This is a genomic window from Burkholderia cepacia complex sp. TUM26381 (assembly GCF_057439935.1).
In genome coordinates, this window is the sequence record NZ_CM172006.1 from 2,093,974 (window position 1) to 2,150,850 (window position 56,877).

At 67.2% G+C, this 56,877-nt stretch carries 49 protein-coding genes and 2 tRNA genes (2 of these 51 cut by a window edge); 19 read left to right on the forward strand and 32 right to left on the reverse strand.

Annotation, left to right across the window (positions count from 1 at the left end; all coding sequences use genetic code 11):
• Window positions 1-559, reverse strand: the 5' portion of a protein-coding gene (locus ACWMMN_RS09785) for an asparaginase (RefSeq protein WP_256084989.1). 464 nt of this gene lie to the left of the window's left edge; the window shows 559 of its 1,023 coding nt (coding positions 1-559); the start codon lies at window positions 557-559; its stop codon lies beyond the left edge, outside the window.
• Window positions 560-830: 271 nt separating this feature from the next.
• Here ACWMMN_RS09785 and ACWMMN_RS09790 point away from each other — a divergent pair, with 271 nt between their 5' ends.
• The 3 genes from ACWMMN_RS09790 (at window position 831) to ACWMMN_RS09800 (ending at window position 2,664) form a co-directional block, all read left to right on the forward strand.
• Window positions 831-1,121 (forward strand): PsiF family protein, encoded by a 291-nt coding sequence (locus tag ACWMMN_RS09790; RefSeq protein ID WP_059233960.1) that lies wholly within the window; start codon window positions 831-833, stop codon window positions 1,119-1,121.
• A 258-nt stretch (window positions 1,122-1,379) separates the two neighbouring features.
• Entirely contained in the window at window positions 1,380-1,829 is a 450-nt protein-coding gene (locus tag ACWMMN_RS09795) for a hypothetical protein (protein WP_050013249.1), read from the forward strand.
• Between the two features lie 247 nt (window positions 1,830-2,076).
• Window positions 2,077-2,664: a BPSL1445 family SYLF domain-containing lipoprotein gene (locus ACWMMN_RS09800; RefSeq protein WP_059233959.1), complete on the forward strand. Its 588-nt coding sequence runs from the start codon at window positions 2,077-2,079 to the stop codon at window positions 2,662-2,664.
• 105 nt (window positions 2,665-2,769) lie between these two features.
• Here the strand turns inward: ACWMMN_RS09800 and ACWMMN_RS09805 are convergent, their stop codons facing one another.
• The 9 genes from ACWMMN_RS09805 to mltG form a co-directional block, all read right to left on the reverse strand.
• Window positions 2,770-3,834: a glycosyltransferase family 4 protein gene (locus tag ACWMMN_RS09805; RefSeq protein WP_059233958.1), complete on the reverse strand. Its 1,065-nt coding sequence runs from the start codon at window positions 3,832-3,834 to the stop codon at window positions 2,770-2,772.
• A gap of 302 nt (window positions 3,835-4,136) precedes the next feature.
• On the reverse strand, window positions 4,137-5,312 hold the full coding sequence (locus tag ACWMMN_RS09810) for an AAA family ATPase (RefSeq protein ID WP_342702306.1): 1,176 nt from the start codon (window positions 5,310-5,312) through the stop codon (window positions 4,137-4,139).
• 37 nt (window positions 5,313-5,349) lie between these two features.
• A complete protein-coding gene (locus ACWMMN_RS09815; RefSeq protein WP_256084992.1) occupies window positions 5,350-6,522 on the reverse strand; it encodes a mechanosensitive ion channel family protein in 1,173 nt (390 codons plus the stop codon).
• A gap of 89 nt (window positions 6,523-6,611) precedes the next feature.
• Window positions 6,612-6,968, reverse strand: coding sequence for a Rap1a/Tai family immunity protein (locus tag ACWMMN_RS09820; protein ID WP_006485939.1), 357 nt, complete (start codon window positions 6,966-6,968; stop codon window positions 6,612-6,614).
• A 120-nt stretch (window positions 6,969-7,088) separates the two neighbouring features.
• Window positions 7,089-7,799 carry an ankyrin repeat domain-containing protein gene (locus ACWMMN_RS09825; protein WP_059233955.1) on the reverse strand — a complete coding sequence of 237 codons (711 nt, stop codon included), beginning with the start codon at window positions 7,797-7,799 and terminating at the stop codon, window positions 7,089-7,091.
• A 45-nt stretch (window positions 7,800-7,844) separates the two neighbouring features.
• Window positions 7,845-8,624, reverse strand: coding sequence for a TatD family hydrolase (locus ACWMMN_RS09830; RefSeq protein ID WP_059233954.1), 780 nt, complete (start codon window positions 8,622-8,624; stop codon window positions 7,845-7,847).
• 141 nt (window positions 8,625-8,765) lie between these two features.
• Window positions 8,766-9,794 carry a DNA polymerase III subunit delta' gene (locus ACWMMN_RS09835; RefSeq protein ID WP_059233953.1) on the reverse strand — a complete coding sequence of 343 codons (1,029 nt, stop codon included), beginning with the start codon at window positions 9,792-9,794 and terminating at the stop codon, window positions 8,766-8,768.
• A 19-nt stretch (window positions 9,795-9,813) separates the two neighbouring features.
• Window positions 9,814-10,434 (reverse strand): dTMP kinase, encoded by a 621-nt coding sequence (tmk, locus tag ACWMMN_RS09840; protein WP_059233952.1) that lies wholly within the window; start codon window positions 10,432-10,434, stop codon window positions 9,814-9,816.
• A complete protein-coding gene (gene mltG / locus ACWMMN_RS09845) occupies window positions 10,434-11,453 on the reverse strand; it encodes an endolytic transglycosylase MltG (protein ID WP_059233951.1) in 1,020 nt (339 codons plus the stop codon). Before mltG ends, tmk begins: the two co-directional genes overlap by 1 nt.
• A 77-nt stretch (window positions 11,454-11,530) precedes the next feature.
• Here mltG and ygfZ point away from each other — a divergent pair, with 77 nt between their 5' ends.
• Together ygfZ and ACWMMN_RS09855 are read left to right on the forward strand one after the other, a co-directional pair.
• The gene (ygfZ, locus tag ACWMMN_RS09850; protein WP_059233950.1) at window positions 11,531-12,565 is read left to right on the forward strand and encodes a CAF17-like 4Fe-4S cluster assembly/insertion protein YgfZ; all 1,035 of its coding nucleotides are present in this window, start codon (window positions 11,531-11,533) and stop codon (window positions 12,563-12,565) included.
• 76 nt (window positions 12,566-12,641) lie between these two features.
• Window positions 12,642-13,487, forward strand: coding sequence for an NRDE family protein (locus tag ACWMMN_RS09855; protein WP_174992989.1), 846 nt, complete (start codon window positions 12,642-12,644; stop codon window positions 13,485-13,487).
• 16 nt (window positions 13,488-13,503) lie between these two features.
• Here ACWMMN_RS09855 and ACWMMN_RS09860 read toward each other — a convergent pair whose 3' ends face one another.
• From ACWMMN_RS09860 to ACWMMN_RS09880, 5 genes are all read right to left on the reverse strand, one after another.
• Window positions 13,504-13,944, reverse strand: coding sequence for a GNAT family N-acetyltransferase (locus tag ACWMMN_RS09860; protein WP_059233948.1), 441 nt, complete (start codon window positions 13,942-13,944; stop codon window positions 13,504-13,506).
• Window positions 13,945-13,988: 44 nt separating this feature from the next.
• Window positions 13,989-14,948 (reverse strand): alpha/beta hydrolase, encoded by a 960-nt coding sequence (locus ACWMMN_RS09865; RefSeq protein ID WP_174993050.1) that lies wholly within the window; start codon window positions 14,946-14,948, stop codon window positions 13,989-13,991.
• A 156-nt stretch (window positions 14,949-15,104) separates the two neighbouring features.
• Window positions 15,105-15,584: a PaaI family thioesterase gene (locus tag ACWMMN_RS09870; RefSeq protein WP_006483907.1), complete on the reverse strand. Its 480-nt coding sequence runs from the start codon at window positions 15,582-15,584 to the stop codon at window positions 15,105-15,107.
• Window positions 15,581-15,895, reverse strand: a complete 315-nt coding sequence (locus ACWMMN_RS09875) for a Dabb family protein (RefSeq protein WP_027787175.1) — start codon at window positions 15,893-15,895, stop codon at window positions 15,581-15,583. Before ACWMMN_RS09875 ends, ACWMMN_RS09870 begins: the two co-directional genes overlap by 4 nt.
• Window positions 15,896-16,127: 232 nt before the next feature.
• Window positions 16,128-16,523 (reverse strand): RidA family protein, encoded by a 396-nt coding sequence (locus ACWMMN_RS09880; protein ID WP_340624194.1) that lies wholly within the window; start codon window positions 16,521-16,523, stop codon window positions 16,128-16,130.
• Between the two features lie 460 nt (window positions 16,524-16,983).
• Between ACWMMN_RS09880 and ACWMMN_RS09885 the strand changes: the two genes are divergently transcribed.
• Window positions 16,984-17,229: a hypothetical protein gene (locus tag ACWMMN_RS09885; protein ID WP_486422621.1), complete on the forward strand. Its 246-nt coding sequence runs from the start codon at window positions 16,984-16,986 to the stop codon at window positions 17,227-17,229.
• 128 nt (window positions 17,230-17,357) lie between these two features.
• The gene (locus ACWMMN_RS09890; protein WP_174992996.1) at window positions 17,358-19,499 is read left to right on the forward strand and encodes a hypothetical protein; all 2,142 of its coding nucleotides are present in this window, start codon (window positions 17,358-17,360) and stop codon (window positions 19,497-19,499) included.
• A gap of 73 nt (window positions 19,500-19,572) precedes the next feature.
• On the opposite strand, the gene ACWMMN_RS09895 is transcribed toward ACWMMN_RS09890, so the two are convergent.
• The 5 genes from ACWMMN_RS09895 to ACWMMN_RS09915 all read right to left on the reverse strand — a co-directional run bounded on the left by ACWMMN_RS09895 (window position 19,573) and on the right by ACWMMN_RS09915 (window position 27,070).
• Window positions 19,573-20,973, reverse strand: a complete 1,401-nt coding sequence (locus tag ACWMMN_RS09895) for a GGDEF domain-containing protein (RefSeq protein WP_059233944.1) — start codon at window positions 20,971-20,973, stop codon at window positions 19,573-19,575.
• 261 nt (window positions 20,974-21,234) lie between these two features.
• Window positions 21,235-22,413: an acetyl-CoA C-acyltransferase gene (locus ACWMMN_RS09900; RefSeq protein WP_486422622.1), complete on the reverse strand. Its 1,179-nt coding sequence runs from the start codon at window positions 22,411-22,413 to the stop codon at window positions 21,235-21,237.
• Window positions 22,414-22,475: 62 nt separating this feature from the next.
• Window positions 22,476-23,108, reverse strand: a complete 633-nt coding sequence (pncA, locus tag ACWMMN_RS09905; protein WP_486422623.1) for a bifunctional nicotinamidase/pyrazinamidase — start codon at window positions 23,106-23,108, stop codon at window positions 22,476-22,478.
• Between the two features lie 44 nt (window positions 23,109-23,152).
• Window positions 23,153-25,237, reverse strand: a complete 2,085-nt coding sequence (locus ACWMMN_RS09910) for a 3-hydroxyacyl-CoA dehydrogenase NAD-binding domain-containing protein (protein ID WP_059233941.1) — start codon at window positions 25,235-25,237, stop codon at window positions 23,153-23,155.
• Between the two features lie 189 nt (window positions 25,238-25,426).
• Window positions 25,427-27,070, reverse strand: a complete 1,644-nt coding sequence (locus ACWMMN_RS09915; RefSeq protein WP_059233940.1) for a 3-(methylthio)propionyl-CoA ligase — start codon at window positions 27,068-27,070, stop codon at window positions 25,427-25,429.
• A 151-nt stretch (window positions 27,071-27,221) separates the two neighbouring features.
• On the opposite strand from ACWMMN_RS09915, the gene ACWMMN_RS09920 reads away from it, so the two are divergent.
• From ACWMMN_RS09920 to ACWMMN_RS09940, 5 genes are all read left to right on the forward strand, one after another.
• Window positions 27,222-28,790 carry a protein adenylyltransferase SelO gene (locus ACWMMN_RS09920; protein WP_486422624.1) on the forward strand — a complete coding sequence of 523 codons (1,569 nt, stop codon included), beginning with the start codon at window positions 27,222-27,224 and terminating at the stop codon, window positions 28,788-28,790.
• Window positions 28,791-28,835: 45 nt separating this feature from the next.
• The gene (msrB, locus tag ACWMMN_RS09925) at window positions 28,836-29,267 is read left to right on the forward strand and encodes a peptide-methionine (R)-S-oxide reductase MsrB (RefSeq protein ID WP_059233938.1); all 432 of its coding nucleotides are present in this window, start codon (window positions 28,836-28,838) and stop codon (window positions 29,265-29,267) included.
• 133 nt (window positions 29,268-29,400) lie between these two features.
• Entirely contained in the window at window positions 29,401-29,931 is a 531-nt protein-coding gene (locus ACWMMN_RS09930) for a septation protein A (protein WP_059233937.1), read from the forward strand.
• Between the two features lies 1 nt (window position 29,932).
• The gene (locus tag ACWMMN_RS09935; RefSeq protein ID WP_059233936.1) at window positions 29,933-30,241 is read left to right on the forward strand and encodes a BolA family protein; all 309 of its coding nucleotides are present in this window, start codon (window positions 29,933-29,935) and stop codon (window positions 30,239-30,241) included.
• An 18-nt stretch (window positions 30,242-30,259) separates the two neighbouring features.
• Window positions 30,260-31,042 (forward strand): peptidylprolyl isomerase, encoded by a 783-nt coding sequence (locus ACWMMN_RS09940; protein ID WP_059233935.1) that lies wholly within the window; start codon window positions 30,260-30,262, stop codon window positions 31,040-31,042.
• Between the two features lie 128 nt (window positions 31,043-31,170).
• Here the strand turns inward: ACWMMN_RS09940 and ACWMMN_RS09945 are convergent, their stop codons facing one another.
• Both ACWMMN_RS09945 and purL read right to left on the reverse strand, forming a co-directional pair.
• Window positions 31,171-31,716, reverse strand: coding sequence for a GNAT family N-acetyltransferase (locus ACWMMN_RS09945; protein ID WP_486423223.1), 546 nt, complete (start codon window positions 31,714-31,716; stop codon window positions 31,171-31,173).
• 5 nt (window positions 31,717-31,721) lie between these two features.
• Complete coding sequence (gene purL, locus ACWMMN_RS09950) at window positions 31,722-35,786, reverse strand: phosphoribosylformylglycinamidine synthase (protein ID WP_486422625.1); 4,065 nt, start codon at window positions 35,784-35,786, stop codon at window positions 31,722-31,724.
• A gap of 327 nt (window positions 35,787-36,113) precedes the next feature.
• On the opposite strand from purL, the gene ACWMMN_RS09955 reads away from it, so the two are divergent.
• The 3 genes from ACWMMN_RS09955 (at window position 36,114) to pgi (ending at window position 40,747) form a co-directional block, all read left to right on the forward strand.
• The gene (locus ACWMMN_RS09955) at window positions 36,114-37,415 is read left to right on the forward strand and encodes an FAD-dependent oxidoreductase (protein ID WP_059233933.1); all 1,302 of its coding nucleotides are present in this window, start codon (window positions 36,114-36,116) and stop codon (window positions 37,413-37,415) included.
• A gap of 53 nt (window positions 37,416-37,468) precedes the next feature.
• Window positions 37,469-39,013 carry an NAD(P)H-hydrate dehydratase gene (locus ACWMMN_RS09960; protein WP_174993002.1) on the forward strand — a complete coding sequence of 515 codons (1,545 nt, stop codon included), beginning with the start codon at window positions 37,469-37,471 and terminating at the stop codon, window positions 39,011-39,013.
• Between the two features lie 111 nt (window positions 39,014-39,124).
• Window positions 39,125-40,747 (forward strand): glucose-6-phosphate isomerase, encoded by a 1,623-nt coding sequence (pgi, locus tag ACWMMN_RS09965; protein ID WP_059233931.1) that lies wholly within the window; start codon window positions 39,125-39,127, stop codon window positions 40,745-40,747.
• 73 nt (window positions 40,748-40,820) lie between these two features.
• Here the strand turns inward: pgi and ACWMMN_RS09970 are convergent, their stop codons facing one another.
• Window positions 40,821-41,522 (reverse strand): ABC transporter ATP-binding protein, encoded by a 702-nt coding sequence (locus ACWMMN_RS09970; protein ID WP_342702323.1) that lies wholly within the window; start codon window positions 41,520-41,522, stop codon window positions 40,821-40,823.
• Here ACWMMN_RS09970 and ACWMMN_RS09975 point away from each other — a divergent pair.
• Complete coding sequence (locus ACWMMN_RS09975; protein WP_174993003.1) at window positions 41,521-42,189, forward strand: arylesterase; 669 nt, start codon at window positions 41,521-41,523, stop codon at window positions 42,187-42,189. The two genes, ACWMMN_RS09970 and ACWMMN_RS09975, sit on opposite strands and share 2 nt — an antisense overlap.
• Before the next feature lie 68 nt (window positions 42,190-42,257).
• Here ACWMMN_RS09975 and ACWMMN_RS09980 read toward each other — a convergent pair whose 3' ends face one another.
• From ACWMMN_RS09980 to tig, 7 genes are all read right to left on the reverse strand, one after another.
• Window positions 42,258-44,192 carry a SurA N-terminal domain-containing protein gene (locus ACWMMN_RS09980; protein WP_174993004.1) on the reverse strand — a complete coding sequence of 645 codons (1,935 nt, stop codon included), beginning with the start codon at window positions 44,190-44,192 and terminating at the stop codon, window positions 42,258-42,260.
• A gap of 276 nt (window positions 44,193-44,468) precedes the next feature.
• Window positions 44,469-44,545 (reverse strand) — tRNA-Asp (locus ACWMMN_RS09985).
• Window positions 44,546-44,568: 23 nt separating this feature from the next.
• Window positions 44,569-44,644, reverse strand: a tRNA-Val gene (locus tag ACWMMN_RS09990).
• Window positions 44,645-44,848: 204 nt separating this feature from the next.
• Complete coding sequence (gene lon, locus ACWMMN_RS09995) at window positions 44,849-47,272, reverse strand: endopeptidase La (RefSeq protein ID WP_059233927.1); 2,424 nt, start codon at window positions 47,270-47,272, stop codon at window positions 44,849-44,851.
• A 197-nt stretch (window positions 47,273-47,469) separates the two neighbouring features.
• Entirely contained in the window at window positions 47,470-48,741 is a 1,272-nt protein-coding gene (clpX, locus tag ACWMMN_RS10000) for an ATP-dependent Clp protease ATP-binding subunit ClpX (protein WP_006489345.1), read from the reverse strand.
• Between the two features lie 163 nt (window positions 48,742-48,904).
• Complete coding sequence (gene clpP / locus ACWMMN_RS10005) at window positions 48,905-49,558, reverse strand: ATP-dependent Clp endopeptidase proteolytic subunit ClpP (RefSeq protein WP_010092137.1); 654 nt, start codon at window positions 49,556-49,558, stop codon at window positions 48,905-48,907.
• A gap of 140 nt (window positions 49,559-49,698) precedes the next feature.
• A complete protein-coding gene (gene tig, locus ACWMMN_RS10010) occupies window positions 49,699-51,045 on the reverse strand; it encodes a trigger factor (RefSeq protein WP_059233926.1) in 1,347 nt (448 codons plus the stop codon).
• 400 nt (window positions 51,046-51,445) lie between these two features.
• On the opposite strand from tig, the gene ACWMMN_RS10015 reads away from it, so the two are divergent.
• Entirely contained in the window at window positions 51,446-52,591 is a 1,146-nt protein-coding gene (locus ACWMMN_RS10015; protein WP_486422626.1) for a glycerate kinase, read from the forward strand.
• Between the two features lie 62 nt (window positions 52,592-52,653).
• Entirely contained in the window at window positions 52,654-53,103 is a 450-nt protein-coding gene (locus tag ACWMMN_RS10020; RefSeq protein WP_039367176.1) for a MarR family winged helix-turn-helix transcriptional regulator, read from the forward strand.
• A gap of 180 nt (window positions 53,104-53,283) precedes the next feature.
• Here the strand turns inward: ACWMMN_RS10020 and ACWMMN_RS10025 are convergent, their stop codons facing one another.
• Together ACWMMN_RS10025 and ACWMMN_RS10030 are read right to left on the reverse strand one after the other, a co-directional pair.
• Entirely contained in the window at window positions 53,284-54,282 is a 999-nt protein-coding gene (locus ACWMMN_RS10025; protein ID WP_174993006.1) for a 2-dehydropantoate 2-reductase, read from the reverse strand.
• A gap of 100 nt (window positions 54,283-54,382) precedes the next feature.
• Window positions 54,383-55,531 (reverse strand): helix-turn-helix transcriptional regulator, encoded by a 1,149-nt coding sequence (locus ACWMMN_RS10030; RefSeq protein WP_059233923.1) that lies wholly within the window; start codon window positions 55,529-55,531, stop codon window positions 54,383-54,385.
• 302 nt (window positions 55,532-55,833) lie between these two features.
• On the opposite strand from ACWMMN_RS10030, the gene ACWMMN_RS10035 reads away from it, so the two are divergent.
• A protein-coding gene (locus ACWMMN_RS10035; protein WP_342702337.1) for a porin crosses the window boundary here: on the forward strand, window positions 55,834-56,877 show its 5' portion. The gene runs 3 nt beyond the window's last position; the window shows 1,044 of its 1,047 coding nt (coding positions 1-1,044); it begins with the start codon at window positions 55,834-55,836; its stop codon lies off the right edge, out of view.

Below are 56,877 nucleotides of genomic sequence, written 5' to 3' on the forward strand. Positions count from 1 at the left end.
CGTCGACGGCATAGGTGCTCGTCTTCACGACATCGCGCGCGCCATGGATCCGGTTGTTGAACGCGATCAGCACGCCCTGCCCGCGCGCGGCCGGATGCGCGGCCACCGTCACGGCGTTCAGCAGGTTCAGCGGGCCGTCGGACGACAGCGCGGTCGCCGGCCGCATCGCAGCCGTCAGCACGACCGGCTTGTCGCCTTTCACGACCAGATGCAGCGCGTACGCGGTTTCCTCGAGCGTATCGGTGCCGTGCGTGATCACGATCCCGTCCACCGACGGATCGGCCATCAGCGCGTCGATCCGCGCGGCCAGCGTGTTCCACAGCGGCAGCGCGAGATCCTTGCTGTCGATGCTGGCGACCTGCTCGGCGTCGATGCGCGCGACCGATGTGAGCGCCGGCACCGCGTCGACCAGGAAATTGACGCCGAGCGCGCCGGCCTGGTAGCCGGCCGTGCTGGCCGCGTCGGGTGCGGCGCCGGCGATCGTGCCGCCGGTGGCGAGCACGGCGATGCGCGGCAGCCCCGCCGCGGACGAAGGAGATGCGGAATTCGGAGTATTCATGGCCGCGATTGTAATGGCTCGTGGCCGGGATCCGGCAGGTTCCGGCCCGGCAGCCGGTGCCGGCGGCCGCACGTCATGGTTTGTCCCGATCGCCCGGCCGCGCGCGCCGTCAACGGCCGTGGCGTCCGCAACGTTATAGGAAGTGCCGTTTTGGTGTTTTCACATTGATTTGCCATAATCGGAGCGCACGGTGCGATGCGGCCCTATCCGCAACGCCGCGTGCTTCGTGACGGCGTCGATAACACGCAATTCACCCCATGGGAGTGTCGAAATGAAAATCCAATCGCTCGTAGCCGCAGTGCTTCTCGGCGGCATGCTGGCTTCCCCCGCATTCGCGGCGAACAGCCAGCAGGACAAGATGAAGGCCTGTAACACCCAGGCAACCGGCAAGACGGGCGACGAACGCAAGGCGTTCATGAAGGACTGCCTGTCGGCGAAGCCCGCGAAGGCGATGACGCAGCAGGAAAAGATGAAGGCGTGCAACACGCAGGCCACCGGCAAGAAGGGCGACGACCGCAAGGCGTTCATGAAGAGCTGCCTGAGCAATCAGCCGGCCGCCTGAGTTCCGGCGCTCCCGTCTCGAATGCCGCGCACCGCTTCGGCGGGCGCGGCATTTTCGTTTTCGTTGCACGCGCATCGACGCACCCGTTTCCAGCCGGCTTCACCCCTTCCCGCCCCGCTTTTCCGGCCCGCCGCCACATGGTGCGGCAATTCGCCGCGTTTTCTTCTATGATGGCTGCAACGCGGCCCACCCAAGTACAAGAAGCGCCATCGGGCCGCCCTCGAGACGGACGCGCACGCGCGTCAAACGGAGGCTTGGATGGCATGGAGACAACACCGCTGGTTCCGCCGCTGGCTGATCGTGATCGTGTTCTGGGCCGTGCCCGTCGCGATCGTCGCCGTGCGCGAGATCCGCGAGGAAATGGCCTACAACAAGGCGGACCTGCAGCTCGCGCTGACCACCTGGCAGCTCACCGATGCGCAGCAGGCCGCCGGCGCGGCCGCGAAGTGCCACGGGGATCCTGACGAGGCGCGCGCGGCCGGCTGCCCGGCCGACGTGCTCGCCGCCAACGCGCCGCGCCAGCAGGCGGCCCGCGACGAATACGTGGTGCGCCGCAATACGCTCGCCGGTTACCTGTGGCACGCGTTCGTCGGCTACTGGGTCGTCCCGGCTGCGTTCCTGTTCGCGTGCGGCGTCGTGATCGCGCTGATCCGCCGTGCGCTGCGCCGCCCGCCGATCAAGCCGCCGGTCCCGCCCGTCACGCACTGACGTGCGCCGCACGCACCCGTCGCCCTCCCGATTCACCGTTAAGTGCCCCGCGCGCCGACCACGCGCGGGGCGCGCCCCGCACGCGCCAGCGTCGCTTCGTCCGTTGGCGCGCCGCGACACCCCCAAGCGATTTGACGCTTTTTCATGACCTGACGAAAAGAGGCTGTAATCCGCTGTGATATAACTGCCGACGTGATCCGCTCCATGAGCGAGACTCACTCCGAACGTCATCCGATGGAGAAGAACGATGCAAAAACGGAATCTTGTGCTGAAAGCCGCCGCTGCGCTCATCGTCGGTAGCCTCGCGCTCACCGGTTGCACCACCACCCCGGACAAGCCGGACAACGCGGCAACCAACGCGTCGAAGCGCCAGTCGATCGACGCGAGCGTCGACGCCACGCTGTCGCGCATGTACTCCACGGTCAAGGGTTCACGCGAACTCGTCGCGAAATCGCGCGGCGTGCTGGTGTTCCCCGAAGTGATCCAGGCCGGCTTCATCGTCGGCGGCCAGTCCGGCAACGGCGCGCTGCGCGTCGGCGGCAGCACGGTCGGCTACTACAACACGTCGTCGCTGTCGGTCGGCCTGCAGGCCGGCGCGCAGTCGAAGGCGATCGTGTTCCTGTTCATGACGCAGGAAGCGCTCGACGAATTCCGCGGCTCGGACGGCTGGGCAGCCGGTGCCGGCGCATCGGTCGCGCTCGTGAAGATGGGCGCGAACGGCGCGGTCGACACGACCACGGCCACCGCGCCGGTCCAGGTCGTCGTACTGACGAACGCAGGCCTGATGGGCGACGTGTCGATCAACGGCACGAAGGTCACGAAGCTCAAGATCTGACGCTGACGCACCGCCCGTGCGCGCCGCGCGCGGGCCATGCGCAAACGGCGATGTCCTTGCGGGCATCGCCGTTTTTTCATCCGTCCGCGTGCTGCGTCAGGCCGTTCAGGTCGTCGAGTCGATCACCTTGAAGCGCGAGCGCTTCTGCGCGCGGATCACCGACTGGTAGACGTCGACGTACTGCTGCGCCATCCGGCGCGACGTGAAGCGCTCCTCGAAGCGCTGCCGCACGCGCGCACGCGGCAGCAGGTGCAGCCGGTTCACGGCAGCGACCGCGCTGATTTCATCCTCGACGATGAACCCCGACACGCCCTCGTCCAGCACTTCGGGCACCGCGCCGCGATTGAACGCGATCACCGGCGTGCCGCACGACATCGCCTCGATCATCACGAGGCCGAACGGCTCCGGCCAGTCGATCGGAAACAGCAGCGCATGCGCGCCCGACAGGAATTCGGCCTTCTGGTGATCGGCGATCTCGCCGATGTATTCGACGTGCGGCAACGCGAAGAGCGGCTTGATCTCGCGGTCGAAGTACTCCTGGTCGGCCGCGTCGATCTTCGCGGCGATCCGGATCGGCAACCCGCACTGGCGCGCGATGCGGATCGCGGTATCGACGCGCTTCTCCGGCGAGATACGGCCGAGGAACGCGAGATAGCGCGGCTCGACCGGCTGCGGCATGTACAGCGTATCGGGCAGTCCGTGATAGACGGTCGTCAGCCATTTCGCCTGCGGCAGCGGCTGGCGCTGCGAGTTCGAAATCGAGATCACCGGCGCCGTGTTGAACGTGTCGAACACCGGCTGCTGCTCGGGCAGGTCGAGCCGGCCGTGCAGCGTCGTCACGTAAGGCGTTTCCTGCCGGTTGAAGACCGAGAACGAGTAGTAGTCCATGTGGAAATGGAGCACGTCGAAATCCTTCGCGCGGCGCGCGACCGTCTCCATCAGCAGCATGTGCGGCGCGACGCGGTCGCGGATCGACGAATCGAGCCGCAGCGCGCGCGGCCAGACCGGCTCGAGCTTCGCCCGCGTCGTCGAGTCGCCGCTCGCGAACAGCGTCACATCATGGCCGAGCTCGACGAGCGCCTCGGTGATGTAGGACACGACGCGCTCGGTGCCGCCATACAGCTTCGGCGGCACGGATTCGGTCAGCGGGGCGATCTGCGCAATTCTCATGGTCCACGTCTCCTGTGTCCTGTCCGTTGCGGCGCAGCCGGCGGGCATCCATGCTTTCGCTTTCGCTTTCGCTTTCGCGCCCGCCCCGCGCCCGTGCCGCGCCGGCCGGCATGGCGCCAGCCAGATATCTCATTATTATTCGCGATCCCGATGCGCGGAACCGCCGGTCTTGCATTTTTTGGATGTTGTTACAGGCCGGATACATTCGGCCAGCCCGGCCCGGTGGCCCCGCATCGGGCGCAGCCGGGCCGATCCGGCCCCGCCAGGCGCCGATCTCCGCCGAACACGCGCCCTTCCCCCCGTCAACGCGACGGCCACTTCCAGGCCGGCAGGTCACGCGTATCGGCGTCGACGAGCGCGGTCGCACCGAGCTGCTTGTCGAGCACCAGCGATTCGCAGCCGGCCTCGCGCTCGAGCGTCGCGATGAGCCGCGCCGCGTGCGACACGACGAGTACCTGCGAGCGCTGCGCCGCCTGTGCGATCAGGCGGCCGAGCGCGGGCAGCAGATCGGGATGCAGGCTCGTCTCCGGTTCGTTCAGCACCATCAGCGCGGGCGGGCGCGGCGTCAGCAGCGCGGCCGCGAGCAGCAGGTAGCGCAGCGTGCCGTCGGACAGTTCGGCCGCCGCCAGCGGCCGCAGCAGCCCCGGCTGTCGCATCAGCACGTCGAAACGGCCGCGTCCGCCCGGATTGTCGATCTCGACCGACGCGCCGGGAAATGCGTCGTCGATCGCCGCATCGAGCGCCGCCGCGTCGCCGATTTCGCGGATCGTCTGCAGCGCGGCAGCCAGGTCGGCGCCATCGTCCGCGAGCACCGGCGTATGGGTGCCGATGTGCGACTGCCGCGCCGGCGCCTGCGCGTCGGTCCGGAAATGGTCGTAGAAGCGCCACGAGCGGATCCGCTCGCGCACCGCGATCATCTCGGGCGCACCGGTCGGATCGGCGAACTCGGTCATCATGCTGTCGAAGCTCGCGACCGGCTGCGGAATCGTCTGCCAGTCTCCCGACGCGGTGCGCGCACGGATCTGCGCGCCCTGCCGGTCGACCAGCAGCGTCGACGGGCGCAGCAGCGCGCCGCCCCAGATGCATTCGCGCTTGACCACCGGGTCGAGCGCGAACTGCGAATGGCTCGGCACCGGCAGGCCGAGATCGATCGAATAGCCGAAATCGTCGCACGCAAAGCCGAGCTTCAGGCTCACGGGCCCCTTGCGCACCGTGCCCGTGACCGGCGCCTCGCCGGCCAGCATCGCGCGCGAGAAGCGCTCGGGGCCGGCCCACAGCGTCGACGGCAACCCGCCTTCGCGGGCAAGCGACGGGATCACGCGGCCCTGCGCGGTGTCGGCGAGCAAGCGCAGCGCGCGATACACGCTCGACTTGCCGCTGCCGTTCGGCCCCGTGACGACGTTGAGCGCCGCGAGCGGCACGATCAGCTCGCGCAGCGAGCGGTAATTGGCGATGGCGAGCGTCTTCAGCGCAGTCATGGGAACGGGAAAAACGGAAAAAGGCACCGGGCCGCGCTTAGCGGCCTTCGGCGGCCTGCGGATCGGCTGCGGTATGGGCCGCCGTGCTGGCGGCGGGCGCCCGCGCATGCGGCCGTTCGGGATTCGGCGCGTCCGGCGCCGATTCATGCGGATACAGCTCCATCCGGCTGCGCGGCAGGCATTGCGGATAGCGGTCCTGCAGGTACGCGATCAACCCTTCGCGCACGCGGCAGCGCAAATCCCAGCACGACGGCGAATCGGCCGCGCTGACCAGCGCGCGCAACTGCATCGTGCGCTCGGTCGCGTCGGTCACCTGCAACACCTGCACACGGCCGTCCCACTCGGGCGCCGCATGGACGAGCCGCGCGAGCTCCTCGCGCAGCGGCGCGAGCGGCGTGCGGTAGTCGACCGACAGGTAGACGGTGCCGATGATCTCCGAGCTACTGCGCGTCCAGTTCGTGAACGGGTTCTCGATGATCCACTGCAGCGGCACGACGAGGCGCCGCTGGTCCCACAGCCGTACCGACACGAACGAGCCGGTGATTTCCTCGATGCGCCCCCACTCTCCCTGGATCACGACCACGTCGTCGAGCCGGATCGGCTGCGTGAGCGCGATCTGCAACCCGGCGATCAGGTTGCCGAGCACCGGCCGCGCGGCGATACCGGCAACCAGCCCCGCGACGCCGGCCGACGCCAGCAGGCTCGCGCCGACCTGGCGCACGTTCGGGAACGTCATCAGCGCCGCGCCGGTGCCGATGATCACGATCAGCACCATCACGGTCCGCACGAGCACCCTGGCCTGCGTATGGATGCGTCGCGCCTGCAGGTTGTCGGCCGTATCGATCGGATGGGCCTGGATGATCGCGTCGCCGACGCCGGCCGCGAGCCGCACCAGCAGCCACGTGAGCGACACGATCGAGCCGACCGCGGCCGCGGTGCGCATGCCGCGCACGAACGACATGCCGTCGTCCGCCTGGACCCACAGGAATTCGAGCGCCAGCAGTGCGATCACGACGAGCGACGGCTTGTCGATGTAGCGCAGGATCGCGCTCATCAGCGGATACGGCTGCGCGATGCGCTTGACGATGCGTGCGCCGAGACGGTGCACGACCGTGACGACCAGTATGACGATGACCGACACGGCCAGCGTGCCGAGCCACGAATGCAGCGGCGCATCGGCGATGCGCTGCAGTTCCTCGATTGAAATCATCGGCGCCCTTGGCTGATGAGGCGCGCGCGCCTCGTCCTGGATGCGTCGGCGACGTCCGGGCCGCGTACGTCCCCGGACACGGCGTCAGATCAGTTGCCGCTCCTGCACGGAAACGCCTTGCCGAGACCGAGCGACACCGCGGTGCTCGCGTTGTAGTCGGCCAGCTTCGGATTTTCCGCGATGTACTTGCGCACCGCGTCGGTCATCTGCTGCGCCCGGATGTCGGGCGGCAGGCAGAAATACTGGCCGACGCGCGGCCCCGTGGTGCCGCCGATCGCGTCGATCGTGTTGTAGACGCCGTCGGCGGCGCCTTCGATATAGGCCGCGCACGACGCCCGCGACTTGACGTCCGTCTTCGCGCACAGCCGGTCGAGATCCGCGCCCGTGAAAGCCGCCGCCGACAACGGTACGGCAAACGCCGCGGCACAAAACATTGCGCGCAACATGGTGTTCCTTATGTCAATGCGGCCCGAGACCGCCTGCTGCCTTGGCCGGCGCGGCGCCGGGCACCCTGCTCCGGCCGGAATCCGGCCGGGCGGGCGTACCGTCCGCCGCACCGAAAACCGTCATTTTGCACTCTTTTGCGCATCTGCCGGCGCCGATCCGCCGACGCGCTCCGTCCGCTTGCTCAGGATGTCGATCGCGTCCGGCGCCTTGTAGTGCTTCGCGAACTCGAGCGCGGTGATGCCGAGCTGGTTCTTCACCTGCGGATCGGCACCCTGGTCGAGCAGCAGGTTGACCGTCGATGCATGGTTGCCGCGCGCGGCCATCATCAGCGGGGTCGTGCCGTTCGGCGATGCGGTGTCGATGTACGCGTCGTGATCGAGCAGCAGCTTGACGACCGCGTCCTGGCCGTTGGTCGCCGCGTAGTGCAGCGGCGCCCAGCCCTTCTTGCTGACTTCCGCGCCCTTGTCGATCAGCAGCTTCGCGAGGGCGAGATCGCCGTTCAGCGACGCGAGCATCAGCGCGTTCTCGCCGGCCTTGTCTTCCTTCTCGAGGTCGACGTTCGGCGTCGTCGCGATCGCGGCCGCGACCTTGTCCGACTTCTCGCGAGCGGCGATCACCAGGATCGGGTCGCCGTTCGGCGCGAGCGTGTTCGGGTCGAGCTTGCCGCTCTTGAGCTGCTTGCCGATGTCGGCGATGTCGTCGAACTTGACGGCCTTGACGATCGCGTCGAGCGACTCGGCGTGCGCGCCGGCGGCGGCGAACAGGCCGCTCGCGACCAGCGCGGCGGCGGCGAGTGCACGTTTGGACAGATGATTGGTCGGCTTCGTCATTGTTGTGGGCTCCTTCCCTGGGTTGTATCGGCTGCGCGCACGTCGTTAGCGGGCGATCTTGAACAGCCGGAAAAAGTTCTGCGTCGTCGCATCGGCGAGCGCCTCGACGGCGATCCCGCGTTCGGATGCGATAAAGCGTCCGACATGGCTGACGTACGCAGGTTCATTCGGCTTGCCGCGATACGGCACCGGCGCGAGGTACGGCGAGTCGGTTTCGATCAGCAGCCGGTCGAGCGGCACGCGCCGCGCGACGTCCTGCACGTCGGTCGCACTCTTGAACGTGACGATGCCCGACAGCGAGATATGGAAGTTCTGTGCGAGCGCCTGCTCGGCGACGGACCACGGCTCGGTGAAGCAATGCATCACGCCGCCCGGCACGTCCGCACGCTCCTCGGCCATGATCCGCAACGTGTCTTCCGACGACGAACGCGTGTGGACGATCAGCGGCTTCATCGTCGCGGTCGCCGCGCGGATGTGCGTGCGAAAGCGTTCGCGCTGCCATTCCATGTCGGCGATCGAGCGGCCTTCGAGGCGGTAGTAGTCGAGGCCCGTCTCGCCGATCGCGACGACCTTCGGGTGCGCGGCCAGCTCGACGAGCTCCCCGAGCGTCGGCTCGCGCGCGTCCTCGTGATCGGGATGCACGCCGACCGACGCGTAGACGTTTTCGTGCGCGTCCGCGATCGCAAGCACGTCGGGCAGCGTCTCGAAATCGACCGACACGCACAGCGCGTGCGTGACGTCATGCTCGCGCATGTTCTCGAGAACGGCCGGCAGGCGGTCGGCCAGGCCCTTGAAATTGATGTGGCAGTGAGAGTCGACGAACATCGTGTTTCCTGAATACGTAAGACGGGCGCCCATGCGCTCGCCGGCATGCGGCAACGGGCGGCGTTCGCGGGCCGGCAAGCCCGGCGCGCGTCGCCATGCGATCCGCGCATCGTTTCCCAACCCGATGGAAACGATGCCGGATCAAGCAAACATTTCCCGATATCCGAGAAACAATTCCTCGAATACGAGCCGCGCGTTGAGCGGATGGTTCTCGACCGTCCGCTGCCGCGTCACGGCTTTCATGAAGCGCGCGAACGCGTTGGCATCGACCGATTCCGCGCAGCGCGCAAGGGCTGCCGCGTGCATCGGGAAGTAGCGCGGCGCGCCCGCCATCCGCTGCGCGAGCAGATCGTACAGCCAGCGCTGCAGCCAGCCGAGCACCAGCGGCACCGGCAGCTTCTGCAGCGTCTCGCCGCACGCGAACGGATCGCATGCCGCACCGGCCGCGAGCTGCCCGAGCGTGTAGTCGCGCAGCGGGCGGTTCTCGTCGCTCGCGAGCGCCAGCGCGGCGAGCGGCGCGCCGCCGGCTTCGGCAAGCAGCGCGCTCGCGTGGTCGACGCCCTGCGCTGCAAGCCATGCCTCGGCCGCGTCGGGCGCCGGCACCGTCATCGGCCACTGCCGGCAGCGGCTGATGATCGTCGGCAACAGGCGGTCGATGCGCGCCGACACGAGCAGGAACACGACGCCGGACGGCGGCTCCTCCAGCGTTTTCAGCAACGCGTTCGACGCGGCGACGTTGAGCGCCTCGGCCGGATACAGCACGACGACGCGCAAGCCGCCGCGATGCGAGCCGACCCCGCAGAAATCGAGCAGCGCGCGCACCTGCTCGATCTTGATTTCCTTGCTCGGCGCACGGGTCTTCTTGCCGCCTTCGTCCGCCTCGGCCGGCTTCGCGTCGTCCGCGGCGCCCGGCGCTTCGCCGGCCAGCGCCTCGGGCAGCACGATCCGGTAGTCCGGGTGGTTGCCCTGCGAGAACCAGTTGCAGGCCGCGCAGGTCCCGCACGGCTCGCCGTTCGGCTGCGGCGATTCGCACAGGAAACCCTGTGCGAGATGCTGCGCGAACTGCAGCTTGCCGATCCCGGCCTGACCGTGCAGCAGCAGCGCATGCGGCCATTGCGCGCGCAGTTGCTGCAGGCGGTTCCAGTCGTCGGTCTGCCACGGATAGATCATCTGGTGCGTTCCTTGCGGGTTACAGCGCGGCGAGCACGCGTTCGAGCTGCTGGCGGATCTCGGGAATCGACTGCGTCGCGTCGACGATCGCGAAACGGTGCGGCGCCTCTTCCGCGCGTCGCAGGTATTCGCCGCGCGTGCGGTTGAAAAACGCGTCGGATTCGCTTTCGAACTTGTCGGGCATGCGCGCGGCGCCGCGGCGCTCGCTCGCGATCTGCGGCGCGACGTCGAACAGCACCGTGAGGTCGGGCTGGAACCCGCCCTGCACCCAGCGCTCGAGCGTCTCGAGCTTGTCGCGCGGCAGCCCGCGGCCGCCGCCCTGGTACGCGAACGTCGCGTCGGTGAAGCGGTCGGACACGACCCAGTCGCCGCGCGCGAGCGCCGGCTCGATCACGAGCGCGAGGTGCTCGCGGCGCGCGGCGAACATCAGCAGCGCTTCCGTCTCGAGATCCATCGGCTGATTCAGCAGGATTTCGCGCAGTTTCTCGCCGAGCTGCGTGCCGCCCGGCTCGCGGGTGACGACGACCTGCCGTCCGGCGGCGGCCAGCTTGCCCTGGAGCCGTTCGCAGAACCATTGCAGGTGGGTGGTCTTCCCCGCCCCGTCGATGCCTTCGAACGTAATGAATTTACCGCTCGCCATTATTGACCTCGTATGTACTTGTCCACGGCCTTGTTGTGATCGCCCAGCGTGTCCGAGAACACGCTCGTACCGTCGCCCTTCGCGACGAAATAGAGCGCGCTCGTCGATGCCGGATTGATCGCCGCCTGCAGCGCGGCTACGCCCGGCAACGCGATCGGCGTCGGCGGCAAGCCGCGTCTTGTGTAGGTATTGTAAGGAGTGTCGGCCTGCAGATCGCGCTTACGCAGGCGGCCGTCGTACGCGTCGCCGAGCCCGTAGATCACCGACGGATCGGTCTGCAGCGGCATGCCGACGCGCAACCGGTTCACGAACACGGCCGCGACGAACGCGCGGTCGGCCGCGTGGCCCGTTTCCTTCTCGACGATCGACGCAATCGTCAGCGCTTCGTAAGGTGACTTGTACGGCAGCCCCGGTACGCGGGCGGCCCACGCCTCGTCGAGACGCGTCTGCATCAGGTGGTACGCGCGCCGGTAGATGTTCAGGTCGCTCGTGCCCTTGTCGAACAGGTAGGTATCGGGGAAGAACAGCCCCTCGCCGCTGCCGCGCTGCACGGCGCTGTCCGGTGCGCCGATCGCACGCAGCAGCTCGGCGTCGCTCATGCCGGCGGTCGAGTGCGCCAGGTCGGGGTTCGCATCGAGTTCCGCGCGCATCCGTTTGAAGGTCCAGCCTTCGATGACGGTCGCGACGTACTCGTTCACGTCGCCGCGCGCGATCTTCTGCAGCACCTCGTAAGGCGTGATGCCGGTCTTGAACTCGTAGTTGCCGGACTTGAGCCGGCTCGACAGCCCGAGCACGCGCGTCATCGCGACGAACCCGAACGGCTCGACCGGCACGCCGCCACGCTTGAGCTGCAGCGCGACGCTCTTCACGGTGCTGCGCGGCTTGATCGTGACGTCGAGCGATGCCGAGCCCAGCAGCAACGGCCGGGTCGCCCAGTAATACCCGCCGCCCGCGCCGGCAGCGGCCACAACGACGGCCAGCGCCACGATCGTCGCGGCGCATTTCTTCAGTAGGGACATGGAAACGTGACTCAGGTAAGACCCATATAATACTTGCTCGCCTCCGTCAAAGTCAGGGTTGACTGTTCCCTCATTCCATGAGCACACCGTTCGCTTCACCGGCTGCCCAGGCCGCATCTGCCTCGCTCCCCGTTTTCCCCCGCCCGTCCGCCGCCGATTTCGATGCCCCGGGCGCCTGCATGCCGCTGCCGCAGTTCGGCGTGATCGACGTGGCCGGCGACGACGCCGCGACGTTCCTGCACAGCCAGCTGACCAACGACATCGAGCATCTCGACGCCGCGAGCGCGCGGCTGTCCGGCTATTGCTCGCCGAAGGGGCGCCTCCTCGGCTCGTTCCTCACGTGGCGCGCCGGTCACGGCGTGCGCCTGCTCGTGTCGAAGGACGTGCAGCCGGCTGTGCAGAAGCGGCTGTCGATGTTCGTGCTGCGTGCGAAGGCGAAGCTCACCGACGCGAGCGACACGCTCGCGGTCGCCGGCTTCGCGGGTGACGTGCGCGACGCGCTGTCGGGCATCTTCGATGCGCTGCCGGACGGCGTGCACGTGAAGGTCGACGGCCCGGCCGGCGCGCTGATCCGCGTGCCCGACGCGGCCGGCCGCAAGCGTTATCTGTGGATCGGCCCGCGCGCGGAAGTCGAAGCGCGCCTCGCGGCGCTCGCCGGCACGCTGCCGGTGGTGTCGCCGGCCGTGTGGGACTGGCTCGACGTGCGCGCGGGCGAGCCGCGCATCACGCAGCCGGCCGTCGAGCAGTTCGTGCCGCAGATGGTCAACTTCGACGTGATCGGCGCCGTTAACTTCAGGAAGGGGTGCTACCCGGGCCAGGAAATCGTCGCACGCAGCCAGTACCGCGGCACGATCAAGCGCCGCACCGCGCTCGCGCACGTCGCCGGCGAGCTCGATACCGTGCATGCCGGCGTCGAGCTGTTCCACAGCGACGACCCGGGCCAGCCGTGCGGGATGATCGTCAACGCGGCGGCCGCGCCTGCGGGCGGCGTCGACGCGCTCGTCGAGATCAAGCTCGCCGCACTCGACAACGGCACGGTGCACCTCGGTTCGGCCGACGGCCCGGTGCTTGCATTCGACGCACTGCCGTACGCATGGCCGACGGAAGTGTGACGCACTGACAACCTGTTCGGGCGCCGGCTCGCGAGTCGCAGCCGGCGCCCGATGTTTCCTGCGAGAGATTCGCCCGATGTGTCTGATTGCCTTCGACTGGCAGCCCGATGCCGCCGCCGGTCCCGTCTTTACCCTCGCCGCCAACCGCGACGAGTTCTTTCGCCGGACGAGCGCGCCGCTTTCGTGGTGGGAGGATGTGCCGGGCGTACTGGCCGGCCGCGATCTCGAAGCGGGTGGCACGTGGCTCGGCGTCTCGCGCGACGGCCGCTTCGCCGCGCTGACGAATTTCCGTGCGCCGTTCGACATCCGCGCGGGCGCGCCGACCCGCGGCAAGCTCGTGTCCGACTTCCTCGGCGGCCCGTCCGTCGCCCCGCTCGACTATCTCGGGCAGCTTGCCGAGCATGCGGCCGTGTATAACGGCTTCAACCTGCTCGTCGGCGACTGGCGGCGGCGCGAACTTGCCTGGTTCTGCAACCGTGCGCCCGAAGGCGAAAACACGGTCGCCGCGCCCGTCGCGATCACGCCCGGCGTGCATGCGCTGTCGAATGCGCGGCTCGATACACCCTGGCCGAAAGTCGTGCGCAAGCGCGCGGAGCTCGGCACGCTGCTCACCGACAATCCGAGCCCGTCGCTCGACGAGCTGATCGCGCTGATGCGCGACCCGCATGTCGCGGACGACGACGCGCTGCCGCACACCGGCATCCCGATCGAGCGCGAACGCGCGCTGTCGGCCGCGTTCATCGAGACGCCCGAATACGGCACGCGCGGCACGACCGCGCTGCGCGTCACGATGAAGGAAGGCGTGCGGCTGACGGTCGAGATCAAGGAGCGCTGCGACGACGACGGTTCGCACCGCACCGTCCGCCCGGGTTCGTTCGAGCGCGCGTTCACGTTCGACCTCGACGCGACGCCGCCGCGCTGAACGCACGCACCGCGCGCTAAGGCGCGCGCGTCATCTCCACGTGCGGCACGCCGGCTTCGACGAACGGTGCGCCGACCGTCGCGAAGCCGTGCCGCAGATAGAACGACACCGCCGAATCCTGCGCGTAGAGCCGCACGGCGGCTTCGCCGCGACGCCGCGCGGCCTCCAGCAGCGCATTCAGCACGGCTGACCCGACGCCCTGCCCGCGCACATCGGCCAGCACCGCGACGCGGCCGATCGTGCCGGACGGCAGCAGCCTCCCCGTCGCGACCGCGCGGCGCCTTCCGTCCGCCGCGTCGATCCGGTACGCGACCACGTGCAGCGACAGCGGATCGTCATCGTCGAGCTCCCATTCCGGCGGAATCTGCTGCTCGCGCACGAACACCGCGTCGCGGATCCGCGCGGCATCGCCGCCCAGTACCGTCCAGTCGCCCGTTTCCACCACACCGTCCGTCATCGCAGCCTCCATGCGGCGCGCACGCCTTCAGGCGCCCGCGCCCGTCATACGTCGTCGAATGCGGCCTTCAGCGCCGCGACCGCATCGGCATGGGCGGCCCGCACCTCGGGGATGTAGCCGCCCATCTTGAAGAATTCGTGGATCATGCCGGGATAGCGGACCAGCGTGACCGCGTTGCCGGCCGCGCGCAACTTGTCCGCGTACGCCGCGCCCTCGTCGCTCAGCGGATCGTATTCGGCCGTCGCGATCCACGCCGGCGCCACGCCCGCAAACGACGGCGCGCCGCGCGTGCCGTCGAGCGGCGCGAAACGCCAGTCGTCGCGGTCCGCCCGATCGCGCACGTATTGCGTGAAGAACCACTGGATCGTGTCCTGCGTCAGCAGGTAGCCGTTCGCGAGCCGCGCATGCGATTCGGTGTCCTGGTAGCCCGTCACGCCCGGATAGATCAGTAATTGCAGCGCCAGGCGAATGCCCGCGTCGCGCGCGAGCACCGCGCAGACGGTGGCGAGCGTGCCGCCCGCGCTATCGCCGCCGACCGCCAGCCGCGCGGCGTCGATACCGAACGTGGCGGCTTCGCGATGCAGCCACTGCAATGCGTCGTCGGCATCGTTCACCGCGGTCGGGAACCTGTGCTCGGGCGCGAGCCGGTAGCCGGCCGACAGCACTGCGCATTGCGCATCGTGCGCAAACATCCGGCACAGCGCATCGTGCGTGTCGACGCTGCCGACCGTGAAACCGCCGCCGTGGTAGTAGACGAGCGCGGGCAGCGGCTCCGCAAGACTCGGCTCGACCGGCAGGTACAGCCGCGCACCGATCGTGCGGCCGTCGCGCGTCGGTACCACGCATTCCTCCACCGAATGCATCGGCGCCGGTGCGACATCGAGAATCGGCGCGCTCTTCTCGTACGCGGCGCGCGCCTGCTGCGGCGTCTGGTGGTGATAGGACGGACGTTTCGCGCGCTCGATCATGTCGAGCACCTGGGCGATCTTCGGATTCAGCGGCATCGGTGTGGACGGCGCCGGTGCGGCGCCGTGAACGGACAAGCTTGACATGATGCCACGCGCGCACCGGGCGGGCATGGCGCGCGAAGTGCCGGAATCCCGTGCTGCAAAACAAACGGCCCTGCCTCATTCCAGAGACAGGGCCGTGCGTGTGGACGCTTACGCGTCGCTCGGACCGGGCTGGGCGTCCGGCGCCGTGCGCGAGCGTTGCCGCTTGATGTCGCGGCCCACCGCGAGCCGCCGCATGTACTTGAACGTACCGAGCGCCTTCGCGACGAAATTGCCGTCGCTGTCGCGCACTTCGCCTTCGCAGTAGGCCATCGTCGTCGAGCGGTGCATCACGCGCCCATAGGCGCGCAACTCGCCGCGGCCCGGCTGCATGAAGTTCACCTTCATCTCGACCGTGACGACGCCGACGCCGTCGTCGGTCAGGCTGCGCGCCGCCATCGCGAGCGCGATGTCCGCGAGCGTCATCGTCACGCCGCCGTGCGCGATGCTCCACGTGTTCATGTGACGCTCCTCGAGCGGCAGCACGATCTCGCTCGCCCCGTCCTTCGCGGACACGAGCTGCACGCCGAGCAGGTCGACGAACGGGCTTTCGATCGACGGGCCTTCCGTCGGAGTTGCCGCGTCGCTCATCGTGCGCTGTCGACGATGTAGTCGACGCACTCGCGCGATTCGGCCACCGCGACGACGAATTTCTTCACTTCCTGGTGAACCGGGTGCACCTGGTATGCGTCGAGCGCAGCCTTGTCCGCGAAATCGGAGACGAGCACGATGTCGGCGGTCGCGTCGAGGCCGGGCGTCGCCACGCCGACGTCGATCTGCAGCGTACCCGGCACGAGGTCGCGGCAACCTTCGAGCTTTTCCTTCAGCTTCAGCGCGTTCTGTGCGCGCGTCGCGCCTTCGGCCGATTCCTTCAGTTTCCACATGACGATATGTCTGATCACTTCGTTCGCTCCTGTTCGTGTTGGTTCGGGAGTTCGCCTGTCACTCTTGGCAATCGGGTACGTCGCCCCCGATCACCATTCACTCGAAATCGTGTCCAGCCCCAAGATCCGACAAGCGAAGGCAGGCGACAAGCCTACCAAACTTGCCGACGCCTAATGGATTGTATTTTGAGGCCCTTGTCGGAGATGACCCACCGTTAGCACCAAGCAGCTTGACCGGTGAAGCGAACGATCAATCAATGACCGCGATCGCATCAACCTCGATCAGGTAGCCGGGGGACAGCGTCGCGACACCGAGCACCACGTCCGCCGGCTTGTGATCGCCGAACAGCGCTTTCCGTGCGCTTTCGATAATCGGCAGGCATGCGTCGCGGTCGTAATTGACGACGTAGATGGTAATCCTCGCGACCTGCTCGGGTCGCGCCCCGGCACCCGCGAGTGCCCGGCCGAGATTGCCGAATACCTGGCGCGCCTGGGCGTCAAGATCACCCTGTCCAACCAGCTTGCCGTGGATGTCCTCGGGCTCCTGGCCCGAGATGAATACCATCTTGCTCCCCGTCGCAACGACGACTTGCGTGTAGGTTTGCGGAACGGGCAGATCCTTGGGATTGATGCATTCGAGCGCCATTGAGCGGGCCTCCTGCCATGGTCGAATTCCACCCCGCCAACACGTGCTGGCCAGGTCTACAGGAATCGCGCTGCGACAGGCCTTTTCGATCGATTCCTTCGACAAATGCTAGCAGACGTCGAGGCATTTCCTGGCCTCGTCGCCAGGTACAGGCTGGATCGTGGCACTGGAGACGCCCCTGGGGCCGCCGGCAAGCACGACCTACGGGCCGGCGGCTCCAATGACACGAACGCGGTCTTCGATTGCTTGGCAGGAATGCGGATTGCTCGGTTTCGCGCGCGCCGTATCAGCGCATCCCGGCCTTTCACGACAACGGCCGATATAAACACGACGATTCATTTCCTTTCCGACGTCAATCGCCGGGATGAAACGCTATTGCCGATCGTTTCATTACCGGATATCCAGACTGCACTCCTCAAATCACTTCAATCGCACATTTTACCGATTCAACGAGTAATAATTGCGACTGGATTCTCAATCCAATATTGAAAAATCACACGACATTATTGACTTTAACTTTCCCCAAAATTTAGAATCCCCTACGACGGCTTACGTTTCATTTTCTTCCACCGCACCCGATCCGCCACTCACTGCCGCGAAGGCGCTTTGCATCGCCTTTCCCTTGCTGCACAAAGACGCCCTCGTCGCTTCAGTTTTCCGCACTTATCAGTCATGCGTTTATTTGCAGCCTGATTTGCTTTTTTAACAAGCGCCACGCTTCGATTAATTCCAGCCATTCACCCAAATAGCTGCGACACGAGACCAAACGGACCACAGATCCGCGCATTCGAACATCCAGATAAAAAATCGCCATTCATCAGGAGGGACATCAACATGCATCGCCTTGCGAAGTCGCTGTGTCTCGGGCTCGTCTGCGCCAGCCTGCTCGCAGCCTGCAACGACGACGACGTCCAGTCGAACAGCCCGCCGTCGAACCAGGCCGCGCTGTCGTTCCGCATGGACACCGGTGGCCAGATCAACGCGTTCTACCGGCAGGACAAGGTCGCCGCGCACCTTCTGGTGCGTTCGTCGACGAAGCCGCGCCTGCTCGTGGTCTTCCCCGCCGGTAACAGCGGCACCGGGCTGTGGTTCGACGACACCGCGCAACCGGTGAACTGGAGCCTCGACACGTCACCGTCCGCGCTGTCGGCGCCCGACGCGCGCGGCCGCCCGCTGTACGGCATCGGCGCCGACGTGTCGGTCGATACGAATACGCTGACGATCCGCCAGGGTGTGCTCAGCAACGTGCGCTTCCTGCGCGACTTCAACGGCGGCGCAACGATTCCGCAGCAGATTCTCACCACGCCGACCGTCCAGGGCAGCGCCGCGCAATGGCAACGCGACCGGATCGACGGCGCGCCCGGCTATTCGCTGCGCATCACGCTGCGCGACGGCGGCAGCATCGCGCCGGCAGCCGGCGGCAAGCTCGTGCTGAACGCGCCGGCGGGCTCGCACACGCTGAAGCTGCACATCGATGCGCTGTCGGGCGAGACGCCGTTGTCGCCGATCGCGCACGCGGACCTGTTCGCCCCGTCCGTGAACCCCGACCCGGTGAGCCAGAACGTCCTCGAATTCCTGAGTTTCAACGACAAGCTGCTGGCCGGCTCGTGGCAGTACGACACGTACTTCGGCCGCGACACGCTGATCTCGGTCCGCATGCTGATGCCGGTACTCGGACCGGCGGCGATCGAGGCCGGCCTGTCGTCGGTGCTGAGCCGCCTGTCGGTCGACGGCAGGGTCGCGCACGAGGAAGGCATCGGCGAATTCGCGCTGGTCGACAACCAGAAGAACGGACGGCCGAACGATCCGGCGCCGACCTACGACTACAAGATGATCGACAGCGACTACCTGCTCGCGCCGATCGCAGCCGCATGGCTGATCGACGATACGCGCGGCCAGGCGCGTGCGGCCGCGTACCTCGCGCAACGCGGCAGCGACGGCCAGACCAACGGCAATCGCCTCGTCGTGAACCTGCTGCACGTCGCGACGACCGCACAGGCGTTCGCGCAACAACCGACGGTCGCGAACCTGATCCACCTGCGGCCCGGCGAGATCGTCGGCAACTGGCGCGACAGCACCGACGGCCTCGGCGGCGGCGTCTACCCTTACGACGTGAATGCGGTGCTCGTGCCGGCTGCGCTGCGCGCGGCGAACGCATTCCTCGCGCACGGCCTGCTCGATCCGTATCTGGATGCCGGGCAACGCGCGACGCTCGCCAACACGGCGACCGAAGCCGCCACGTGGGAAACGCAGGCGCCGCCGCTGTTCCAGGTCAGCGTGCCGGCTGCGCAGGCGGCCACCGACGTGTCGACCTATGCGCCATCCGCCGGCGTGCCGGCCGGTGCCGCGCCAGGCGCACCGTTGGCGTTCTACGCGCTGTCGCTCGATCAGCAGGGCAACCCGATTCCGGTGATGAACTCCGACGGCGGTTTCGCGCTGCTGTTCGGCACGCCGCCGGACGACCAGCTCCAGCGGATCGTCACCGACGTCACGCGGCCGTTCCCGACCGGGCTGGTGACCGATGCCGGGATGCTGATCGCGAACCCGGCGTATGCGAATCAGTCGCTGTGGCCGAAATTCACGAGTTCCGCGTATCACGGCACGGTGATCTGGTCGTGGCAGCAGGCGATGTGGGTGGCCGGGCTCGATCGCCAGCTCGCACGGCAGGACCTGTCTGCCGCGACCCGCACGCTGCTCACGCAGGCGCGGCAGACGATCTGGCAGGTGATCTCGAACGGACGCGACATGCGGACGTCGGAAATGTGGACGTGGTCCTACGTGAACGGCAGGTACCAGACCGATGCATTCGGCACGCGCAGCGCGGACGCGACCGAAGCCAACGCGGCCCAGCTCTGGAGTACGACGTATCTCGCGATCCGCGATCCGCAGCAGCGCGCGGGCAAGTACTGGTGGCAGGCGTCGCAGCAGATGCCGGACGGGCAGCCGAAACATGCGACGGCGGTGGCGTCACGCTAGCGCATCGCCTGCCGGCCGGCATGCAAACAGCCCCGGGGGCGTTGCCGCCTCCGGGGCTTCGGCTGAGACCGGACTACCGCGACACCACGCGGTTGCGCCCCTCCCGCTTCGCCGCGTACAACCGCTCGTCGACCACCCTCAGCAACGCATCGACCGTGCTGCCGTCGACGCCGTATTGCGCGACGCCGACGCTGACCGTCACCTGCACGCGCTTGAAGTCCAGCCCGAACGGCGAACTCGCGATCGACGAACGCACGCGCTCGGCCGTCATCCGCGCGCCTTCGAGCGGCATGTCCGGCAGCAACGCCATGAACTCCTCGCCGCCGACCCGCGCGAGCCCGCCCGCCGGCCGGATCGCCTCGAGGCACTGGCGCACGACGCCGCGCAGCACCTCGTCGCCGATCTGGTGCCCGTAGGCATCGTTGATGTTCTTGAAATTGTCGAGATCGAGTGCGAGCAGGCAGAACGGCGTGCCGTCGCGTTCGGCCCGCACTATCTCGCGCTCGACCTGCGCGATGAACTGCCGGCGGTTCGACGCGCCCGTCATCGGATCGGTCGCGGCCATGTACTCGAGCTTCTGGTTCGTGCGTCGCAGTTCCTGCAACGCGCTCTCGGTACGCGACATCGATTCCGCCAGCCGGCTCATCAGGTCTTCCTGGCTGTAGATCGCCGAGAACGAACGCGTCGTCTGCAGCGCCTGCACGACGCCGTAGCTGAGCAGGAAGAAGCCGCCCGCGAAAATCGCGTGCGCCAGCCACCACATGTGATTCCACGGCTTGCCGAGAATGAACGCGAGCGACGACAGCGCGAACGCCATGATCGACACGCCGTAGATCACCATCAGCGGCGAACGGATCCGCCGCGCGAGCAGCAGGCACACGTTCAGCAGCGAGAACACGAGCGCGCCGCCTTCCATCGACAGCCGCGTCCCCAGCGCGCCGGCGATCGGCGAATACGCAATGTAGGCAACGACGACGTTGACGATCACGAAGAACACGATCCACGGCAGCCACGTCCGCACGCTCGTGCGCTTCTCGATCCGGTCGGGCGGACGCGAATACGACAGCAGGCCCGTCAGCAACAGGATCGACATCACGAGCCGCGACGCGGGCCCGTACAGCAGGAACAGCCAGATATTGTGGTGCGCCATCCCGGTGAACGCACCGTGCAGCGCATAGATCATCGCGAAGCCGAGAAAGCCGAGCGTCAGCCAGCGCAGCAGCGGCTCGCCGGACGACCGGTAGCACACCCACGTCACGTAGGTGACGAACGCGCCTTCGAGGGTCGCGGCCGCGATCGCAATTTCATGGAATGCGTGGCTCTCGAACACGACGTGCGGGTCGCTGAAGAACCACAGATAGGCAATCAGATACGCAGGCAGCAACGCGAATCCGACCAGCAGGCATTTCGCGTAGAGCCTCGCGGCCGCGCTGACGACGCGCGGCGGTTCCCCGGCTGCATAAGTCGTACTCATTCGGTCCCCGGTCGGTCTGCTGCGTTGGTTCGAACCTTCGCGGCACGGATCGCGCGATGCGCGCTCCGGCCCATCGTGCCGAAAGGCAAATGTCAGAGCAAGTATAGGTGGGGCAATTCGTTTGACAAGTAAGGGGAAACGGCATTGCCGGGCACATGCCTTTTGCTTCCCGACCGTTTCGAATTGCGATTCAGTCGTGCCGATTCACGTCGCGGCCGCGGGCGTCGCCGAAGCGCGCCCGTGGCCGCCACCGGTCAATGATCAGAGGATTTCGAACAAGCCGGCCGCACCCTGCCCGCCGCCGATGCACATCGTGACGACCACGTACTTCACGCCGCGCCGCTTGCCTTCGATCAACGCATGGCCCGTCAGGCGCGCGCCCGACACGCCGTACGGATGGCCGACCGCGATCGCGCCGCCGTTCACGTTCAGCCGGTCCTCAGGAATCCCGAGCGTGTCGCGGCAGTACAGCACCTGCACCGCGAACGCCTCGTTCAGCTCCCACAGGCCGATGTCGTCGACCTTCAGCCCCGCCTGCTTCAGCAGCTTCGGCACCGCGAACACGGGGCCGATGCCCATCTCGTCGGGCTCGCAGCCGGCCACCGCGAAGCCGCGGAACACGCCCAGCGGCTGCAGCCCTTCGCGCTGCGCGGCCTCGGCGCTCATCACGACGCATGCCGACGCGCCGTCCGAAAACTGGCTCGCGTTACCGGCGGTGATCACGCCGCCCGGCACGGCCGAACGGATCTTCGACACGCCTTCGAGCGTCGTGTCGGGGCGAATGCCTTCGTCGGCCGATACCGTCACTTCCTTCGTGAACAGGCGGCCCGTCGCCTTGTCGGCAATGCCCGCAAGCACGGTGATCGGCACGATTTCGTCGCGGAAACGCCCGGCTTCCTGTGCGGCCGCGGCGCGCAGTTGCGACTGCACGCCGTATTCGTCCTGCCGCTCCTTCGAGATGCCGTAGCGCTTCGCGACGTTCTCGGCCGTCTGCAACATGTTCCAGTAGATCTCCGGCTTGTGCTGGACGAGCCAGCCCTCCTGGACCATGTGCCGGTTCATCTCGTTCTGCACGCACGAGATCGATTCGACGCCGCCCGCGACATAGACCTCGCCTTCGCCCGCGATGATCCGCTGCGCGGCCAGTGCGATGGTCTGCAGCCCCGACGAACAGAAACGGTTCACCGTCATCCCCGGCACGGTCACGGGCAGCCCCGCACGCAGCGCGATCTGCCGTGCGATGTTCGCGCCGGTCGCGCCTTCGGGGTTCGCGCAGCCCATGATCACGTCCTCGACGCGTGCGGGGTCGAGCTTCGCGCGATCGAGCGCGGCCGCGACCACGTGGCCGCCGAGCGTCGCGCCGTGCGTCATGTTGAATGCGCCACGCCAGGATTTCGCCAGCGGCGTGCGTGCGGTCGATACGATTACGGCTTCGGTCATGCGAGTCTCCTTCGGTCCTGCTTCAAATATGTAAACAGACCCTGAATCGGATGGGAAATGCGCTACGCCGCCGGGCGCGCGCTCGCGGACGTCACATGTGCGACGCCCGCTGCCTGCATCTGCTGCCATGCGTGCGCGAGCGACCCGTTCAGGTCGATCGCACGGCATGCATCGTTGATCACCGCGGCGTCGAAACCGGCCGCGCGCGCATCGAGCGCCGACCACGCAACGCAATAGTCGGTCGCGAGCCCGCAGCACCACACGCGCTTCGCGCCGAGTTCGCGCAGGTAGCCCGCGAGCCCGGTGCGCGTCGTGCGGTCGGCTTCGACGAACGCGGAATAGCTGTCGACCTGCGCGTCGCCGCCCTTGCGGATCACAAGCCGCGCGTGCGGGATGTCGAGGTCGCGATGCAGCGCTGCACCTTCAGTGTCCTGCACGCAATGCACGGGCCACAGCACCTGCTCGCCGTACGGCAGCGCGAGCGTGGAAAACGGCTCGCGGCCCGGATGGTTCGCAGCGAACGACACGTGCTCGCGCGGGTGCCAGTCCTGCGTGAGCACGACCTGGTCGAAGCGCTGTGCGAGCGCGTTGATCACGGGAACGACCGCATCGCCGTCCGGCACCGCGAGCGCGCCGCCCGGCATGAAGTCGTATTGCACGTCGATCACGAGCAGGACGTCGTCGGTGCGTTTCATTGCGTGTCTCCAGACAGGATCGGTCGCGCCGCCATGCAGCGTCGTCAGCCGTTGAACCCGCGGCCGGCTTTCGCCAGTTCCGCGATCGACGGCGCGAGCTGCCATGCGTCGCCGTTCGGCGCGGCCGCGTAGCGGCGAATCGCGCGCTCGACGTTGTATAGGCCGACCACGTCCGCGTACAGCATCGGGCCGCCGCGCCACAGCGGGAAGCCATAGCCGGTCAGGTAGACCATGTCGATGTCGGACGCCTTCGACGCGATCTTCTCTTCGAGGATCTTCGCGCCTTCGTTGACGAGCGCGAGCACCAGCCGCTCGACGATCTCGTCGTCGCCGATCTTGCGTCGCTCGACGCCGCGCTCCTTCGAATACGCGACCACCATCTCGTCGACCAGCGACGACGGCTTCGCCTTGCGATCGCCCGGCACGTAGTCGTACCAGCCGGCGCCCGTCTTCTGGCCGAAACGGCCCTGTTCGCACAGGCGGTCGGCAATCTTCGAGTACTGCAGATCGGGCTTCTCGACATAGCGGCGCTTGCGGATCGCCCAGCCGATGTCGTTGCCGGCGAGGTCGCTCATCCGGAACGGCCCCATCGCGAACCCGAACTTCTCGATCGCGCGATCGACCTGCGCGGGCAATGCGCCTTCCTCGAGCATGAACAGCGCCTGGCGGATGTACTGCTCGATCATCCGGTTGCCGATGAAGCCGTCGCACACGCCGGACACGACCGCCGTCTTGCGGATCTTCTTCGCGACGGCCATCACGGTCGCGAGCACGTCCTTCGCGGTCTGCGCGCCGCGCACGACCTCGAGCAGCTTCATCACGTTCGCCGGGCTGAAGAAGTGCATGCCGACGACGTCCTGCGGGCGCTTCGTGAACGCCGCGATCCTGTCGACGTCAAGCGTCGACGTGTTCGACGCGAGGATCGCGCCCGCCTTTGCGACTTCGTCGAGCTTCTTGAACACCTGCTCCTTCACGCCGAGTTCCTCGAACACGGCTTCGACGATCAGGTCGGCATCCTTGAGGTCGTCGTAGGACAGCGTCGGCGCGATCAGCGCCATGCGCGCGTCGAGCTTCTCCTGCGTGAGCTTGCCCTTCTTCACCTGCGCGTCGTAGTTCTTGCGGATCGTCGCGATGCCGCGCTCGAGCGCGTCCTGCTTCGTCTCGAGCAGCGTGACGGGCAGACCCGCGTTGATGAAGTTCATCGCGATTCCGCCGCCCATCGTGCCCGCACCGATCACGCCGACGCGACGGATCTCGCGCAGCGGCGTGTCGGACGGCACGTCGGGAATCTTGCTCGCCGCACGCTCGCCGAAGAACGCGTGGCGCAGCGCACGGCTTTCCGGCGTCATCATCAGCGCGACGAAACCCTCGCGCTCCGCGATGCTGCCCTTGTCGAAGCCGTTCAGCACGCCGGCCTCGATCGCGTCGATACACTTGTGCGGCGCGGGGAAATTCGGTGCGGCGGCCTGCGCGGAATTGCGCGCGAACTGGATGAAGCCTGCGGCGTTGTCGTGGACGATCTTGCGATCGCGCACGCGCGGATGCGGCCCCTTCTGCGCGCCGGCCTTCTGGGCGAACGCGACAGCCGCGTCGAGCAGGTCGCCGTCGGCCATTGCATCGAACAGCCCGCTTTTCGCAAGGTGTTCAGACAGCACCGGCGCGCCCGACACGATCATGTTCAGTGCGGTTTCGAGCCCCACCGCGCGCGGCAGGCGCTGCGTGCCGCCCGCGCCCGGCAGCAGGCCGAGCTTCACTTCGGGCAGCGCGACCTGCGCGCCGGGCGCCGCGACGCGGTAGTGCGCGCCGAGCGCAAGCTCGAGGCCACCACCCATCACGACACTGTGCAGCGCGGCGACGACGGGCTTCGCGCTTGCCTCCACCGCGCGGATCACGGTGTGCAGCGTCGGCTCCTGCAGCGCCTTCGGCGTATTGAATTCGGTGATATCCGCACCGCCCGAGAACGCGCGGCCCGCGCCGGTCAGCACGATGGCCGCGACCGACGGATCCTGCGCGGCGCGATCGAGCGCGTCCATGACGCCCTGGCGGGTCGACAGGCCAAGCCCGTTGACGGGCGGATTGTTGAGCGTAATGACGGCCACGCCGTCGCGAGTCGAGTAATCCACTGCCATCTGCCTGCCTCCATGCATCGCGCGCCGGGGTGGCTGCGCTTCATTGTGCGCGGTCGAACAGCCGCATGTCCGGATGAACTGAGGCAGCATACAACGAAAAAGCACGGTCGTTCAATTTGAATTTTGTTGCCGATCCGGGGACGGATCGGGCGACCGGTTCGCGGGCCGTCGCCGGCCCGGGTGCCACGCTTACGGCTCGCACACCGCCGTCGGCAACACGTAGTCGCGGAACGTCTCGCGCAGCTTCAGCTTCTGCAGCTTGCCGGTCGCGGTGTGCGGCAGCGATTCGACGAACACGACGTCGTCGGGGATCCACCATTTCGCGACCTTGCCTTCATAGAACGCGAGCAGCGTGTCGCGGTTCAGGTTCGCGCCTTCGCGCGGCACCACGACGAGCAGCGGGCGCTCGGTCCATTTCGGGTGAGCACAGGCGATGCACGCGGCTTCGGCCACACCCGGGTGGGCAATCGCGACGTTCTCGATGTCGATCGAGCTGATCCATTCGCCGCCCGACTTGATCACGTCCTTGCTGCGGTCGGTGATCTGCAGGAAGCCGTCGGGATCGATCGTCGCAACGTCGCCGGTCGGGAACCAGCCGCCCGACAGCGGCGATTCATTGCCGCGAAAGTAGTGGTCGATCACCCACGGCCCGCGCACCTGCAGTTCGCCGAACGCGACGCCGTCCCACGGCAGTTCCTGGCCGTCCTCGCCGACGATGCGCATGTCGACGCCGCAGATCACGCGCCCCTGTTTCTCGAGCAGCCGGCGCTGCGCGTCGAGCGGCCGCTGCGACTGCGCCCAGTTGAGCTTCGCGAGCGTGCCGAGCGGCGACAGCTCGGTCATTCCCCATGCATGGATCACGCGCACGCCGTATTCGTCCTCGAACGTGCGCAGCATCGCGGGCGGGCACGCCGAGCCGCCGATCACCGTGCGATTCAGCGTCGAGAAGCGCACGCCGGCTTCGCGCATGTAGTTGAGCAGCCCGAGCCACACGGTCGGCACGCCCGCGGAGAACGTCACGCGTTCGGCCTCCATCAGCTCGTACAGCGATTTGCCGTCGAGATCCTTGCCGGGCAGCACGAGCTTGCCGCCGGTCAACGGCACCGCATACGGCAGCCCCCACGCGTTGACGTGGAACATCGGCACGACGGGCAGCACGGCGTCCATCGCGGACAGGTTCATCGCGTCGGGCAGCGCGGCGCCGTACGCGTGCAGCACCGTCGAGCGGTGCGAATACAGCACGCCCTTCGGGTTGCCGGTCGTGCCGGACGTGTAGCAGAGCCCCGACGCCTGCTGCTCGTCGAGGCGCGGCCAGTCGTAGCGGCCGTCCTCGGCCTCGACAAGCGTTTCATAGCAGAGATAGGGCGTCGCGCCCGACGGCAGGTGCGCGGCATCGGTCATCGCGACCCAGCCCTTCACGTGCGGGCACTGCGGTGCGATGGCGTCGACGAGCGGCGCGAAATTGATGTCGAAGAAGACGTAGCGGTCTTCCGCGTGATTGACGATGTACGCGATCTGCTCGGGGAACAGGCGCGGGTTGATCGTGTGGCAGACAGCGCCCATCCCGCCGATCCCGTAGTACGCCTCCAGATGACGGTAGCCGTTCCACGCCAGCGTGCCGACGCGGTCGCCGGTTTCGACGCCGAGCCGCGCAAGCGCCTGCGCCAGCTGCTTCGCGCGGCGTTCGCAATCGCGGTACGTATAGCGATGCAGGTCGCCTTCCACGCGCTTCGACACGATTTCCGTGTCGCCGGCGTGCCGCGCGGCATGCGAAATCAGCGAGGACACCAGCAACGGCATGTCCATCATCTGGCCCAGCAACGGCTTACCCATCGTCTTGTTCTCCGTGAGGATGCGAATCGGTGACCAGCCTCTGCGGCGCGCCCGTCAGCGGCCCCGGACGGGCGTGGCGCACGGCGCGCGCGCCACCATGCGGGCGGCGCGGCGCCGCCTTACAATATCGGCTTACCCAGAGGCGCTCAACATGTCGTTTTCCCGAAGCGCAGCCGATGCGGCTGACACCCTCCCCGACCTCGCCGCCACGCTCGGCGCGCCCGCCGTAGGCGCGTTCGTCACGCTCGGCGATGCGTTTCATACGCGGCTGCCGGCCGCGCCGCTTGCCGCGCCGTACGTCGTCGGGTTCTCCGACGAAGTCGCGCAGCGGCTCGACCTGCGGCCGTCGATCGCCGCGCAGCCCGGCTTCGCCGAGCTGTTCGCCGGCAACCCGACGCGCGACTGGCCCGCGCACGCGATGCCGTACGCGTCGGTGTATTCCGGCCACCAGTTCGGCGTATGGGCCGGCCAGCTCGGCGACGGCCGCGCGCTGACGATCGGCGAGCGCACCGGCACCGACGGCCGCCGCTACGAGCTGCAATTGAAAGGCAGCGGCCGCACGCCGTACTCGCGGATGGGCGACGGCCGCGCGGTGTTGCGCTCGTCGATCCGCGAATTCCTGTGCTCGGAAGCGATGCATCACCTCGGCATCCCGACCACGCGCGCGCTGACGGTGATCGGCTCCGATCAGCCGGTGGTCCGCGAGGAAATCGAGACGTCGGCCGTCGTCACGCGCGTGTCGGAAAGCTTCGTGCGCTTCGGCCACTTCGAGCACTTCTTCTCGAACGATCGCCCCGACCTGCTGCGCCAGCTCGCCGATCACGTGATCGACCGCTTCTATCCCGAATGCCGCGACGCGGACGATCCGTACCTCGCGCTGCTCGAAGCCGCGACGCTGCGCACGGCCGACCTCGTCGCGCAGTGGCAGGCCGTCGGCTTTTGCCACGGCGTGATGAACACCGACAACATGTCGATCCTCGGCGTGACGATCGACTACGGCCCGTTCGGCTTCGTCGACGCGTTCGATGCGAACCACATCTGCAACCACTCGGACAACAAAGGCCGCTATGCGTACCGGATGCAGCCGCGCATCGCGCACTGGAACTGCTACTGCCTCGCGCAAGCGCTGCTGCCGCTGATCGGGCTGCAGCACGACATCGCCGACGACGATGCGCGTGCCGAGCGCGCAGTGGACGACGCACAGGCCGTGCTCGCGAAATTCCCGGAACGTTTCGGCCCCGCGCTCGAACGCGCGATGCGCGCGAAGCTCGGCCTCGAGCTCGAACGCGAGAACGACGCCGAACTCGCGAACAAGCTGCTCGAGACGATGCACGCGAGCCATGCGGATTTCACGCTGACGTTCCGCCGCCTCGCACAGATCTCGAAGCACGACGCGAGCCGCGACGCCCCGGTGCGCGACCTGTTCATCGACCGCGAAGCGTTCGATGCGTGGGCGAACCTCTACCGCGCGCGGCTGTCCGAGGAAATGCGCGACGACGCGGCCCGCGCGGACGCGATGAATCGCGTGAACCCGAAATACGTGCTTCGCAACCATCTGGCCGAAGTCGCGATCCGGCGCGCGAAGGAAAAGGATTTTTCGGAAGTCGAACGGCTCGCGCAGATCCTGCGCCGCCCGTTCGACGAACAACCCGAGCATGAAGCGTACGCGGCGTTGCCGCCCGACTGGGCCGGGTCGCTCGAAGTGAGCTGCTCGTCCTGAGCCCGCAACCCGCGCGTATCGACCGACCGATCAGGAGAACCCCACATGTCCCACGATTCCGACGACAAAACCTTCCCGTACCAGAAGGACGACGCCGACCTGCGCCGCCGGCTCACGCCGATGCAGTACGAGGTCACGCAGCATGCGGCGACCGAGCGCGCATTCACCGGCGAATACACCGACACGGAAGACGCCGGCATCTACAAATGCGTCGTCTGCAGCACGCCGCTGTTCGAATCCGGTTCCAAATTCCACTCGGGCTGCGGCTGGCCCAGCTACTTCAAGCCGCTCAACGGCGAGGTGATCGACGAGAAGGTCGACTACTCGCACGGGATGGTGCGCGTCGAGGTGCGCTGCAACCACTGCGGCGCGCATCTGGGCCACGTCTTCGAGGACGGCCCGCGCGACCAGACCGGTTTGCGGTACTGCATCAATTCGGCTGCGTTAAACTTCGAGTCCCGACCCGAAAACGAATGAGCGGCGCCGGGCGGATCTGCCGGGCGGTCAGCCTCGGGCCGGACCGCCCCGACGATCCGCGACGGCGATGCCTGGCGGGTCCCTACAACGGTGAAAGGCCGCTCAAGCGGCCTTTCACGCAGCTGCGAGCGCCATGAAATTCCTGTTCGATCTGTTTCCGATCATCCTGTTTTTTGTCGCCTTCAAGGTCTGGGGCATCTTCACCGCCACCGCGGTCGCGATCATCGCGACGCTGGCCCAGGTCGCCTGGGTCGCCTTCCGGCACCGGAAGGTCGACACGATGCTGTGGGTCAGCCTCGGCGTGATCGTCGTATTCGGTGGCGCCACCCTCGTCCTGCATGACGAGAAATTCATTCAATGGAAACCGACTGTGCTGTACTGGTTGTTTGCGATCGGGTTGCTGGCCGCGCGTTATGCGTTCAGCAAGAACCTGATCGAGAAGATGATGGGCAAGCAGCTCACGCTGCCGTCCCCCGTGTGGGACAAGCTGAATGTGGCATGGGCGCTGTTCTTCGCGGTGCTCGGCGTCGCGAACCTGTACGTGGTGCACAACTTCACCGAATCGCAATGGGTGAACTTCAAGCTGTTCGGTACGACGGGCGCGATGGTCGTATTCATCATCCTGCAGAGCCTGTGGCTCACGAAATACCTGAAGGACGAGTGACATGACGGACGCCTTTCTCAACGCCTCGACCGGCGAACGCGTCGCGCTGATCGAAGCGCGCCTCACAGCGTCGCTCGCGCCGCTGTCGCTCACCGTGCGCGACGACAGCGCGCAGCACGCGGGCCACGCCGGCGCGGCCGCCGGCGGCCATTTCACGGTCACGATCGTGTCGGCCGCATTCGCCGGCAAGCCGCGCGTCGCGCGGCACCGGCTGGTGTATGATGCGCTCGCTGATGCGATGCAGCGCGGCATTCACGCGCTCGCGATCGTGGCTTACACGCCCGAAGAATTCAACGAATCTTCAATCTAGTCTCATTAGGAATTCCCGATGATCCTGAAATCCCCCCGCCTGTGGGTCGCGGCGGCTGCTTTTGCAGCGGCACCGGCATTCGCCCAGAACATCGCCGTCGTGAACGGCACGCCGATTCCGAAGTCGCGCGCCGACGCGATGGTCGCGCAGCTCGTCCAGCAAGGTCAGGCCGACGGCCCGAAACTGCAGCAGGCCGTGCGCGAGGAACTCGTGAACCGCGAAATCCTGATGCAGGAAGCCATCCGCGAAGGCATCCCGAACCGTCCTGACGTGAAGGCGCAAGTCGCAGTCGCGCAACAGACCGTCGTGCTGCGCTCGATGATCGAGAGCTTCCTGAAGAAGAACCAGCCGACCGACGCCGAAGTGAAGGCGCGCTACGACGACCTCGTCAAGGGCGCCGGCGGCAACCGCGAATACCACCTGCACCACATCCTCGTCGACAACGAGCAGCAGGCGAAGGACCTGATCGCGAAGATCAAGGCCGGCGCGAAGTTCGAGGATCTCGCGAAGCAATACTCGAAGGATCCGGGTTCGGGCAAGAACGGCGGCGATCTCGACTGGTCCGACCCGAAGGCCTACGTGCCGGAATTCGCGGCGGCTGCGCAGAAGCTGCAGAAAGGCCAGATGACCGACACGCCGGTGAAAACGCAGTTCGGCTGGCACATCATTCGCGTCGACGACATCCGCGACATCGCCCCGCCGCCGCTCGAGCAGGTGAAGGCGCAAATCGCGCAACAGCTGGTGCAGCAGAAGCTGCAGGCGTTCGAGGAAGGTCTGCGCCAGCAGGCGAAGATTCAGTAACGCCGGCGATACTCGCCCGTGCATCGAAAAGCCGCTCTTCGGAGCGGCTTTTTCGTTGGGTGCGCGAAAACGTGCCATAAAAAAGCCGCTCCGAAGAGCGGCCTGTTCCGTACCGGACGTCACCCGCACTATGCGGGATAAAACACGTCGTGATAGCGCACGTCACCCGACGGCAGCGTGGCCGAATCATCGAACGACAGCGCGAGGAAATACTCGGGCGGCACGCCCGGAAACACGATGTCGCCGGACGGTTCGAACCCGAAACGCGCGTAATACGCCGGCTCGCCGAGCACGACGCAGCCACGCGCACCGAGCCGGCGCAACGCGTCGAGCCCCGTGCGCACGAGCCCCGCGCCGATGCTCTGCCGCTGGCAATCGGGCAGCACCGCGAGCGGCGCGAGCCCGTACCACTGCTGGCTGCCGGCCGGCTCGCCGCCGATCGCAACCGGCGAGAACGCGACGTGGCCGATGAGGCGAGCGTCGCGCTCCGCGACGAGCGACACGCTCAGCGCACCGTCCGCGCGCAGCGTCTCGACGATGCGCTGCTCGAACTGCCCGCCCTGCGGCTCGCCCGCGAACGCCGCGCGGATCACGCGGCCGATCGCGTCGGCCTCGCTCGCGCGTGCGTCGCGCAGCGTGACGACCTCGACCGGCATGTGCGGATCGAACATCATCCGGATCAGCCGATCCAGCGACGCGCGTTGCGGAACACGCGCATCCACGGGCTTGCTTCACCCCAGCTTTCCGGGTGCCAGCTCATCGCGACCGTACGATGCACACGCTCCATGTGCGGCATCAGCACCGAGAAGCGGCCGTCGGCCGTCGTGACCGACGTGATGCCGGCCGGCGAGCCGTTCGGGTTGAACGGATAGCGCTCGGTCGCTTCGCCGCGGTGGTCGACGAAACGCATCGCGATCGCGACGCGATCGATGTCGCCCTGCTGCGAGAAGTCTGCATAACCTTCGCCGTGCGCGACCGCGACCGGAATCCGCGAGCCTTCCATCCCCGCGAAGAAGATCGACGGCGACTTCTCCACTTCGACGAACGAGAAGCGCGCCTCGAACTGCTCGGACTTGTTGCGCGTGAACTTCGGCCACGCTTGCGCGCCCGGGATCATCGACGCGATGCTCGACAGCATCTGGCAGCCGTTGCAGATGCCGAGGGCGAACGTGTCCGGACGCGCGAAGAACGCCGAGAACATGTCGGCGAGGTTCGCGTTGAAACGGATCGTCTTCGCCCAGCCTTCGCCCGCGCCCAGCACGTCACCGTACGAGAAGCCGCCGCATGCGACCGCACCCGCGAAATCGGCGAGCGTCGCACGGCCCGCGAGCAGGTCGCTCATGTGCACGTCGTGGGCGTCGAAGCCCGCGCGGTCGAACGCGTAGGCCGTTTCCAGGTGCGAGTTCACGCCCTGCTCGCGCAGGATCGCAACGCGCGGCCGTGCGCCCGTCGCGATGAACGGCGCGGCGATGTCGTCGGCCGGATCGAAGCTCAGCACCGGCGAGATGCCCGGATCGGCCGCGTCGAGCAGCGCGTCGTATTCGGCATCCGCGCAGGCGGGGTTGTCGCGCAGGCGCGCGATGCGCCAGCTCACTTCGCTCCATGCGCGATGGAGTTCGGCACGCGGTGCATCGAAGATCTTCTTCGCGTCGCGGTACACCTCGATCACGTCGCGGTCGTTGACCGAGCCGATCACGTGCGAGCACGCCGACAGGCCGAACTCGCGCAGCGCGCCGAGCACCGCGTCACGGTCGGACGCGCGCACCTGCACGACGGCGCCGAGTTCTTCCGAGAACAGCGCGCGCAGCGTGCGGTCGTCACGACGGCCGCTCGTCTGCTTCGCCCAGTCCTTCGCGTCGCCGTAGTCGGATTCGTGGTTCGGGTCGAGCGTCAGCATGTCGACGTTCAGCGACACGCCCGCGTGGCCCGCGAACGCCATTTCGCACACCGTCGCCCACAAGCCGCCGTCCGAGCGGTCGTGGTACGCGAGCAGCTTGTCTTGCGTATTGAGCGACTGGATCGCGTTGAAGAAGCGCTTCAGGTCTTCCGCATCGTCGACGTCCGGCGTCGTGTCGCCGACCTGCTGCGTGACTTGCGCGAAGATGCTGCCGCCCATCCGGTTCTTGCCGCGGCCGAGATCGATCGCGATCAGCACGCTGTCGCCCGCGTCGACGACACGGCGCAGTTGCGGCGTCAGGTGGCGGCGCACGTCTTCGACCGGCGCGAACGCGGAGATGATCAGCGACACCGGCGACACCACTTCCTTCGCGACGCCCTGCTCGTCCCACTTCGTCTTCATCGACAGCGAGTCCTTGCCGACCGGGATGCCGATCCCGAGTGCCGGGCACAGCTCCATGCCGATCGCCTTGACCGTGTCGAACAGCGCGGCGTCTTCGCCGGCCGTGCCGCACGCGGCCATCCAGTTCGCCGACAGCTTCAGCTTGTCGAGCGACGCGATCGGCGCGCTCGCGATGTTCGTGATCGCTTCGCCGACGGCCATGCGGCCCGATGCCGGCGCGTCGATCACGGCGAGCGGCGTGCGCTCGGCCATCGTCATCGCCTCGCCCTTGAAGCCCGCGTAGTCGAGCGCGGTGACCGCGCAGTCGGCCACCGGCACCTGCCACGGGCCGACCATCTGGTCGCGCACCGATGTGCCGCCGACCGAACGGTCGCCGATCGTGATCAGGAACGACTTGCTGCCGACCGTCGGGTGCTTCAGCACGTCGACCGCGACTTCCGACAGTGCGATGCCCGTCACGTCGACCGGCGCACGCTCGGTCGCCACGCGCGCGACGTCACGGTGCATGCGCGGCGGCTTGCCGAGCAGCACTTCCATCGGCATGTCGACCGGGTATTCGTCGGCACCCGCCGCTTCGTCGTCGACGAGCTTCAGCTGGCGTTCGTCGGTCGCGACACCGACCACCGCGAACGGGCAGCGCTCACGTGCGCAGATTGCCTCGAAGCGCGGCAGGTCGGCCGGCGCGATCGCCAGCACGTAACGCTCCTGCGCTTCGTTCGACCAGATTTCGCGCGGCGACAGGCCCGATTCCTCGAGCGCGACCTTGCGCAGTTCGAAGCGCGCGCCCTTGCCCGCGCCGTCGACGATTTCCGGGAACGCGTTCGACAGGCCACCCGCGCCGACGTCGTGGATGCTCAGGATCGGGTTTTCCGCGCCGAGCTGCCAGCAGCCGTTGATCACTTCCTGCGCGCGACGCTCGATTTCCGGGTTGCCGCGCTGCACCGAGTCGAAGTCGAGTTCGGCCGTGTTCGCGCCGGTCGCCATCGAGCTTGCGGCGCCGCCGCCCATCCCGATCCGCATGCCGGGGCCGCCGATCTGGATCAGCAGCGAGCCGGCCGGCACGTCGTGCTTGTGCGTATGCTGATCCGCGATGTTGCCGAGGCCGCCCGCGATCATGATCGGCTTGTGATAGCCATGCACCTTCCCGCCGACGTTCTGCTCGTACACGCGGAAGTAGCCGCCGAGGTTCGGGCGGCCGAATTCGTTGTTGAACGCGGCGCCGCCGAGCGGGCCGTCGATCATGATCTGCAGCGGCGACGCGATGCGGTCCGGGCGGCCATACGGGCCGTGCGCGTCGTTCGGGTTGCGCTCGCCGACCGGCTGCGCCGCGTCGCGTGCGTTTTCCCACGACTGGCGGGCGTCCGGCAGGTCGAGGTTCGACACGGTGAAGCCCGTCAGGCCGGCCTTCGGACGCGCGCCGCGGCCCGTCGCGCCTTCGTCGCGGATCTCGCCGCCCGCGCCGGTCGCCGCGCCCGGGAACGGCGAGATCGCCGTCGGGTGGTTGTGCGTCTCGACCTTCATCAGCGTGTGCGTGAGCTCGGTGTGACGGCCGTAGCGCTCGCCCGGCTCGCCGGCCGCGCCCACGTTGCGCGGGAACCAGCGCTCGGCTTCGGCGCCGACCATGATCGACGAGTTGTCCGAATACGCGACGATCGTGCCCTGCGGGTTCAGCTTTTCGGTGTTGCGGATCATCGCGAACAGCGACATGTCCTGTGCTTCGCCGTCGATCGTCCACTGCGCGTTGAAGATCTTGTGGCGGCAGTGCTCGCTGTTCGCCTGCGCGAACATCATCAGCTCGACGTCGGTCGGGTTGCGTTCGAGCTTGCGGAACGCGTCGACCAGGTAGTCGATCTCGTCGTCGGCGAGCGCGAGGCCCAGCTCGACGTTCGCGCGCTCGAGCGCGCCGCGGCCAACGCCCAGCACGTCGACGGTCTCGAGCGACTTGGCCGGCAGCTCGTCGAACAGGTGCTTCGCGTCGTCGCGCGCCGCGACCACGCTTTCGGTCATCCGGTCATGCAGCGCGTCCAAGACGGCTGCACGCGCGTCGTCCGACAGCGCCTTCTTGCCGCCGAGCAGGCCCGACTTCAGCGTGACCGTGAATTCGACGCCGCGCTCGATGCGGCGCACGTGCGTGAGGCCGCAGTGCCGGGCGATGTCGGTCGCCTTGCTCGCCCACGGCGAAACCGTGCCGAAGCGCGGCAGCACGACGAAGGTCTCGGTCGTGCCCTTCTCGCCCGCCGGCTGGAACGGCTCGCCGTAGTGCATCAGCGCGTCGATGCGCGCGCTGTCGTCGGCCGCCAGCGGCTCGGCCGCATTGACGAAGTGCAGGAACTGGCCGCGCACCGCGACGATGTTGGCGTCGATTTGCCTGAGCGTGTCGAGCAGACGGGTTTGACGGAAATCGGAGAGGGCCGAAGCGCCGGGAAAACACGAGAAGTGAGCCATGGGCTGGACTGACGTCGATGAGTCGCGCGAGGTGGCGACGTGGGGCGAAAGGAAGGCCGTAATTATACCCGGAAGTCGGCCGCCCAAGACCGGCCGATCGGTAGTCCGCATGCACCGCAACGGTGCCCGGGCACGCGGCGAGCACGGCCGCCCTCCGGGCCGGCCCGCACGGGCCCACGCGCCGGCCGCCGCGGTGCGACCGCACGGCGCATGCGCGCCCGACGCCGGCTCCCGCGATTTTGGCGCTATCATTCCGGGTTCACCGGGCCGGGCCCTCAGCGAATTCTCACCGGGCGGCGTGCGCGCCGCCCGTCATCGAAGCAATCCATGGATGTCATCGTCATCGGCGGCGGAATCAGCGGCGTCGCCACCGCCTACCAGCTGCGCGCGGCCGGCCATCGCGTCTGCGTGGTCGAACGCCACGCGACCGTCGCGCAAGGTGCGACCTACGGCGACGGCGGCGCGCTGCTGCCGAGCCCGCTCGACGTCTGGTTCGGCCCGACTTTCATGCGCCAGCGCCAGCCGCGCGACAGCGGCATCGTCTACAAGCCGGGCTTCAACGGCGGCGTGCGCCGCTTCGTCAAGCAGCTCGGCGGGCTGCGCGAGCCCGACGCGTTCGCCGCACAGTACGCGCGGCTGCGCCCGCTGATCGACGCGTCGCGCGACACGCTCGCCGATATCGAAGCGCGCCTCGAACTCGAGTTCGAGCAGAAGCCCGGGATCCTGCATGTGGTGCGCGACCCGCGCGACTGGGACGCACTGCAGCCTGCGCTCGACCTGCTGCGCACGCTCGACCAGCCGTACCGCACGCTCACCGCCGACGAATGCGCGGCACTCGAACCGTCGGTGCCGGCCGAGCCCGGCTTTGCCGGCGGCGTGCTGCTCGAAACCGAGCGCACCGGCAACTGCCCGCTGTTCGCGAAACTGGTCAAGCAGACGCTCGACGAGCATGGCGTGCAGTTCCGCTTCGGCGCGGACGTCGCCGCGATCCGCGTCGATAACGGCCGCGCCGCGGTCGAGCTCGCGCCGTCCGGCCAGCGGACCGCGGCCAAGGCGCGCGAGGTCGACGTGATTTCCGCCGACGCGATCGTGGTCGCTGCCGGCGCCGGCAGCGTGCCGCTGCTCGAGCGGCTCGGCTGGCGCCTGCCGCTGCACCCGGTCCGCGTCCATACCCTGACCGCGCCGGTCGCGTACGAAGAGCACGCGCCGCATCTGAGCGTCGTCGATTCAATCAAGCGGATCTCGATCACGCGCACCCATCAGCGGCTGCGCATCGGCGGCGGCGCCGTGCTGCAAAGCCTCGCCGACACCGCCAAACCGCTCGCCGAGCCGCTGTCCGAGGCCGCGCTCGCGCTGCTCGGCCAGGCCGTCCACGACTGGGTGCCGGGCGCCGCCAGGATTTCGGCCGCGCTGTCGTGGCAGGGCATGCAGCTGCTGTCGCCGGACGGCCTGCCCGTCGTGGGTCCGACCCCGCATCCGCGTGTGTTCGTCAATTTCGGGCATGGCCCGACCGGCTGGGGGCTCGCTTGCGGGTCTGCTAAAGTGGTGACCGACTACCTGGGCGGCAACGCCCAGCACTGGCCCGCCGACACGCTCGCCGCGCTCAGCGCCGGCCGCTTCACGACCTGACCGCCGCGGGCTCGCCCCGTGGCGGCATCCTTGCCAGCCGCCACGATCCCGCGATGACCGTTCCCCGCCCGCTTCCCGATTCCGATCCGATCGCGCTGCTGCGCGTCACCGACCTGCGCGCGGCCGAAGCCGACGCCACCGCGGCGCTGCCGCCGCACACGCTGATGGGACGCGCGGGCGCCGCCGCCGCGCGCTGGCTGTCCGAGCGCGTCGCCGGCGACGCGCGCCCCGTGTGGTTCGCGGTCGGCCCCGGCAACAACGGCGGCGACGCGCTGGTGGCCGCCGCCCAGCTCCAGCAGCTCGGTGTCGCGACGCAGGCGTGGATGCCGGTACCGGTCAGGCCGGACGACGCGCAATGGGCGCTCGGCCTGGCCCGCGCGGCCGGCGTGCCGCTGTCGGCCACACCGCCCGCGGCGCTGGACGAATTCGCGTGGGTCGTCGACGGGCTGTTCGGCATCGGTCTCGGCCGCGCGCTCGACGGCGCGTTTGCCGAGCAGGCTGCGCGCATCGCCGCGCATGCACGCGGCGGTGGCCGCGTGCTCGCACTCGACGTGCCGAGCGGGCTCGACAGCGATACGGGCCGGATCGTCGGCGCGGGCGTCGCCGTCACGGCCACCCACACGCTCACCTTCATCGGCGCGAAGCCGGGCCTCTACACGGGCGACGGCCGCGATCTCGCCGGCGAGATCGACATCGCCTCGCTCGACGTCGCGCCGCCCGCCGCACCGGCCATCATGCTGAATGCGCCTGCGCGGTTCGCCGCGGCGCTGCCCGCACGCGCGTTCGCATCCCACAAGGGCACGTACGGCAGCCTTGCGGTACTCGGCGGCGACACCGGCATGTGCGGCGCACCGATTCTGGCCGCACGCGCCGCGTTGTTCGCCGGTGCCGGCAAGGTGCACGTCGGCTTCCTCGGCGCCGGCGCGCCGCCGTACGATCCGCCATTCCCCGAACTGATGCTGCATCCGGCCGACACCCTCGATCTCGGCGCGATGACCGCGATCGCGGCCGGCTGCGGGCTCGGCACGCGCGAAGCCGCGGCGACGCTCGTACGCGACGTGCTCGCGCACGACGCCGTGACGCTGCTCGATGCCGACGCGCTGAACCTCGTCGCGACGCACGCCGACCTCGCGGCCGCCGTCGCCGCACGCGGCGCGCGCGGCAATCCGTGCGTGCTGACGCCGCATCCGCTCGAAGCCGCCCGCCTGCTCGGCAGCGACACGGCGGCGGTGCAGCACGACCGCATCGCGGCCGCGCAGGCGCTCGCGGCACGTTATGCGGCGATCGTCGTGCTGAAAGGCTCAGGCACGGCGATTGCGGCACCCGACGGCCACGTGACGATCAACCCGACCGGCAACGCGGCGCTCGCCACCGGCGGCACCGGCGACGTGCTCGGCGGCCTGATCGGCGCACTGCTCGCACAGCGCGTCGCGCCGTACGAAGCGGCGCTCGCGGGTGTCTACCTGCACGGCCTCGCGGCCGACACGCTGACCGCGAACGGCACCGGCCCGGCCGGGCTCACGGCCGGCGAGCTCGCGCCGATGGTGCGCACGCTGATCAATCGCCTTTTTTATCCGTCGCCGCGCGCCGACACGTAACGCCGCTATACTGACTGCCCCGCCGCACGGCGGGCCTTCTCGTCCGCCGGCCTTCCGATCCCGATGAGCCGGCGCGGCATTCCTCCCGATTCACGCTTCACTCGAACCGCCATGACGCTGAATTCGCTCCCCGCCTGGACTGCCCTTCAATCCCACTTCGAACAGATCCGTCACGCTCGCCTGCGCGACTGGTTCGCGCCGGAAAACGACCACGCGCCGACTCGCGCCGAACGCTTCACGATTCCGGGCGGCGGCCTCGCGGCCGATTTCTCGAAGAACCGCATCAACGACGACACGCTGCGCCTGCTCGTGCAGCTCGCACGCGACGCGGGCGTCGAAGCGCGCCGCGACGCGATGTTCGCCGGCGAAATCGTCAACCCGACCGAAGGCCGCGCCGCACTGCACACCGCACTGCGCGCGACCGACCCGCAAGCGCCGTTCCACGCGCAGGTGAGCGCCGAGCGCGCGAAGATGGCGACCTTCGCGCGCGCCGTGCGCAGCGGCACGTGGACGGGCTATACGGGCAAGCGCATCCGTCACGTGATCAACATCGGCATCGGCGGCTCCGATCTCGGGCCGAAGATGGTCGTGCATGCACTGCATCACGTCGCGACGCCGGACATCTCGACCCACTTCGTGTCGAACGTCGACGGCGCCGATCTCGCGCGCGTGCTCGAACAGGTCGATCCCGAAGAAACGCTCGCGATCATCGTGTCGAAGACCTTCACGACGCTCGAGACGATGACGAACGCCCGCTCGCTGCGCGACTGGTTCGTCGCGCGCGGCTGCCCGGAGGACGCGCTATCGAAGCACTTCGTCGGCGTGTCGGCGAACCCGGCCGAAGTCGTGAAGTTCGGCATCGCCGCAGAAAACGTGTTCGAAATGTGGGACTGGGTCGGCGGCCGCTATTCGCTGTGGTCGGCAGTCGGCCTGTCGATCATGATCGCGATCGGCCCCGAGCAGTTCGACGAGCTGCTGGCCGGCGCGAACGACATGGACCGCCATTTCCGCGAAGCGCCGCTGGAGCGCAACCTGCCGGTGCTGCTCGGCCTGATCGGCATCTGGTACCGGAATTTCTTCGGGTCGCAGAGCTATCTCGTCGCGCCGTACTCGGAAGCGCTGCACTACCTGCCGTCGTACCTGCAGCAGCTCGAAATGGAGAGCAACGGCAAATCCGCGCGCCTGGACGGCACGTTCGTCGATTACCCGACGTCGGCCGTCACGTGGGGCGAGCCGGGCACCAACGGCCAGCACGCGTTCTTCCAGATGCTGCACCAGGGGCCGACGATCGTGCCGATCGACTTCATCGCGGTGCTGACGCCCGAGCATCTGCTCGCGAGCCATCATCCGAAGCTGCTCGCGAACTGCTTCGCGCAGAGCGAAGCGCTGATGCTCGGCCGCACGCTCGAAGAAGCGCTCAAGGTCGCCGGGCCGGGCAAGGAAGCGCTCGCGCCGCACCTGACGTTCCCCGGCAACCGCCCGACCACGACGCTGCTCGTCGATGCGCTGACGCCGCGTACGCTCGGCGCGCTGATCGCGCTTTACGAACACAAGGTGCTCGTGCAGGCAACGGTGTGGGACATCAATCCGTTCGACCAGTGGGGCGTCGAGCTCGGCAAGATTCTCGGCAAGGTGGTGGAAGCCGATCTGTCGGCCGGATCGGTCGATCCGGCGAAGCACGACTCGTCGACCACGGCGCTGATCGAGCGCGCCCGTGCGGCGCTGAAGCGCTGACGCAACGGGCTCATGCCCGTGCCGGCCGCGCAGTACGTCCTGCGTGGCCGGCAAAAAAAACGCATGCGCGGCGCTATGCCGTATGCGGCGCGACGATGCGGCCGGCGTCGAGCGTCACGGTCGTCTCGCAGCGGCGCGCGAGTTCGGCATCGTGCGTGACGAGCACGAGCGTGGCGCCGTGCGTGCGGTTCAGTTCGAACATCAGGTCGATGACTGCATGGCCCGTCGCCGCGTCGAGACTGCCGGTCGGCTCGTCGGCAAACAGGATCGACGGGCGCGTGACGAAGGCGCGCGCAAGTGCGACGCGTTGCTGCTCGCCGCCCGACAACAGCTTCGGATAATGCGCGGTGCGTTCGCCGAGCCCGACCTGCACGAGCAGCGCGCGGGCACGGTCGGCCGCATCGCGTGCGCTGATGCCGCCCTGCAGTTCGAGCGGCAGCATCACGTTTTCGAGCGCCGTCAGGTGCGGCATCAACTGGAACGACTGGAACACGAACCCGACCGCGCCGTTGCGCAGCGCGGCGCGCGCGTCCTCGTCGAGCGAGTCGAGCGCGCGGCCGAGCAGGCGAACCGTGCCGCTCGTCGCGCTGTCCAACCCTGCAAGCAGGCCGAGCAGCGTCGATTTGCCCGACCCCGATGCGCCGACGATCGCGAGGCTGCTGCCCGGCCGCACGGCAAGCGTGATGCCGTCGAGGATCGTCAACTCGCCCGTTGCATCGGCAACCCGCTTGCACACGTCATGGACTTCGATGATCGGATCGGTAATCTTGAACATGGACACGACATTTCGCTGGAAAAGACGCACGGCGGTCGCCGCGCTGCTGGGCACGCTGCTGGCCGTCACCGTGCCGGCACACGCCGCGACGGCGCCGACATCGGGCCCGCCCGTGATCGTCGTGCTCGGCGACAGCCTGTCGGCCGAATACGGCTTGCCGCGCGACACCGGCTGGGTTGCGCTGCTGCGGCAACGGCTCACGACCGAGCGAATCGATTATAGCGTCGCGAACGCCAGCGTCAGCGGCGACACCACGAGCGGCGGTCGTGCGCGGCTGCCCGCGGTGCTGCAGCGGCTCAAACCTTCGATCGTCGTCGTCGAACTCGGTTCGAACGATGCACTGCGCGGCGTGCCGCTCGCGACGACCGAGCAGAACCTGCGCGACATCATTGCCGGCGCGCGACGTGTGCAAGCGAAGGTCGTGCTGGTCGGCATGTACGTGCCGCCCAATTACGGCCCCGACTACACGCAGAAGTTCCACGCCGTCTACACGCGGCTGTCGAAAGATCTCGACGTGCCGCTCGTGCCGTTCCTGCTGGCCGGCATCGAGAACAAGCCCGAGATGTTCCAGGCTGACCAGATGCATCCCGCGCAGCAGGCACAGGGCATCCTGCTCGACAATGTGTGGCCGGCGCTGAAGCCGTTGCTCGGCAAGCCCCGCGGCTGACGCCCCCTGCCGGAAAACAAAAAGCCCCGCTCGAAGCGGGGCTTTTTGGATTGCGGGCGAAACGGTGTTCAGTCGTCGCCGTCCTGCTTCTGGCTCGACGTCGAACCGTACAGCTTCACCTTCGAGCGATCGCGCAGCGCGGTGAGATAGGCCTCGCCTTCGCTCTGTGCGTCGACCTGCGCCATCTGCTGCTGTGCGGCCGCCAGTTGCTGCGGATCGACTGCCGAACCCGGGATCACCGCGTTCACACGGTAGATCGCGTAGCCGTCCGCGCCGAGATCGACACCGACGTAAGCCGGCAGCGTCTTTGCATCGACCTTGTAGACGGCGCTCAGTGCAGCCGGCGTCAGACCTTGCGACTGCGTGCGCGACACCTTCTGCGCAACGGAGAACCCGTCAGCCGACTTCGACTTCTGCAGCTCGGCGAGCTTCGCCACGCCATCCTTCTTCGCGAGTTCCGCGGCCTGCTCGGCGACGACCTTCTGGCGCACGACGTCCTTGATCGCGTCGAGCGCGGGCACGGCAGCCGGCTTGTAGTCGGTCACGCGCGCCGAGATCAGCGTGTTGTTGCCGACGTCGATCGCCTGCGTGTTGTTCTGGCTCTTCACCGAGTCGTTTGCGAATACCGCAGCCAGGAGCTTCGGATTGTTCAGCGGGCTCGTCGGCGGCAGTTGCGGATTCGGCGTCGGCGTGACGGTGGCCGTCTGGATCGTCAGCTTGTACTTGTCCGCGGCCGGCTGCAGCGTCTTCGCCTTTTCGTACACGGTCGACGTGAAGCCTTCCGCGTTGTCCGTGAACGCCTTCGATGCGTACTGCTGCTTCAGGCTGGCGGCGATCTCGTCCTTCACTTCCGCGAACGGCTTGACGACTGCCGGCTTCACTTCGGTCGCCTTCAGGATGTGGAAGCCGAGATCCGACTGCACGACACCGCTCACGTCACCCTGCTTGAGTGCGAACGCCGCATCGTCGAACGCCTTGCCGCCGGCCGTCGAACCGCGCGTGATGAAGCCGAGGTCGCCGCCCTTCGCTGCCGACGGCGCGTCCTGCGAATTCTTCTGCGCGATTTGCGCGAACTGGTCCGGATGCGCCTTCACGTCGGCGAGCAGTTGCTCGGCCTTCGTCTTCGCTGCCGTCTTGTCGGCCGCGCTGGCGCTGCCCGGCGCCGCGATGAAGATGTGGCTCACGCGCACTTGCGCTTCGGTGCGGAAGTGCGTCGGGTTGTCGTCGTAGAACTTCTTGATGTCCGCGTCGGTCGGCTGCGCGCTCGCGGCCGCTGCGGCCGGCGAATAGACGAGGTACTGGATCGTCGCGGTTTCCGGCGTCGCGAAGCTCTGCTTGTGCGCGTCATAGTACGCGTTGAGCTGCGCGTCGGTCGGCTGGACCTTCGCGGCGAAGTCGCTCGTCTTCAGCACCAGCGCCTGCACTTCGCGCTGCTGCGCGGCGAGTTCGGACAGACGTTGCGCGAGGCTCTTCGGCGTGAATGCGCTCGACACGATGCTGGCCGGAATCTGCTGCAGCGACAGGCTGTAGCGCACACGCTCCTGGTACTGCTCGGGCGTCATCCCCTGGAACGACAGCAGTTGCGCATAACGCTCGACGTCGATCGACCCATCGGGCTTCTTCAGCGAAGCGATCATCGGATCGCTCATCAGTGCATCGCGCACGGCATTGTCGGACGCGGTCAGGTGCAGACGTTGCGTCTCGTCGGCCAGCACACGTTGCTGGATCAGGCCGTCGAGCACCTGCTTGCGATGCTCGGGCGTATCGAACATCTTGACGTCGAACTGCCCGCCGAGCGCCTGGCGGGCCTGGTCGATCTGCTGGCGGAACGCGCCGTCGAATTCGACCCGCGTGATCTTGTGCCCGTTGACCGCCGCGACGTTCGCACTGTCGTCGAAGAAACCGCGGAAGCCTTGGATCCCGACGAAACCCAGCCCCGGCAACACGATCAGGAGCAGGAGCGCCATCATCAGGCGCTGGTGATTACGGAAGAAATCGAGCATGCGTGACGGGAAAATTGGACAAAACGTCCGATATTACAACATACGGGGTGGGACGGGAGAAAAGCAGACGTACTGCGCGCGAGCGCAGCCGGAAACACCCATGAAAAAGCCCGCGCGAGGCGGGCTTCTTCATTTTTCTGGCGAAGCGGACGGGACTCGTCTACATCGTGCGGGCCGCGCAGGCGGCTTCCTCCACTCCGCAATCACGCGCCCGATTACGGGCGCAATCGACGATGAAAATAAAAAAGCCCGCACAAGGCGGGCTTTCTTATTTTCTGGCGGAGCGGACGGGACTCGAACCCGCGACCCCCGGCGTGACAGGCCGGTATTCTAACCGACTGAACTACCGCTCCTTGGTCTGGCTGAATCGTGAAACTGGTGGGTGCTGAGGGGTTCGAACCCCCGACCTACGCCTTGTAAGGGCGCCGCTCTACCAGCTGAGCTAAGCACCCGTTTCCGATTCGTTCTGACTGCGATCTGCGTTTCCGCATCAACAATCAGCGAGCCCGCAAGTTTAATTCATCCCCGATCATTTTGCCAAGCCCATCCGCGAATTTTTTTAACATTCGCGCGCACGCTTCCGAAGCGCATAAAAAAACCCGCGGACATGCCGCGGGTTTCGTGAACAACCGTCAGCAACGACGGCGTTCCAGGTCTCAGTGCTTGACGACTTCCGTCGAGCCGGCATCTTTCGCCGCCTCGCCGACCGGCGCTGCTGCCTTCGCCTCTTCTTCCGGCGGCAGCGGCGTCGGCGAACGCTCGAGCGCGAGTTCCAGCACCTTGTCGATCCAGCGGACCGGCACGATCTCGATCGCGTTCTTCACGTTGTCCGGAATGTCCGCGAGATCCTTCACGTTCTCTTCCGGAATCAGCACGAGCTTGATGCCGCCGCGATGCGCAGCCAGCAGCTTTTCCTTCAGCCCGCCGATCGGCAGCACTTCGCCACGCAACGTGATTTCGCCCGTCATCGCGACATCGGCACGCACGGGGATACCCGTCAGCACCGACACCAGCGCGGTCGTCATCGCACCGCCGGCGGACGGACCGTCCTTCGGCGTCGCACCTTCCGGCACGTGGATGTGGATGTCCTGCTTCTCGAACGCTTCGTCCTTGATGCCCAGACGGCGCGAGCGCGAGCGCACGACAGAACGCGCAGCCTCGACCGACTCCTTCATCACGTCGCCGAGCGAACCCGTACGGATCACGTTGCCCTTGCCCGGCATCACCGCGGCTTCGATCGTCAGCAGATCGCCGCCGACTTCCGTCCACGCGAGGCCCGTCACCTGACCGACCTGGTTTTCCTTCGCCGCGAGGCCGAAGTCGTACTTGCGCACGCCGAGGAACGTGTCGAGGTTCTCGCCATCGACCTTGATCGCGCCCGATGCCTTCTTCAGCAGCAGCATCTTCACGACCTTGCGGCAGATCTTCGACACTTCCCGCTCGAGCGAACGCACACCGGCTTCGCGCGTGTAGTAGCGGATGATGTCGCGGATCGCCTGTTCGGTGACGTCGATCTCGCCGTCCTTCAGCCCGTTGTTCTTCTTCTGCTTCGGCAGCAGGTAACGCTGGGCAATGCTGACCTTCTCGTCTTCCGTGTAACCCGACAGACGGATCACTTCCATCCGGTCGAGCAGCGGCGGCGGGATGTTCAGCGAGTTCGACGTCGCAACGAACATCACGTCCGACAGATCGAAGTCGACTTCGATGTAGTGGTCGGCGAACGTGTGGTTCTGTTCCGGATCGAGCACTTCGAGCAGCGCCGACGACGGATCGCCGCGGAAATCCATACCCATCTTGTCGACTTCGTCGAGCAGGAAGAGCGGATTGCGCACGCCGACCTTCGCGAGGCTTTGCAGGATCTTGCCCGGCATCGAACCGATGTACGTACGGCGGTGGCCGCGGATCTCGGCTTCGTCACGCACGCCGCCGAGCGCCATCCGGACGAACTTGCGGTTCGTCGCACGGGCGATCGACTGGCCGAGCGAGGTCTTGCCGACGCCCGGAGGCCCGACGAGGCACAGGATCGGCGCCTTGACCTTGTCCACGCGCTGTTGCACCGCGAGATACTCGAGGATCCGTTCCTTGACCTTCTCGAGGCCGAAGTGATCCTCGTCGAGCACCTGCTCGGCGTTCGACAGGTCGTTGTTGACCTTGCTCTTCTTGCGCCACGGCAGGCCGATCAGCGTGTCGATGTAGTTGCGCACGACGGTCGCTTCCGCGGACATCGGCGACATCAGCTTCAGCTTCTTCAGCTCGGCGTCGGCCTTCTTCTTGGCTTCCTTCGGCATGCGCGCGGCGTTGATGCGCTTCTCGAGTTCCTCGAGATCCGCACCCTCTTCGCCTTCGCCCAGTTCCTTCTGGATCGCCTTGACCTGTTCGTTCAGGTAGTACTCGCGCTGGCTCTTTTCCATCTGGCGCTTCACGCGCCCGCGGATGCGCTTTTCGACCTGCAGGATGTCGATCTCGGCTTCGAGCTGCGCGAGCAGGTGCTCGAGGCGCTCGATGACCGGGAACATCTCGAGGATGTGCTGCTTCTGGTCGAGCTTCAGCGGCAGGCGCTCGGCGATCATGTCGGCGAGGCGGCCGGCTTCGTCGATGCCCGACAGCGACGTGAGGATCTCCGGCGGGATCTTCTTGTTCAGCTTCACGTACTGGTCGAACTGCGACACGATCGCACGGCGCAGCGCTTCCGTTTCAGCGCTGTCGGCGTGATCGGGCTCGAGCGGCATCACTTCGCAGGAGAACTGCGTCTCCTGTTCTTCGATCGACAACGCCTTCGCGCGCTGCAGGCCCTCGACGAGCACCTTCACGGTGCCGTCCGGCAGCTTCAGCATCTGCAGGATGTTGGCGATACAACCGACCTCGTACATGTCCTTTTCGGTCGGTTCGTCCTTGGCCGCGGTTTTCTGGGCGACGAGCATGATGTGCTTGCCGCCTTCCATCGCTGCTTCGAGGGCCTTGATCGATTTCGGCCGGCCCACGAAGAGCGGAATGACCATGTGCGGGAAAACGACGACGTCCCGCAGCGGCAGCAGCGGGAGCGTGATGCGTTCCGGCGGGAGAAGTTGGGTGCCTGACATTTCATTTCCCCATGAGTGGAATCAATTGTTCGGTAATTGAGGCCGCCACAACGAATTGCAAGCCTTCAAGTGCGGGAAATATTCGGTAAGAAAGTAACCACCGCGTGTCGAGTCAGAGTTACCCACAAGATAAACGAAAAAAAGCCGCCCACGGTCTCATGAACGGCCTTTTTCGCAGAACATCGTCGGCAAGCCGGTCAGTTCGAACCCGCCACCTTCGGCGTGTCCTCGTAGATCAGCAAAGGCTTGCCGTCGCCATCGATGACGTTCTCGTCGATGATGACTTTGCTGACCCCTTTCATCGTCGGCAGCTCGTACATCACGTCGAGCAGCGCCTGTTCGATGATCGAACGCAAACCGCGCGCGCCGGTCTTGCGGCGGATCGCCTTGCGGGCGACTGCCTGCAGCGCGCCCGGCCGGATTTCCAGCTCGACGCGCTCCATCGCGAACAGCTTGTGATACTGCTTGACGAGCGCATTCTTCGGCTCGACCAGGATCTTCATCAGCGCGGCTTCATCGAGCTTGCCGAGCGTCGCGACCACCGGCAGGCGGCCGATCAATTCGGGGATCAGCCCGAATTTGATCAGGTCTTCCGGTTCCGTCTCGCGCAGCACTTCGCCCGCGTCGCGCTCCTGCTTGCTCTTGACCGTTGCGCCGAAGCCGATGCCGGTTTTCTCGGTGCGATCGGTGATCACCTTTTCGAGACCGTCGAATGCGCCGCCGCAGATGAACAGGATGTTGGTCGTGTCGACCTGGATGAAATCCTGGTTCGGATGCTTGCGGCCGCCCTGCGGCGGCACCGACGCCATCGTGCCTTCGACGAGCTTCAGCAGCGCCTGCTGGACACCCTCGCCCGACACGTCGCGCGTGATCGACGGGTTGTCCGACTTGCGGCTGATCTTGTCGATTTCGTCGATGTAGACGATCCCGCGCTGGGCCTTGTCGACCTCGTAGTTGCAGTTCTGCAACAGCTTCTGGATGATGTTCTCGACGTCTTCGCCGACGTAGCCGGCTTCGGTCAGCGTCGTCGCATCGGCGATCACGAACGGCACGTTCAGCAACCGCGCGAGCGTCTGCGCGAGCAGCGTCTTGCCGGAGCCCGTCGGGCCGATCAGCAGGATGTTGCTCTTCGACAGCTCGACGTCATCCTTCTTGTCGAGATGCTTCAGGCGCTTGTAGTGGTTGTACACGGCCACCGCGAGGATCTTCTTCGCGCGCTCCTGGCCGATCACGTACTGATCGAGGATGTCGCGAATTTCCTGCGGGCTCGGCAAATCCGACCGGGACAGGCTGGCCTCGACGCCGGCGGCAGCCGCCTCGTCGCGAATGATTTCGTTGCAGAGGTCGATACATTCATCGCAGATGAACACCGACGGGCCCGCGATGAGTTTTTTCACCTCATGCTGGCTTTTCCCGCAAAACGAGCAATACAACAGCTTCTCGCTGTTCGAACCTTTTTTGTCCGCCATGAATGTAGAGCCTCCGGACAGGTAAATGACATGATACGCCGAATGCTCCGGACGCCGCGCCTAGGGCGCGACCGGAGCCGGCTGGATGTGCTTGCCGCAGATGCTCAGGGCGTTCGGGACAGCAGGGGCCGCCGCACGAATCGGGGCGGCACCCCACTTATGCTCACGGGCGCTTCAGCAGCACCTGATCGATCAGCCCGTATGCCTTCGCATCCTCGCTCGACATGAAGTTATCACGGTCGGTGTCGCGCGCGATGCGCTCGACGTCCTGGCCCGTGTGCTGCGCGAGCAACTGGTTCAGCCGCTCCTTCAGGTAGAGGATTTCGCGTGCCTGGATCTCGATGTCGGATGCCTGGCCGCGCGCGCCGCCGAGCGGCTGGTGAATCATCACGCGCGAGTTCGGCAGCGCGAAGCGCTTGCCCTTCGCACCCGACGCGAGCAGGAACGCGCCCATGCTGGCCGCGAGCCCCATGCACAGCGTCGACACGTCCGGCTTGATGAACTGCATCGTGTCGTAGATCGCCATGCCGGCCGACACCGAGCCGCCCGGGCTGTTGATGTAGAGGCTGATGTCCTTGTCGGGATTCTCGCTCTCGAGGAACAGCAATTGCGCGACCACGAGGTTGGCGGTCTGGTCGTTCACTTCGCCGACCATGAACACCAGGCGCTCCTTCAGGAGACGCGAGTAGATATCGTACGAACGCTCGCCGCGGCCGCTCGTTTCGACGACGATCGGCACCAGCCCCAGCGCTTGCGCCTCGAAACCCTGCGGCGCGTTCGAAGCAAGCATGTCCAGCAATTCAGCGCGAGTGATCATTCAATGAACCTTGTTCGAATGGAAAATTGAACGGAAGGAAGCCGCCCGCTCAATCGCCATATTAATGGCAACCGTGCGCTTGACGTAAAAACGGCGTGCGGGCCGTCGCTCCGACAGCCGGCACGCCGCTAGAGCAACACTTACGCTTGCGCCGATGCGCTCGCGAGTGCCTCGAAGCTCACTTCCTTGTCCGTCACCTTCGCCTTGCCCAGCACGAAATCGACGACGTTGCTTTCAACGACGAACGCTTCCATCTCGGCGAGGCGCTGCTGGTTGGAATAATACCAGCGGACCACTTCCTTCGGGTCTTCGTAGCTCTTCGCGAACTCGTCGACTTCCGCGCGGATCTGTTCCGGCTTCGCTTCCAGGCCGTTCGACTTCACCAGCTCGGCCAGCACGAGGCCCAGCTTCACGCGGCGCTCGGCCTGCTCGGCAAACATTTCCGCCGGGATCGGTGCGTCCTTCGCGTTCGGCACGCCACGCTGCGCCAGATCCTGGCGAGCCATCTCGACGAGACGTTGCTGGTCCTGCTCGATCAGTGCCTTCGGCACGTCGAGTTCGGAGATCTTCAGCAGCGCGTCCATCACCTGGTTCTTGACGATCGACTGCGTGCGGCGCTTCGCTTCGCGCTCAAGGTTGTCCTTGATCTCGCCGCGCATCTTCGTGAGGTCGCCGTCTTCGATGCCGAGCGACTTCGCGAATTCGCCGTCGATTTCCGGCAGGTGCGGCCACTCGATCTTCTTCATCGTGACCGTGAATTGCGCGGTCTTGCCCGCGACGTCGGCACCGTGGTAATCGTCCGGGAACTTCAGGTCGAACGTACGCGCTTCACCGACCTTCAGGCCCAGTGCGGCGGTTTCGAATTCCGGCAGCATGCGGCCTTCGCCGAGCACGAACGGGAAATCTTCGGCCGTGCCGCCCTGGAACGCGACGTCGTCGATCTTGCCGACGAAGTCGACCGTCACGCGGTCGCCGTTCTTCGCTGCGGTGTCCGCGCCGCCGTCGCCGTGCTCGCCGGCTTCGCCGCGTGCGTGGAAGTGGACGCGCTGCTTGCGCAGGATGTCCAGCGTGCGGTCGATTTCAGCGTCGCCGATCGACGTCGTCGAGCGCTCGACTTCAGCCGTCGCCAGATCGCCGATCTGCACTTCCGGGTAGACCTCGAACGTCGCGTCGAACGCGTACGCATCTTCAGCCTGTTCCTGCTTCGGCTCGAAGCTCGGCTGGCCGGCGACGCGCAGGTTTTCCGCGCGGCTGATCGTGAAGAATTCCTGGCCGATCTTGTCGCTCAGCACTTCTGCCTCGACCTGACCCGCGTATTGTTGCGCGACCATCTTGAGCGGCACCTTGCCCGGGCGGAAACCCGGCATGCGCACGTTCTTCGCGAGTTTCTGGATACGGGCGTCGATTTCCTTCTGCACGGTGTCTTTCGGCAGGGAAATCGTCACGCGGCGTTCAAGCTTGCCGAGGTTCTCAACAACGTTAGCCATGGCTTCAATCGTCCTAAAATTATTCGAGCGAATCGGGTTTTCCTTGCCGTGCCTGCCTGCGGCGTGAAGTGCGTCACATCAAGCGTCACCTTCACACGCCGCGCCGGAGCGCCACGCCATCCCTGCACGTGCCGGATGGCTAGCGCAAGCGGCTCGGAGCACGGCTTTGGCCGGAAGAATCGACTATTCTAGCAAACAATTTTCCTCTCACCGCCAGATCAGCGCGACACACGCGTGTCCCCGCCGTGTCGACGGCCCCTTGCACGGCAATGCGCGCGGATCGCCGCTATGCCGAACGCCGTATCCACCACGGGCCCGCCATCCTGTAAGCTCCGATAGAGAGTGAGCCGCCGTTGCGGCCCCGCCATTCTTCACACCAATCACGCCTTCCGGAGACACCATGCCGCAACACCCGTCCGCGCCTGTCGTCGTCATCGCGCCCGATTCGTTCAAAGGCTCGCTTTCCGCCGAGCAGGTCGCGGACGCGATCGCCACCGGCATTCGCCGCGCCCGGCCCGACGCCGTCGTGCGCTGCTGCCCGATGGCCGACGGCGGCGAAGGCACGCTCGATGCGATGCTGGCAGGCGGCGGCACGCGCCGCACGCTGCAGGTAGCCGGTGCGTCGCTCGCGGCACGCGACGCGGCAGTCGGCGTGATCGACGCGCGCACCGCGATCGTCGAGACGGCCGAGATCGTCGGCATTACCGATCCGGTCGGCATGAGCGTGCCGGTCGACGCGCGCAGCACGCGCGGGATGGGCGAGGCGATCCGCACGCTGCTCGACGAAGGCGTGCGCCGCTTCTTCGTCGCGCTCGGCGGCAGCAGCACCAACGATGCCGGCGCCGGGCTGCTCGCCGGCCTCGGCCTGCAATGCTTCGATGCAAGCGGCCAGCCGGTCGAGCCGGTGCCGGCGCGACTCGCCGACATCGCGCGCATCGACGCGTCGGGGCTCGACCCGCGCCTGAAGGAAACGGAATTCGTCGGCATGTCCGACGTCGACAACCCGCTGACGGGCGCGCACGGCGCGACCGCCGTGTTCGGTCCGCAAAAGGGCGTGACGCCCGCGCAGGTCTCGACCCTCGACGCCGCCCTCGCCCGCTTCGCCGACCTGCTCGAAGCCGCACTCGACCGCCGCAGCCGCGACCTGCCGGGCGCGGGCGCCGCGGGCGGCCTCGGTTTCGCGCTGCACATGCTCGGCGCGCAGTTCGAAGCCGGCGCCGAAGTGGTCGCGCGGCAGGTCGGGCTCGACGCCGCCCTCGCCGGCGCCGACTGGCTGATCACCGGCGAAGGCCGTTCCGACGTGCAGACGCTGCACGGCAAGGCGCCGTTCATCGCATGCCGGCATGCGCAGGCCGCCGGTGTCCCCGCGTCGCTGCTGTCGGGCGCGGTCGATTCGGCCGCGCTGCCGCGCCTGTCCGAACATTTTTCCGGCTGCTTCTCGCCGGCCCCCGGGCCGATCACGCTCGACGTCGCGATCCGCGACGCGGCCAATCTGCTCGCGAACGAAGCAGAACAGTTGACACGCCTGAAGTACGGCGCACACTGACCGTTGACCCGAGCGCGCGATACAGGAACAATCGGGCCCGCCCTTTTTCTTCAGGATTCGACATGAAAGGCCGTCAAGCCGGGCTCGATCAGTTTCTGACCTATCGCCTCCACGCGCTCACGAAGCGCTCCGACCGCGGGATCGGCGAGGTGTACCGGCACAAGCTCGACATCTCGCTGCCCGAGGCGCGCGTGATCGCCGCCGTCGGCGCGTTCGGCCCGTTCTCGATCATGGATCTCGCGCGCCACACCAATCTCGACAAGAGCCAGGCGAGCCGCGCGGCCGAGGCGCTGCTGCGCCAGGGCCTGCTCGAGCGCAGCGCGAGCGAGGAAGACGGCCGGATCGTGCTGATCGCGCTGACCGCCGACGGCCGCGCGCTGCATCGCAAGATCATGCCGATCGTGCGCAAGTGGAACGACGGCTTGCTCGCGTGCCTGTCCGACAGCGAACGCCAGACGTTCGAGCGGCTGCTCGACAAGGTCGTCGCGCACGCCACCGAGCGGGACGACTGAGCCGTGTCACGGCCCCGGCGTCGCCGGACGGCCGAACGCAGCGGGCAGTATTGATCCGACGAATCAGACGGGCCGCCCGGGTCGCGTCATGCGCGATCCGGGCGGCCCGTTTTGCATCATGCGGCGGCATCGCGCGTTGCCGCGTTGCCGGCGGCCGCGAATTCAGCGGCCCCGCGCGTATTACAGCCCGCTGTTCGTCGCGCGCTGACGCAACAGTCCGAGCACCGCGTCGCAGTACGGAGTCGGCACACCAAGCTTGCGGCCGAGCTCCGGGAACACGCCGAGGATCGGCCCGATCTCGAGCGAACGCCCTGCTTCGACATCCTGCAGCATCGACGTCTTGAATGCGCCGAGCTTGCGCGTCACCGCGATCCGCTCGGGCCCGGTCATCCCGGTGGACAGGCCGAGCTTCGCGCCGATCGCGGCCGCCTCCTCCATCATCCGCAGCGCAAGTTCCTGCGTGAACGGATCGTCGAGCAACTGCTCGGCCGTCGAACCCGTCAGCGCACTCAGCGGATTCATGTTCATGTTGCCCCACAGCTTCGTCCAGATCTCGGTCCGGATCGCGGGCGTCGACTCGACGTCGAAGCCGCCTGCCGCAAGCGCCGCGGCAAACCGCGCCGTGGCGGCGGCGAGCCGCTGATCCGGCGCGCCGACGATCAGCCGGTTGCCGCGCCCGCGGCGCACGACGCCCGGCGCGTCGGTGCTCGACGACAGGTGCACGACGCAGCCGATCGCCTGCGCGGGCGGCAACGCCGCCGACACCGCGCCGGCCGGATCCACCGCATCGAGCGGCACGCCGTCGACCGGCCCTGCGAGGCCGTGCGTGAACCACCACGGCAACCCGTTCATCGCCGCGACGATCACGGTGTCCGGCCCGACCAGCGGCGCAATGCGCGCGGCCAGCGCCGGCAGCGCCTGCGCCTTCAGCGCGATCACCACGTAGTCCTGCACGCCGAGCGCGGCCGCGTCATCGCTTGCCCGCACCGGCACCGACGACGTGGTGCCCGCTTCGTCGATCACGCGCACGCCGTACGTGTTCAGCGCGTCGAGCGTTGCGCCGCGCGCATAGGCGCTCACGGTCATGCCGGCCCGCGACAGCGCGGCCGCGAGCAACCCGCCGATCGCGCCGACACCGACCACCGCCGCGCGCACCGACCCTGAATTCGTGTCGTTCATGATGGAATTCCGTCTCCTGGGAGCTGACGAGCATAACGCTCAATGGTTGCGGGCACAACCATTCGTGCGGAAGCGCGCCGTGCACCCGCGTTCGTTCACTTCAGCGCGGCATGCTGCCGGCTTCGACGGGTTCATCGTCGGCCATGCTGCCGCCCGTCGCGCCGAGCACGCCCGCGATCTGGCTCTTGTCGTGCATGCCGAGCTTGCGGTACGCGCAACGCAGGTAGTGACGCACGGTCGTCGGCGAAATCGCCATCTGCTGCGCGACTTCCTTGTGCGAGCGCCCCGAGCCGTAATAACGGATCGCCGCAAGCTCGCGCGGGCTCAGCCGGTCGAGCAGCGAACGGGGCCGCGCCTCGATCTGGAACAGCCCCGCGACCGGCACGCACTGGATGCGCAGCGCGTCGCCGACGAACGGCTGGCCCGACTGGCGCCGCAGGTGCGCGACGAGCGGCTCCGGCACGCGCGCGCCGGCCCAGGCCGGCCACTCGGTGCGCAGCACGTCGTCGAAGCCGTGATCGGCATGGTGGAGCACACCGAAGTTGTCGCATAGCGCACGCGCCGCCGGTGCAACCGTGTCGGCGCGCTCACGCGTGAGCTGCGCGGCACGATTGATCGTCAGCGCAGCCGCGAGGTGCGGAATCACTTCCTCGAAACGGCGCGCGTCGTCTTCGCTGAACGGCCGGTTCAGGCCCTGACGGTAGATCGACATGAACGTCGTCAGGCCGAAACGGCGATCGAGCGTACACACGCACATCAGCTGTGCGAGCCCGTACTTCACGCACCAGTCGCGAAACCGCACGTCGAGCCCCGGCTCGACGACCGTCAGCCGCACCGCGCGGCCATGCGCGCCGTGCAACGTGCGGTGCGCGAGCGGGTCGCAATCGCGCACGCGCTTCCAGTCGATGAAGAACGCGTGCGGCAGGCGGTACAGGAAGCTGTTGTGCATCACGGGGCCGGTCGGCGCATGGGTCGCGACGCCGGTCCACGCGGCATCGAACGGAATGAGCGCCTGCAGCAACGAAAAGAACCGGTACTCGAATTCGCCGATGCCGGATTGCGCGGCGACCGCGTACAGGTCGAGCAGCATCAGCCCGAGTTCGCGCTGCGACGCGTCGCCACGCGTGACGCCGTCGAAATCGGCACGCCGGGACGGTAGCGGCGGCCATGCGAATTCATCGAGCACGATGGCGGCCGGCACGTCGCGCAGCGCTTCGAGATCCTGCCCGATATCCGTCGTGATCCTCACCTTTCGCTCCCCTGCCCGATCGGGCTGCCGATGTGCGCTACGACACCGGCCGATTATAGCGAGCGGCTTTTTTGGCAGGCCAAGGTGCCGGAACGGGCGCCAACCCCATCCATTTGAACGGTGCGCATCGCGTTGCTGCTGCGCAGCACGCCGCACTGCGGCATGCCACCGCGTCCGTGCCGCGCACCGCGGGTTTTCCACACCGTTCATCTGGACGACTGTTCGAAGGTTTTCCCGCTGCGGACACTGCGTCGCGACAACACCAACGACACACCGATGCAGGACGGTATGGAGAACCCCACGTGACGACACCCCGCTTCATCCGCACGGCCGCGGCCGCCGCGACGCTTGCCGCGTGCAGCGCCGCCGCGCATGCGCAGTCCGCCCTCACGCTGTACGGCGCGCTCGACGCCGGCGTGCAATACCTGACGCACGCCGACGGACGCCACTCGGCCGTGCAGTTGCAGAACTACGGCATCCTGCCGTCGCAGATCGGCATCAAGGGCCACGAGGATCTCGGCGGCGGCTGGCGGGCGCTGTTCAAGCTCGAACAGGGCCTCAACGTCAACGACGGCACCGCGACCGTGCCGGGCTACGCGTTCTTCCGCGGCGCTTACGTCGGCATCGCGGGGCCCGCCGGCACCGTCACGCTCGGCCGGCAGTTCAGCGTGCTGTTCGACAAGACGCTGTTCTACGACCCGCTCTGGTATGCGTCGTATAGCGGCCAGGGCGTGCTCGTGCCGTTGAATGCGAACTTCATCGACCATTCGGTGAAGTACCAGTCGCCGACGTTCGCGGGCTTCGACGTCGAGGCGCTCGCCGCGACGTCCGGCGTCGCCGGCAATACGCGCGCCGGACGCGTGCTCGAACTCGGCGGCCAGTACACGAGCAACGGACTGTCGGTCAGCGCGGTGCTGCATCAGGCATACGGCGATGTGTCGGCAGCCGACGACACGTCCTCACGACGTCGCGAACTCGGCACGCTCGCCGCGCGTTATGCGTTCGCGACGCTGCCGCTCACCGTCTATGCGGGCGTCGAACGCCTGACCGGCGACCTCGACGCGGCACGCACGATCGTCTGGGGCGGCGCGCGTTACCTGACGTCGAACGGCATCGGCCTGAACGCGGGCGTCTACCACACCGATTCGCGCACGCCGGCGATCGGCCACCCGACGCTGTTCATCGCGAGCACCACGTACGCGCTGTCGAAACGCACCGTCGCGTACGTGAACCTCGGCTACGCGCGCAACAGCGGCCAGAGCTCGCAGACCGTCTACGAATACGATCCGACGCCGCTCGCCGGTGCGTCGCAGTTCGGCGCGATGGTCGGGATGTACCACCTGTTC

Excerpts from the sequence above, each read along its gene's own strand:
- ygfZ (WP_059233950.1), top strand. The coding sequence starts at position 11,531 with ATGAGCACACCGTTCGCTTCACCGGCTGCCCAGGCCGCATCTGCCTCG.
- ACWMMN_RS09935 (WP_059233936.1), top strand. The coding sequence starts at position 29,933 with ATGACGGACGCCTTTCTCAACGCCTCGACCGGCGAACGCGTCGCGCTG.
- ACWMMN_RS09970 (WP_342702323.1), bottom strand. The coding sequence starts at position 41,522 with ATGTTCAAGATTACCGATCCGATCATCGAAGTCCATGACGTGTGCAAG.
- ACWMMN_RS09900 (WP_486422622.1), bottom strand. The coding sequence starts at position 22,413 with ATGACCGAAGCCGTAATCGTATCGACCGCACGCACGCCGCTGGCGAAA.
- ACWMMN_RS09835 (WP_059233953.1), bottom strand. The coding sequence starts at position 9,794 with ATGATCTATCCGTGGCAGACCGACGACTGGAACCGCCTGCAGCAACTG.
- ACWMMN_RS10025 (WP_174993006.1), bottom strand. The coding sequence starts at position 54,282 with ATGAACGACACGAATTCAGGGTCGGTGCGCGCGGCGGTGGTCGGTGTC.
- ACWMMN_RS09975 (WP_174993003.1), top strand. The coding sequence starts at position 41,521 with ATGGACACGACATTTCGCTGGAAAAGACGCACGGCGGTCGCCGCGCTG.
- ACWMMN_RS09930 (WP_059233937.1), top strand. The coding sequence starts at position 29,401 with ATGAAATTCCTGTTCGATCTGTTTCCGATCATCCTGTTTTTTGTCGCC.
- clpP (WP_010092137.1), bottom strand. The coding sequence starts at position 49,558 with ATGATCACTCGCGCTGAATTGCTGGACATGCTTGCTTCGAACGCGCCG.
- ACWMMN_RS09890 (WP_174992996.1), top strand. The coding sequence starts at position 17,358 with ATGCATCGCCTTGCGAAGTCGCTGTGTCTCGGGCTCGTCTGCGCCAGC.
- ACWMMN_RS09825 (WP_059233955.1), bottom strand. The coding sequence starts at position 7,799 with ATGACGAAGCCGACCAATCATCTGTCCAAACGTGCACTCGCCGCCGCC.
- ACWMMN_RS09865 (WP_174993050.1), bottom strand. The coding sequence starts at position 14,948 with ATGCCGCTGAATCCGAAGATCGCCCAGGTGCTCGACATGATCGAGCGC.
- pncA (WP_486422623.1), bottom strand. The coding sequence starts at position 23,108 with ATGAAACGCACCGACGACGTCCTGCTCGTGATCGACGTGCAATACGAC.
- pgi (WP_059233931.1), top strand. The coding sequence starts at position 39,125 with ATGACGCTGAATTCGCTCCCCGCCTGGACTGCCCTTCAATCCCACTTC.
- ACWMMN_RS09910 (WP_059233941.1), bottom strand. The coding sequence starts at position 25,237 with ATGGCAGTGGATTACTCGACTCGCGACGGCGTGGCCGTCATTACGCTC.
- ACWMMN_RS09945 (WP_486423223.1), bottom strand. The coding sequence starts at position 31,716 with ATGATGTTCGATCCGCACATGCCGGTCGAGGTCGTCACGCTGCGCGAC.
- purL (WP_486422625.1), bottom strand. The coding sequence starts at position 35,786 with ATGGCTCACTTCTCGTGTTTTCCCGGCGCTTCGGCCCTCTCCGATTTC.
- ACWMMN_RS09830 (WP_059233954.1), bottom strand. The coding sequence starts at position 8,624 with ATGTTCGTCGACTCTCACTGCCACATCAATTTCAAGGGCCTGGCCGAC.
- tig (WP_059233926.1), bottom strand. The coding sequence starts at position 51,045 with ATGGCTAACGTTGTTGAGAACCTCGGCAAGCTTGAACGCCGCGTGACG.
- ACWMMN_RS10020 (WP_039367176.1), top strand. The coding sequence starts at position 52,654 with ATGAAAGGCCGTCAAGCCGGGCTCGATCAGTTTCTGACCTATCGCCTC.
- ACWMMN_RS09895 (WP_059233944.1), bottom strand. The coding sequence starts at position 20,973 with ATGAGTACGACTTATGCAGCCGGGGAACCGCCGCGCGTCGTCAGCGCG.
- ACWMMN_RS09815 (WP_256084992.1), bottom strand. The coding sequence starts at position 6,522 with ATGATTTCAATCGAGGAACTGCAGCGCATCGCCGATGCGCCGCTGCAT.
- ACWMMN_RS09860 (WP_059233948.1), bottom strand. The coding sequence starts at position 13,944 with ATGACGGACGGTGTGGTGGAAACGGGCGACTGGACGGTACTGGGCGGC.
- ACWMMN_RS09980 (WP_174993004.1), bottom strand. The coding sequence starts at position 44,192 with ATGCTCGATTTCTTCCGTAATCACCAGCGCCTGATGATGGCGCTCCTG.
- ACWMMN_RS09820 (WP_006485939.1), bottom strand. The coding sequence starts at position 6,968 with ATGTTGCGCGCAATGTTTTGTGCCGCGGCGTTTGCCGTACCGTTGTCG.
- lon (WP_059233927.1), bottom strand. The coding sequence starts at position 47,272 with ATGTCAGGCACCCAACTTCTCCCGCCGGAACGCATCACGCTCCCGCTG.
- clpX (WP_006489345.1), bottom strand. The coding sequence starts at position 48,741 with ATGGCGGACAAAAAAGGTTCGAACAGCGAGAAGCTGTTGTATTGCTCG.
- ACWMMN_RS09805 (WP_059233958.1), bottom strand. The coding sequence starts at position 3,834 with ATGAGAATTGCGCAGATCGCCCCGCTGACCGAATCCGTGCCGCCGAAG.
- mltG (WP_059233951.1), bottom strand. The coding sequence starts at position 11,453 with ATGTCCCTACTGAAGAAATGCGCCGCGACGATCGTGGCGCTGGCCGTC.
- ACWMMN_RS09955 (WP_059233933.1), top strand. The coding sequence starts at position 36,114 with ATGGATGTCATCGTCATCGGCGGCGGAATCAGCGGCGTCGCCACCGCC.
- ACWMMN_RS09810 (WP_342702306.1), bottom strand. The coding sequence starts at position 5,312 with ATGACTGCGCTGAAGACGCTCGCCATCGCCAATTACCGCTCGCTGCGC.
- ACWMMN_RS09855 (WP_174992989.1), top strand. The coding sequence starts at position 12,642 with ATGTGTCTGATTGCCTTCGACTGGCAGCCCGATGCCGCCGCCGGTCCC.
- ACWMMN_RS09920 (WP_486422624.1), top strand. The coding sequence starts at position 27,222 with ATGTCGTTTTCCCGAAGCGCAGCCGATGCGGCTGACACCCTCCCCGAC.
- tmk (WP_059233952.1), bottom strand. The coding sequence starts at position 10,434 with ATGGCGAGCGGTAAATTCATTACGTTCGAAGGCATCGACGGGGCGGGG.
- ACWMMN_RS09960 (WP_174993002.1), top strand. The coding sequence starts at position 37,469 with ATGACCGTTCCCCGCCCGCTTCCCGATTCCGATCCGATCGCGCTGCTG.
- ACWMMN_RS09795 (WP_050013249.1), top strand. The coding sequence starts at position 1,380 with ATGGCATGGAGACAACACCGCTGGTTCCGCCGCTGGCTGATCGTGATC.
- ACWMMN_RS09800 (WP_059233959.1), top strand. The coding sequence starts at position 2,077 with ATGCAAAAACGGAATCTTGTGCTGAAAGCCGCCGCTGCGCTCATCGTC.
- ACWMMN_RS09790 (WP_059233960.1), top strand. The coding sequence starts at position 831 with ATGAAAATCCAATCGCTCGTAGCCGCAGTGCTTCTCGGCGGCATGCTG.
- msrB (WP_059233938.1), top strand. The coding sequence starts at position 28,836 with ATGTCCCACGATTCCGACGACAAAACCTTCCCGTACCAGAAGGACGAC.
- ACWMMN_RS09880 (WP_340624194.1), bottom strand. The coding sequence starts at position 16,523 with ATGGCGCTCGAATGCATCAATCCCAAGGATCTGCCCGTTCCGCAAACC.
- ACWMMN_RS10015 (WP_486422626.1), top strand. The coding sequence starts at position 51,446 with ATGCCGCAACACCCGTCCGCGCCTGTCGTCGTCATCGCGCCCGATTCG.
- ACWMMN_RS09940 (WP_059233935.1), top strand. The coding sequence starts at position 30,260 with ATGATCCTGAAATCCCCCCGCCTGTGGGTCGCGGCGGCTGCTTTTGCA.
- ACWMMN_RS09915 (WP_059233940.1), bottom strand. The coding sequence starts at position 27,070 with ATGGGTAAGCCGTTGCTGGGCCAGATGATGGACATGCCGTTGCTGGTG.
- ACWMMN_RS09870 (WP_006483907.1), bottom strand. The coding sequence starts at position 15,584 with ATGAGCGACGCGGCAACTCCGACGGAAGGCCCGTCGATCGAAAGCCCG.